Annotated in this window: 54 protein-coding genes (1 of these 54 cut by a window edge); 22 read left to right on the plus strand and 32 right to left on the minus strand. The window is 67.8% G+C overall.

The genetic code is table 11. The features are described from left to right. The first annotated feature begins 43 nt into the window (after positions 1–43). Together K4L06_RS17615 and K4L06_RS17620 are read left to right on the plus strand one after the other, a co-directional pair. A complete protein-coding gene (locus K4L06_RS17615) occupies positions 44–793 on the plus strand; it encodes a SapC family protein (RefSeq protein ID WP_221672629.1) in 750 nt (249 codons plus the stop codon). A gap of 129 nt (positions 794–922) precedes the next feature. Beyond that, positions 923–1,357 carry a DUF6196 family protein gene (locus K4L06_RS17620; protein WP_221672630.1) on the plus strand — a complete coding sequence of 145 codons (435 nt, stop codon included), beginning with the start codon at positions 923–925 and terminating at the stop codon, positions 1,355–1,357. Positions 1,358–1,382: 25 nt separating this feature from the next. Here K4L06_RS17620 and K4L06_RS17625 read toward each other — a convergent pair whose 3' ends face one another. The 4 genes from K4L06_RS17625 to K4L06_RS17640 all read right to left on the minus strand — a co-directional run bounded on the left by K4L06_RS17625 (position 1,383) and on the right by K4L06_RS17640 (position 5,570). Beyond that, positions 1,383–2,198, minus strand: coding sequence for an ABC transporter permease subunit (locus tag K4L06_RS17625; RefSeq protein ID WP_221672631.1), 816 nt, complete (start codon positions 2,196–2,198; stop codon positions 1,383–1,385). Further along, positions 2,195–3,052, minus strand: a complete 858-nt coding sequence (locus tag K4L06_RS17630; RefSeq protein WP_255595706.1) for an ABC transporter permease subunit — start codon at positions 3,050–3,052, stop codon at positions 2,195–2,197. The genes K4L06_RS17625 and K4L06_RS17630 overlap by 4 nt, the downstream gene beginning before the upstream one ends. Before the next feature lie 211 nt (positions 3,053–3,263). Beyond that, a complete protein-coding gene (locus tag K4L06_RS17635) occupies positions 3,264–4,424 on the minus strand; it encodes an ABC transporter ATP-binding protein (RefSeq protein ID WP_221672633.1) in 1,161 nt (386 codons plus the stop codon). Between the two features lie 3 nt (positions 4,425–4,427). Next, positions 4,428–5,570, minus strand: coding sequence for a polyamine ABC transporter substrate-binding protein (locus tag K4L06_RS17640; protein ID WP_221672634.1), 1,143 nt, complete (start codon positions 5,568–5,570; stop codon positions 4,428–4,430). Positions 5,571–5,771: 201 nt separating this feature from the next. Here K4L06_RS17640 and K4L06_RS17645 point away from each other — a divergent pair, with 201 nt between their 5' ends. Beyond that, complete coding sequence (locus K4L06_RS17645) at positions 5,772–6,605, plus strand: TorF family putative porin (protein ID WP_221672635.1); 834 nt, start codon at positions 5,772–5,774, stop codon at positions 6,603–6,605. Between the two features lie 390 nt (positions 6,606–6,995). On the opposite strand, the gene K4L06_RS17650 is transcribed toward K4L06_RS17645, so the two are convergent. After that, the gene (locus tag K4L06_RS17650) at positions 6,996–7,658 is read right to left on the minus strand and encodes an IS1595 family transposase (RefSeq protein ID WP_221669514.1); all 663 of its coding nucleotides are present in this window, start codon (positions 7,656–7,658) and stop codon (positions 6,996–6,998) included. 497 nt (positions 7,659–8,155) lie between these two features. Here K4L06_RS17650 and K4L06_RS17655 point away from each other — a divergent pair, with 497 nt between their 5' ends. Both K4L06_RS17655 and K4L06_RS17660 read left to right on the plus strand, forming a co-directional pair. Next, on the plus strand, positions 8,156–8,395 hold the full coding sequence (locus tag K4L06_RS17655; protein ID WP_221672636.1) for a hypothetical protein: 240 nt from the start codon (positions 8,156–8,158) through the stop codon (positions 8,393–8,395). A 9-nt stretch (positions 8,396–8,404) separates the two neighbouring features. Continuing rightward, positions 8,405–8,692: a hypothetical protein gene (locus tag K4L06_RS17660; protein ID WP_221672637.1), complete on the plus strand. Its 288-nt coding sequence runs from the start codon at positions 8,405–8,407 to the stop codon at positions 8,690–8,692. Between the two features lie 383 nt (positions 8,693–9,075). Here K4L06_RS17660 and cueR read toward each other — a convergent pair whose 3' ends face one another. Beyond that, a complete protein-coding gene (cueR, locus tag K4L06_RS17665) occupies positions 9,076–9,546 on the minus strand; it encodes a Cu(I)-responsive transcriptional regulator (RefSeq protein WP_221672638.1) in 471 nt (156 codons plus the stop codon). Then, positions 9,543–12,038, minus strand: coding sequence for a heavy metal translocating P-type ATPase (locus K4L06_RS17670; RefSeq protein WP_221672639.1), 2,496 nt, complete (start codon positions 12,036–12,038; stop codon positions 9,543–9,545). Before K4L06_RS17670 ends, cueR begins: the two co-directional genes overlap by 4 nt. 434 nt (positions 12,039–12,472) lie before the next feature. Between K4L06_RS17670 and K4L06_RS17675 the strand changes: the two genes are divergently transcribed. Continuing rightward, positions 12,473–16,951, plus strand: a complete 4,479-nt coding sequence (locus tag K4L06_RS17675; RefSeq protein ID WP_221672640.1) for a DEAD/DEAH box helicase — start codon at positions 12,473–12,475, stop codon at positions 16,949–16,951. Positions 16,952–17,084: 133 nt separating this feature from the next. Here the strand turns inward: K4L06_RS17675 and K4L06_RS17680 are convergent, their stop codons facing one another. The 5 genes from K4L06_RS17680 to K4L06_RS17700 form a co-directional block, all read right to left on the minus strand. Continuing rightward, complete coding sequence (locus tag K4L06_RS17680) at positions 17,085–17,402, minus strand: hypothetical protein (protein ID WP_221672641.1); 318 nt, start codon at positions 17,400–17,402, stop codon at positions 17,085–17,087. Positions 17,403–17,501: 99 nt separating this feature from the next. Continuing rightward, positions 17,502–19,220: an AarF/UbiB family protein gene (locus K4L06_RS17685; RefSeq protein ID WP_221672642.1), complete on the minus strand. Its 1,719-nt coding sequence runs from the start codon at positions 19,218–19,220 to the stop codon at positions 17,502–17,504. Positions 19,221–19,223: 3 nt separating this feature from the next. Next, positions 19,224–19,391, minus strand: a complete 168-nt coding sequence (locus tag K4L06_RS17690) for a hypothetical protein (RefSeq protein ID WP_221672643.1) — start codon at positions 19,389–19,391, stop codon at positions 19,224–19,226. 19 nt (positions 19,392–19,410) lie between these two features. Further along, on the minus strand, positions 19,411–19,635 hold the full coding sequence (locus K4L06_RS17695) for a hypothetical protein (RefSeq protein WP_221672644.1): 225 nt from the start codon (positions 19,633–19,635) through the stop codon (positions 19,411–19,413). Between the two features lie 405 nt (positions 19,636–20,040). Continuing rightward, complete coding sequence (locus tag K4L06_RS17700; protein ID WP_221672645.1) at positions 20,041–20,313, minus strand: GlsB/YeaQ/YmgE family stress response membrane protein; 273 nt, start codon at positions 20,311–20,313, stop codon at positions 20,041–20,043. 582 nt (positions 20,314–20,895) lie between these two features. Here K4L06_RS17700 and K4L06_RS17705 point away from each other — a divergent pair. The 3 genes from K4L06_RS17705 (at position 20,896) to K4L06_RS17715 (ending at position 24,900) form a co-directional block, all read left to right on the plus strand. Further along, positions 20,896–21,762 (plus strand): SDR family oxidoreductase, encoded by an 867-nt coding sequence (locus K4L06_RS17705; protein ID WP_221672646.1) that lies wholly within the window; start codon positions 20,896–20,898, stop codon positions 21,760–21,762. After that, the gene (locus K4L06_RS17710; protein ID WP_221672647.1) at positions 21,755–23,275 is read left to right on the plus strand and encodes a BON domain-containing protein; all 1,521 of its coding nucleotides are present in this window, start codon (positions 21,755–21,757) and stop codon (positions 23,273–23,275) included. Before K4L06_RS17705 ends, K4L06_RS17710 begins: the two co-directional genes overlap by 8 nt. A 605-nt stretch (positions 23,276–23,880) precedes the next feature. Then, positions 23,881–24,900 (plus strand): nucleotide kinase domain-containing protein, encoded by a 1,020-nt coding sequence (locus K4L06_RS17715; protein ID WP_221672648.1) that lies wholly within the window; start codon positions 23,881–23,883, stop codon positions 24,898–24,900. Between the two features lie 3 nt (positions 24,901–24,903). On the opposite strand, the gene K4L06_RS17720 is transcribed toward K4L06_RS17715, so the two are convergent. The 8 genes from K4L06_RS17720 to K4L06_RS17760 form a co-directional block, all read right to left on the minus strand. Beyond that, positions 24,904–26,538 carry a MazG nucleotide pyrophosphohydrolase domain-containing protein gene (locus tag K4L06_RS17720; protein ID WP_221672649.1) on the minus strand — a complete coding sequence of 545 codons (1,635 nt, stop codon included), beginning with the start codon at positions 26,536–26,538 and terminating at the stop codon, positions 24,904–24,906. Positions 26,539–27,173: 635 nt separating this feature from the next. Then, the gene (locus tag K4L06_RS17730) at positions 27,174–27,635 is read right to left on the minus strand and encodes a hypothetical protein (RefSeq protein ID WP_221672651.1); all 462 of its coding nucleotides are present in this window, start codon (positions 27,633–27,635) and stop codon (positions 27,174–27,176) included. 454 nt (positions 27,636–28,089) lie between these two features. Further along, positions 28,090–29,201 (minus strand): IS3 family transposase gene (locus tag K4L06_RS17735; RefSeq protein WP_221672652.1). Its coding sequence is split into 2 segments (ribosomal slippage): positions 28,090–28,949 and positions 28,949–29,201, totalling 1,113 coding nucleotides; the frame shifts between segments, so codons are not numbered across the junction. Positions 29,202–30,237: 1,036 nt separating this feature from the next. Beyond that, positions 30,238–30,615, minus strand: a complete 378-nt coding sequence (locus K4L06_RS17740; RefSeq protein WP_221672653.1) for a hypothetical protein — start codon at positions 30,613–30,615, stop codon at positions 30,238–30,240. Positions 30,616–30,679: 64 nt separating this feature from the next. Further along, on the minus strand, positions 30,680–32,290 hold the full coding sequence (locus K4L06_RS17745) for a hypothetical protein (RefSeq protein WP_221672654.1): 1,611 nt from the start codon (positions 32,288–32,290) through the stop codon (positions 30,680–30,682). Positions 32,291–32,594: 304 nt separating this feature from the next. Then, positions 32,595–33,272, minus strand: coding sequence for a hypothetical protein (locus tag K4L06_RS17750; RefSeq protein ID WP_221672655.1), 678 nt, complete (start codon positions 33,270–33,272; stop codon positions 32,595–32,597). A gap of 196 nt (positions 33,273–33,468) precedes the next feature. Continuing rightward, positions 33,469–33,723 (minus strand): hypothetical protein, encoded by a 255-nt coding sequence (locus K4L06_RS17755; protein WP_221672656.1) that lies wholly within the window; start codon positions 33,721–33,723, stop codon positions 33,469–33,471. Further along, positions 33,713–35,059 (minus strand): sigma-54 dependent transcriptional regulator, encoded by a 1,347-nt coding sequence (locus K4L06_RS17760; protein ID WP_221672657.1) that lies wholly within the window; start codon positions 35,057–35,059, stop codon positions 33,713–33,715. The genes K4L06_RS17755 and K4L06_RS17760 overlap by 11 nt, the downstream gene beginning before the upstream one ends. Before the next feature lie 81 nt (positions 35,060–35,140). Here K4L06_RS17760 and K4L06_RS17765 point away from each other — a divergent pair, with 81 nt between their 5' ends. From K4L06_RS17765 to K4L06_RS17785, 5 genes are all read left to right on the plus strand, one after another. Then, positions 35,141–35,326: a hypothetical protein gene (locus tag K4L06_RS17765; RefSeq protein WP_221672658.1), complete on the plus strand. Its 186-nt coding sequence runs from the start codon at positions 35,141–35,143 to the stop codon at positions 35,324–35,326. A 338-nt stretch (positions 35,327–35,664) separates the two neighbouring features. Further along, a complete protein-coding gene (locus tag K4L06_RS17770) occupies positions 35,665–35,955 on the plus strand; it encodes a hypothetical protein (RefSeq protein ID WP_221672659.1) in 291 nt (96 codons plus the stop codon). Further along, complete coding sequence (locus K4L06_RS17775; RefSeq protein ID WP_221672660.1) at positions 35,952–36,449, plus strand: low affinity iron permease family protein; 498 nt, start codon at positions 35,952–35,954, stop codon at positions 36,447–36,449. The genes K4L06_RS17770 and K4L06_RS17775 overlap by 4 nt, the downstream gene beginning before the upstream one ends. Further along, positions 36,446–37,054 carry a hypothetical protein gene (locus K4L06_RS17780; RefSeq protein WP_221672661.1) on the plus strand — a complete coding sequence of 203 codons (609 nt, stop codon included), beginning with the start codon at positions 36,446–36,448 and terminating at the stop codon, positions 37,052–37,054. Before K4L06_RS17775 ends, K4L06_RS17780 begins: the two co-directional genes overlap by 4 nt. A gap of 208 nt (positions 37,055–37,262) precedes the next feature. After that, complete coding sequence (locus tag K4L06_RS17785) at positions 37,263–38,186, plus strand: Ku protein (protein ID WP_221672662.1); 924 nt, start codon at positions 37,263–37,265, stop codon at positions 38,184–38,186. Between the two features lie 105 nt (positions 38,187–38,291). Here the strand turns inward: K4L06_RS17785 and K4L06_RS17790 are convergent, their stop codons facing one another. Next, positions 38,292–38,834: an MgtC/SapB family protein gene (locus tag K4L06_RS17790; protein WP_221672663.1), complete on the minus strand. Its 543-nt coding sequence runs from the start codon at positions 38,832–38,834 to the stop codon at positions 38,292–38,294. A gap of 204 nt (positions 38,835–39,038) precedes the next feature. On the opposite strand from K4L06_RS17790, the gene K4L06_RS17795 reads away from it, so the two are divergent. The 6 genes from K4L06_RS17795 (at position 39,039) to K4L06_RS17820 (ending at position 41,640) form a co-directional block, all read left to right on the plus strand. Then, on the plus strand, positions 39,039–39,221 hold the full coding sequence (locus K4L06_RS17795; RefSeq protein WP_221672664.1) for a hypothetical protein: 183 nt from the start codon (positions 39,039–39,041) through the stop codon (positions 39,219–39,221). Positions 39,222–39,369: 148 nt separating this feature from the next. Then, the gene (locus K4L06_RS17800; protein WP_221672665.1) at positions 39,370–39,732 is read left to right on the plus strand and encodes a BON domain-containing protein; all 363 of its coding nucleotides are present in this window, start codon (positions 39,370–39,372) and stop codon (positions 39,730–39,732) included. Positions 39,733–39,918: 186 nt separating this feature from the next. Then, positions 39,919–40,239: a DUF3247 family protein gene (locus K4L06_RS17805; protein ID WP_221672666.1), complete on the plus strand. Its 321-nt coding sequence runs from the start codon at positions 39,919–39,921 to the stop codon at positions 40,237–40,239. A gap of 71 nt (positions 40,240–40,310) precedes the next feature. Further along, positions 40,311–40,544, plus strand: coding sequence for a hypothetical protein (locus K4L06_RS17810; protein WP_221672667.1), 234 nt, complete (start codon positions 40,311–40,313; stop codon positions 40,542–40,544). Positions 40,545–40,757: 213 nt separating this feature from the next. Next, on the plus strand, positions 40,758–41,399 hold the full coding sequence (locus K4L06_RS17815) for a GIY-YIG nuclease family protein (protein ID WP_221672668.1): 642 nt from the start codon (positions 40,758–40,760) through the stop codon (positions 41,397–41,399). 49 nt (positions 41,400–41,448) lie between these two features. Further along, entirely contained in the window at positions 41,449–41,640 is a 192-nt protein-coding gene (locus K4L06_RS17820; RefSeq protein WP_064750196.1) for a hypothetical protein, read from the plus strand. A gap of 90 nt (positions 41,641–41,730) precedes the next feature. Here the strand turns inward: K4L06_RS17820 and K4L06_RS17825 are convergent, their stop codons facing one another. Together K4L06_RS17825 and K4L06_RS17830 are read right to left on the minus strand one after the other, a co-directional pair. Beyond that, positions 41,731–42,309 carry an alpha-ketoglutarate-dependent dioxygenase AlkB gene (locus K4L06_RS17825; protein WP_221672669.1) on the minus strand — a complete coding sequence of 193 codons (579 nt, stop codon included), beginning with the start codon at positions 42,307–42,309 and terminating at the stop codon, positions 41,731–41,733. Between the two features lie 51 nt (positions 42,310–42,360). Next, positions 42,361–43,632: an MFS transporter gene (locus tag K4L06_RS17830; RefSeq protein WP_221672670.1), complete on the minus strand. Its 1,272-nt coding sequence runs from the start codon at positions 43,630–43,632 to the stop codon at positions 42,361–42,363. 170 nt (positions 43,633–43,802) lie between these two features. Here K4L06_RS17830 and K4L06_RS17835 point away from each other — a divergent pair, with 170 nt between their 5' ends. Further along, a complete protein-coding gene (locus K4L06_RS17835) occupies positions 43,803–44,576 on the plus strand; it encodes a helix-turn-helix transcriptional regulator (RefSeq protein ID WP_221672671.1) in 774 nt (257 codons plus the stop codon). 366 nt (positions 44,577–44,942) lie between these two features. Here K4L06_RS17835 and K4L06_RS17840 read toward each other — a convergent pair whose 3' ends face one another. After that, on the minus strand, positions 44,943–45,629 hold the full coding sequence (locus K4L06_RS17840; RefSeq protein WP_221672672.1) for an alpha/beta hydrolase: 687 nt from the start codon (positions 45,627–45,629) through the stop codon (positions 44,943–44,945). 330 nt (positions 45,630–45,959) lie between these two features. On the opposite strand from K4L06_RS17840, the gene K4L06_RS17845 reads away from it, so the two are divergent. Continuing rightward, positions 45,960–46,994, plus strand: a complete 1,035-nt coding sequence (locus K4L06_RS17845; RefSeq protein ID WP_221672673.1) for an AraC family transcriptional regulator — start codon at positions 45,960–45,962, stop codon at positions 46,992–46,994. Here K4L06_RS17845 and K4L06_RS17850 read toward each other — a convergent pair. The 8 genes from K4L06_RS17850 to cyoB form a co-directional block, all read right to left on the minus strand. Further along, the gene (locus tag K4L06_RS17850) at positions 46,969–48,201 is read right to left on the minus strand and encodes a hypothetical protein (protein ID WP_221672674.1); all 1,233 of its coding nucleotides are present in this window, start codon (positions 48,199–48,201) and stop codon (positions 46,969–46,971) included. The genes K4L06_RS17845 and K4L06_RS17850 overlap by 26 nt on opposite strands. Positions 48,202–48,346: 145 nt before the next feature. Next, positions 48,347–50,632 carry an isoamylase gene (locus K4L06_RS17855; RefSeq protein ID WP_221672675.1) on the minus strand — a complete coding sequence of 762 codons (2,286 nt, stop codon included), beginning with the start codon at positions 50,630–50,632 and terminating at the stop codon, positions 48,347–48,349. Positions 50,633–50,925: 293 nt separating this feature from the next. Continuing rightward, positions 50,926–51,471 carry a response regulator transcription factor gene (locus K4L06_RS17860; protein WP_221672676.1) on the minus strand — a complete coding sequence of 182 codons (546 nt, stop codon included), beginning with the start codon at positions 51,469–51,471 and terminating at the stop codon, positions 50,926–50,928. After that, positions 51,464–52,714, minus strand: coding sequence for an ATP-binding protein (locus K4L06_RS17865; RefSeq protein ID WP_255595206.1), 1,251 nt, complete (start codon positions 52,712–52,714; stop codon positions 51,464–51,466). The genes K4L06_RS17860 and K4L06_RS17865 overlap by 8 nt, the downstream gene beginning before the upstream one ends. Positions 52,715–52,840: 126 nt before the next feature. After that, positions 52,841–53,611, minus strand: coding sequence for an SURF1 family protein (locus K4L06_RS17870; protein WP_221672678.1), 771 nt, complete (start codon positions 53,609–53,611; stop codon positions 52,841–52,843). A gap of 182 nt (positions 53,612–53,793) precedes the next feature. Further along, positions 53,794–54,222 (minus strand): cytochrome o ubiquinol oxidase subunit IV, encoded by a 429-nt coding sequence (cyoD, locus tag K4L06_RS17875; protein ID WP_221672679.1) that lies wholly within the window; start codon positions 54,220–54,222, stop codon positions 53,794–53,796. Further along, the gene (gene cyoC / locus K4L06_RS17880; protein ID WP_221672680.1) at positions 54,219–54,848 is read right to left on the minus strand and encodes a cytochrome o ubiquinol oxidase subunit III; all 630 of its coding nucleotides are present in this window, start codon (positions 54,846–54,848) and stop codon (positions 54,219–54,221) included. Before cyoC ends, cyoD begins: the two co-directional genes overlap by 4 nt. After that, positions 54,841–55,676 carry the end of a cytochrome o ubiquinol oxidase subunit I gene (gene cyoB / locus K4L06_RS17885; protein ID WP_221673678.1) on the minus strand. Its footprint extends 1,141 nt past the window's final position, so 836 of the gene's 1,977 nt are visible here — the last part of the coding sequence; the start codon falls outside the window, past its right edge — the gene reads right to left on this strand; the stop codon is at positions 54,841–54,843. Before cyoB ends, cyoC begins: the two co-directional genes overlap by 8 nt.

Raw genomic sequence — 55,676 nt, forward strand, 5'->3', positions numbered from 1 at the left:
GCACCCGCCGCGCCGGCGGGCATTCACTGGATTCCGGATTTCCATGCTGATCTACGACCGCGTCGTTCCGCTGAACCGCAACACCCACCGGCACCTGCGCATCAACGCGCAGTCGCACAACGCCCGCTTCGCCGCTTCGCTCAATTCGGTGCCGCTGGCGGCGATCGAATTCCTGCCCGCGGCCGCGGAGTACGCGATCGTGTTCGCCCGCCTCGACAACGGCGACTACCTGCCGGCGATCATGGTCGGGCTGAAGCCGCAGCAGAACCTGTACGTCGACGCCGAGTCGCACTGGCGCCGCGGCTACGTGCCGGCGTTCCTGCGCCAGTACCCGTTCGTGCTGGCCGAGGACCGCGAAACCGGCAACCTCACCGTGTGCGTGGACATGGCCTACGACGGCCTGTCGGAAGAGGAGGGCGAAGCGCTGTTCGACGACGCCGGCGAAGACACGCCCAACCTGACCCGGGCGCTGGGCTTTTTGACCGAGTTCCACCACGAACTCAAGCGCACCGCCGCCTTCACCGAGCGGCTCAAGGCGCTGGACCTGCTCGAGCAGCAGGTGGTGCGCTTCGGCCGCGAAGGCGAGGCCCCGCACGAGATCAACGGCGTCCACGTGGTGTCCGAAGAGCGCCTGCACAAGCTCGACGACGCCACCCTGGCCGAACTGGTGCGCACCGGCGCGATGCGCCTGATCCACACCCACCTGGTGTCGATGCGCAACCTGGAGCGGCTGTCGGCGCTGGCGCAGGAGGCGGCCGAGCAGGCCGACGTGCCGCACGGCCCGACCAACTGAGTCCGCTGTCCGGGCCGAGCGCCCGGGTCGGCCGCTGCGCTGCGCGGCGGCCGACGTTCCTGGGCGAGCGCTTGCGTCCGCCGCTGCGACGCCGGCCCCGCGCCGGCGTCGCTCGATAAGGAAAACCCGATGGTCGATATCTCGCACGAGAGTCCGCAGGCGACCGAGCGCCGCCTGCTCGAGGTGACCCGGCGCGCCCGGCTGGCCGCGTATCCCGGCAGCTACGCCTATCTCGAATTCGGCTTGGCGGATTTTCCGGCCGCGGTCCGCGCCGACGCCCTGGCCCTGGTCCGCGACGATGCGGTCTGGAGCCAACTGGTGCCCTGCGACGATCCGGGCCGGGAGCTGTTCGCGCTGTTCCGTTTCCACTTCCCGGCCGGCGCCGACAACAGCGGCTTCGTCGGCTGGCTGGCCTCGCGCCTCAAGCAGCGCTTCGGCACCGGCGTGTTCGTCGTCTGCGGGCACAACCGCGACGACGGCGGCATCTACGATTACTGGGGCGTGCCGGCGGCGTTGGCCGCGCCGGTGCGGGCCGAACTCGAAGCGCTGGCTTCGGCGCCCTGAGCCTGCGAAGTCCGCGCTTTGTCCCTCAGCGGTGCGCGGCCTCGCGCAAGCGGTCGCGCCGGTACATGATCGCGCCGGCGACGCTGACGCCGAACGCGACCAGGGCGACGATGATCGTGGTCAGGGCGTTGATCTCCGGCGTCACCCCGAGCTTGACCTTCGAGTACACCAGCATCGGCAGGGTGGTCGAGCCGGGGCCGGAGGTGAAGCTGGCGATCACCAGGTCGTCCAGCGACAGGGTGAAGGCGAGCAGCCAGCCGGCCAGCAGCGCCGGCGCGATCAGCGGCAGGGTGATGACGAAGAACACCCGCCAGGGCTTGGCGCCCAGGTCCATCGCCGCTTCCTCCAGGCTGGCGTCGAGCGAGGTCATGCGCGAGCGCACCACCACGGTGACGTAGCAGGCGGTGAGGGTGATGTGGGCCAGGGTGATCGTGGTCATGCCGCGCTCGGGCCAGCCGAACCACTGCTGCAGGCCGACGAACAACAGCAGCGAGGACAGGCCCAGCATCACGTCCGGCATCACCATCGGCGCCGAATTCAGCAGGCTCAGCGCGCCGCGGCCGGGGAAGCGGCCGAAGCGCGACAGGGCCAGGCCGCTGGCGGTGCCCAGCGCGACCGCGGCGGTGGCCGAGATCGAGGCGATGGTCAGGCTGCGCTGGACCGCGTCGAGGATCTGCTCGTTGCGCAACAGCTCGCCGTACCAGCGCAGCGAGAAACCGCCCCAGGTGGTGGCGCGGTCGGAGCCGCTGAACGAATACACGATCACCGAGACGATCGGCAGGTAGAGGAAGGCGTAGCCCAGCGCCATCATCGTGTACAGGGCGAACGGGGTGCGCTTCATCGGCCGTCCTCGCGCGCCGCGCGGCGGTTTTCGACGTATTCGAACAACAGGGTCGGCAGCACGATCAGGAGCAGCATGGCGATCGCGATCGCCGCCGCCAGCGGCCAGTCGCGGTTGGTGAAGAACTCGGTCCACAACACCCGGCCGATGGTCAGCGCGTCGGGGCCGCCGAGCACGTCGGGAATCACGAACTCGCCGACCGAGGGAATGAACACCAGCAAGGTGCCGGCGAGCATGCCGGGGAAGGACAGCGGCAGGGTGACCCGGACGAAGGCCTGCCAGGGCTTGGCGCCGAGGTCGGCGGCGGCTTCGAGCAGAGTGAAGTCGAGCCGGATCAGGGTCGCCGCCAGCGGCAGGATCATGAACGGCAGATAGTTGTAGGTGATGCCCAGATACACCGCCAGATCAGTGTGCAGCACCGCCGTGCCGGGCTCGATCAGGCCCAGCTTGGCCAGCGCCTGGCTGACCACGCCGTTGGCGCGCAGCAGGCCGATCATGGCGTAGGTGCGCAGCAGCGAGCTGGTCCAGAACGGCAGGATCACCAGCACCAGCAGCAACAAGCGCCAGACCTTGGGCGCGCGGGCGATGCCGTAGGCGATCGGATAGCCGATCAGCAGGCAGCACAGGGTCGAGACGCTGGCGAACAACAGCGACTTCAGATAGGCGTTGACGTACAGCGGGTCGGCGATCAGCGCGGCGTAATTGGACGCGTGCAACTGCAGCGAGACCGCGCCGTCGGCGCCGGTCTGGACCAGCGGCGTGTACGGCGGCACCTGGCCGAACAGGGCCTGGGCGAAGCTCAGCTTGAGCACGATCGCGAACGGCACCAGGAAGAACAGCGCCAGCCACAGCATCGGTACGGCGGTCACCAGCAAGCGGCCGCGGCGGCTGCGGAACTCGCTGCCTACGGCGCGGAACCAACCGAAGAGATTATCAACGACATCCCCCCAGAAACCCCAAGCCCCCAAGCCGCGCTTTCGCTCCATCCCGCTCACCGTCCGCCCCCCTTCGCCGAGCCGCACTCCGCCCCGGCGCTATTGCGCTTGCGATCCGCGAACAGCGCGCTCACGAGGTCAACACCACCGCGCTGGCCGCGTCCCACGACAGCCACAGCGTGTCGTCCCAGTCGTAATGCGGCTGCGAACTGCGCGCGACGTGGGTCTCCTGCACCCGCAGCACCGCGCCGGACTCGGTCTGGACGTGGTAGATCGAGACGTCGCCCAGATAGGCGATGTCGCGCACCTTGCCGACCACCGCATTGTCGAAGCCGGCCGGGCGGGTGTCGTGCACGTCGATCTTCTCCGGACGCACCGCGATGCCGACCGCGGTGCCTTCCGGCAGCGGGTCGGGATGGCGCGCCAGCAATTCGCCGCCGACGCCGTCGCAGTGGATGCGCAGGTCGCCGCCGGCCGCATCGTGGCCGAGCACCCGGCCTTCGAGCAGGTTGATGCCGCCGATGAACTCGGCGACGAAGCGGGTCGAGGGGTATTCGTACAGCACCGCCGGGGTCGAGACCTGGACGATGCGGCCGGCGTCCATCACCGCGATCCGCGAGGACATGGTCATCGCTTCTTCCTGGTCGTGGGTGACCATGATGAAGGTTGTGCCGACCCGTTCCTGGATGCTGACCAGTTCGAACTGGGTGTGCTCGCGCAGGCGCTTGTCCAGCGCGCCCAGCGGCTCGTCGAGCAGCAACAGCTTGGGCTGCTTGGCCAGGGCGCGGGCCAGGGCGACGCGCTGGCGCTGGCCGCCGGAGAGCTGGTCGGGCTTGCGCTGGCCGAGCTGGGGCATGCGCACCAGTTCGAGCATGGCCTGGACCCGATCGCGGATCTCGCCGGCGCTGCGCGGGGTTTCGCCCGGCAGGGTCTGCTTGAGGCCGAAGCCGATGTTCTGCGCCACGCTCATGTGCGGGAACAGCGCATAGCTTTGGAACATCATGTTGACCGGGCGCTGGTACGGCGGCAGCGCGGTGACGTCGACGCCGTCGATCAGCACCCGGCCGCGGTCGGGGCTCTCGAAACCGGCCAGCACCCGCAGCAGGGTGCTCTTGCCGGAGCCGGAGCCGCCGAGCAGGGCGAAGAACTCGCCGCGATAGACGTCCAGCGAGATGTCGTCGCAGGCGTAGACCTTGCCGAAGGTCTTGGTCACCCCTTCGATGCGCACGAAGGGCTGCGCGGACGGGTCGCGCCAGGGTTCGGGCGCGGCGTTGCGGGACGGGACGCTCACCGCTTACTGCCCGCTCTTGATCCGGGTCCAGGCGCGTACGCGCTGGCGCTGCACGTCCTCGGGCAGGCTGGCCGGGTCGACCAGCTTGGCCCGCACCTCGGCCGGCGGATAGACGCCCGGGTCCTGGGCGATGGCCGGGTCGACCAGGGCGGTGGCGTCCTGGTTGGCGCTGGCGTAGGCGACGTGGTTGCTGATCGCCGCGGCGACCTTGGGGTCGAGCAGGTAGTCGATGAAGGCGTGGGCGTTGCCGGGGTGCTTGCTGTCCTTGGGGATCGCGATCACGTCGACCCAGCGGATCGCACCTTCCTTGGGAATCACGAAGCGCAGGTTCGGCGCCGGCTTGCCGGCCTGCTTGGCGGCGTCGAAGGCGGTGGTGCTGGCCTGGGCGATGTCGCCGGAATAGCCCATCACCAGACAGGCGTCGCCGTTGGCGAAGGCGTCCTTGTACTCGGCGTTGTTGAAGGTGCGCACGTGCGGGCGGATCGCGGCGTAGACCTTGCGCACCGCCTCGATCTCGTCGGCGGCGCCGGCGTTGGGATCGCGGCCGAGCCAGATCAGCGCCGCGCCGAAGGTTTCCTGGTCGTCGTCGAGCACGGTGATGCCGCACTTGGCCAGCTTGGCGGCGTTGGCCGGATCGAACAGCAGCGACCACGAATCCAGCGGCGCGTTCTCGCCGAGGGCCAGCTTGATCTTGTCGACGTTCAGGCCCAGGCCGGTGGTGCCCCACATGTACGGCACCAGGTGGGCGTTGCCCGGGTCGATCGAGGCCAGGTTCTGCAGCACCTGCGGGTCCAGGTGCTTCCAGTTCGGCAGCTTGCTCTTGTCCAGCGCCGCGTACAGGCCGCTCTTGACCTGGCGCTGGGCGAACGGCCGCGCCGAGGGGAACACCACGTCGTAGCCGGAGGCGCCGGCGGTGAGCTTGCTCTCCAGGGTCTCGTTGGCGTCGTAGACGTCGTAATTGACCTTGACCCCGTTGGCGGTCTCGAAGTTCTTGACCGTGTCGTCGGCGACGTAGTCCGACCAGTTGTAGACGTTGAGGACCTTGTCTTCGGCGCCGGCCGGGGCCGCGGTGGCGGCGTCGGGCTGCTTGCCGCCGCAGGCGGCGAGCAGCAGGGCGCAGGCGAGCGGGGCGAGGCGCAGGGTCACGGCAGTCTCCAGGAGGGAAGTTCGGCGATACGTTGGGCGCGATGTTCGGAGCCCGTCCCGGCGGTGTCAACGCGCCGGCCGCATCGGGCGGCGAACCGCCGCCAATCCGGCCGGCATCTGCCAGGGATCTGCACCGATCCGGCCAGCTTGCGGTATCGTCGCAGCCCGCTCACCCTGCCCACCGCCCGACGGAGCCCGCCGATGCCGACTTTCCCCACCGCCCGCACTGCCGCCGCGCGCCTGGCGCCCTGGTGGCTGGCCTTGGCCGCGCTGGCCGGCGCGCCGGCGGCGATGGCGCAGACGGCGGCCGCCGAGCAGGCGGCGACCGCGCCGGCCGGGGCGGCGCCTGCAGAAGCCGCGCCGGCCGAGGCCGAGGCGCCGTGGGCGGCGCACGGCAGCGTCGGCCTGCTCAGCGACTACGTCTGGCGCGGCGTGTCCCAGACCCAGGAGGACCCTGCGCTGCAGGCCGAGATCAACCTGGAGCACCGCAGCGGCTTCTACGCCGGGCTGTGGGCGTCGAGCATCGACTTCACCGCCGCCGGCGAGGAAGACGACGGCATCGACTACGAACTCGACGGTTACTTCGGCTGGGCCGGCGAACTGCGTCCCGGTCTGGAGCTGGACGTGGTCCTGACCCGCGCCGCCTATCCGGGCGCGCGCCGCGGTTACGACTACGACTACACCGAGCTGGAAACCATCCTGAGCTTCGCCGAGCACTACCACGTCGGCCTGGCCTATTCGCCGGATATTTTCGGCCTGGGCGGCAAGGGCTATTACTGGAACGCCGGCGGCGAATGGCCGCTGGGCGAGAGCGGCTTCGGGCTCAAGCTGCAGGTCGGCCATTACGACCTCGACGACGCGGCCGGCGACAGCTATCAGGATTATCTGATCGCGCTGACCCGCGAATTCGGCCCGGTGCAGGCGCAGCTGCAGTACACCGACACCTCCAGCTACGGCCCCGAGTTGTCCGAGGCGCTGGATGACGCGCGCCTGGCCGACGGCCGCGTAGCGCTGGCGCTGACCTGGTCGTTCTGAAGCCACGCGACGCGACAGCCTTCTGTAGGAGCGGCGTCCCGCAGGGATTTCCTGCGGTCATAAGCCGCGACAAGCGCAGCGGTGTACGCGAGAGCCGTATCCGAAGCTGACGGCACACGGAGAGCTTCCGCTTGCGTGGTACGTCCGGGCTTCGGATGTGGCCCTTCGGGCTTCGGATGCCGCGCTGTCGAACACCGCTGCGGTTGTCGCGGCTCACGCCGCTCCTACAAAAGCCCGCGCCGCCTGCTGTTCCCCCTTTGTAGAGGGGGGGATTTGCTCTCGCTCTTGCCGTTGCTTTCGCCGCGACATGCCAGCCCGCGGTCGCGGCTCGCGCCGCTCCTACAAAAGCCCACGCCGCCTTGCTGTTCCCCCCTTTGAAAAGGGTAATTCCTAACGTTTCTGGACCAAAAGTGGAGTGATTTGGTCAAGGTCTATGACCCGCAGAGCCTTGTCCAGCAAGGCTTGCAGGTCTTCGGCCCGGTGGTTGTAGCGGTAGCAAACTTCACCCAAATACAGATGGAAGAATTGGCGGGGCACCCCACGGTACGGGGCTAACCAGTTCTTGGCGTAGCTCCAGAAGCCTTCGATGCCGTTGATGTGGTCGCGTCCGACCGGCTTGCCCTTCTCCTTGCGGATCATCACGTGGTCGCCTCGTAGCTTCAGCGTGGCGTACGCCTGCCAGCGGTCGGTGTAGTACAGCGACCCTTCGCGGGTGTGCGCCTCGATCTGCTGCATCACGCTGTCGCGATCGTGCGCCGCGATCGGCATGGCCTTGACCTGGCCGTTGCGCTTGACGATGCCGAACACGATCACCTTGCCGGCGGCGCCCCAACCGGTTTTGCCATGACGTATGCCGCCAAACGTAGTTTCGTCGCATTCCACGACCCCATCGAACGGCCCTCGCCACTGCTCTTCGAAGGCGCAGCAAGCCCGCAGGACGCGGTAGAACTTTTCTGCCGTGGCCGGGCTGCATACGGGCCGGAATCGCTGCCGGTAGACCGGTACGCCCAGAGCGAAACGTTCGATCAGTTGCCGCTTCTGGGAAGCGCTCAATCGGACCGATTCCCAGGCCAAGACGGCCGGACGAAAGCGATGGGCGCACGCCCGGCACTTGAGCCGTCCATCGCTCAATTTCCATGGCCGCGCACGTTGGCAAACAGGACATTTTTGCATCTGGAACCAGCCTAATCTGGTCCAGATTCGTAGGGAATTACCTTGAAAAGGGGGGGAGATTTGCTCTCGCTCTTGCCGCTGCTTTCGCCGCGACATGCCAGCCCGCGGTCGCGGCTCGCGCCGCTCCTACGAGAGCCCACGCCGCCTGCTGTTCCCCCCTTTGAAGAAGGGGGGCAGGGGGGATTTGCTGTTGCCGTTGCTTTCGCGGTTGCAGCAAGCCCGCGGTCGCGGCTTGCGACCAGCGGAAACCCCCTGCGACGCCGCTCCTACCCCCTGAAAACCCAGCCCTATTCATGATTTTCCTAGGGTCATTCCCAGATTGACCGGGATTCCCGCGCGGAGACACTGGCGGCGTCACCCACGGAAAGGAGCTCGCCATGTCTTTGTTCGGTGATTTCGCCAGCGGCATCGGTCAGGCGCTGGGCGCAGGATTGGGATCGATCGCAGGACCGCTCGGGACCATGATCGGCCGCGAACTCGGCGGCATGCTGGGCGATTTCATCGCCGACGCGGCGACCCAGTACCTCGGCCTGGCCAACGACGCGGCGCAGGATTCGGACCTGCCCGAAGTGGCCAAGAACGTGTTCGGCGCGGCCTACGACCTCGGCTTCCGCTGAGCGCCGCGCATGGACTCCGAACAACGCCGCGAGCAGTGGCTGGAACGCGTGCGCAGCCTGCGCGAGGCCGGCGCGATCGACGATGCCGACGAGCACGCGCTGATCCGCCAGTACGACGAACGCGCCCAGCGGCTGCGCGAGGAGTTGGCGCAACTGGTGCCGGAGTACCGCCGGCGCCTGAGCAGCGAAGGCGAAGTGCCGGCCAACCGTTGGCTGGCCGACGCCGCCGAAGCGATGGGCCGGCGCGACGGCGAGGAGACGCGCCAGGCTTTGGCGGCGCTGGAGCGGCGCGTCTGAGTCCGACGCGCTGCGTGCTGGCGTCGCCACCGCGCGCCTGAGTTCGACCATGCCGCTGCCGCGGCATGAGGGGCCTGTCGCCGGCCATGAGCGGCGACCCGCGTTGCCGGCCGGCCCTGCCGGCGACGCGCGAGGACCGGACGCAGCCCGCGTCCGGTCCTTTTTGTTTCGCGGTCGCACTGGCCTGTAGGAGCGGCGTCCCACGGGGATTTCCTCTGGTCATAAGCCGCGACAATCGAGGCGGTGTTCGACGCGCACTATCCGAAGCCCGGGCACTTGGTCGGTTGCGGCACTGCCTGTATCCGCGTATCCGCGGTCTTCGGTCGGCACGCTCGCGTTCACCGCTGCGGTTGTCGCGGCTCACGCCGCTCCTACAACGAACATCACTTGGACGAACCGCAGCACTCCGCCGCCAGATCGTCGAGGATCGGGCAATCCGGCCGGTCGTCGCCGTGGCAGCGTTCGGCCAGCGCTTCCAAAGTCCGCTGCATCGCCTGCATCTCGCGGATCTTCTCGCCGAGTTCGCGCGCATGCGCCTGCGCCAGTTGCTTGACCTCGGCGCTGGCGCGGGCGCGGTCGTCCCACAGGCCGAGCAGGGTTTCGATCTGGCGCATCGAGAAACCCAGGGTGCGCGAGCGCTTGATGAAGCGCAGCCGGTGCAGGTCGTTGTCGCTGTACAGCCGGTAGCCGGCGACGCTGCGTCCGGCCGGCGGAATCAGGCCGATGCCCTCGTAGTGGCGGATCATCTTGGCGCTGACGCCGCTGAGCGCGGCGGCCTCGCCGATGTTGTGCAGGCCTTCGGCCTTGGCCTGGGCCAGTTCGGGCGGCGGCGCGGTGCGGGCGGTACGGCTCATGCGGCGGCTCCATCGGTAAGCGTCGAGCGGGTCGACGGGCGCCAGCGGCGCAGCAACAAGGTATTGGCCAGCACGCTGACGCTGGAGAACGCCATCGCCGCCGCGGCGACGATCGGGTCGAGCCAGCCGAATGCGGCCAGGGCGATGCCGACCACGTTGTAGCCGAACGCCCAGAACAGATTCTGGCGGATCTTGCGCGTGGTGCGGCGGGAGATGTCGATCGCGTCGGCGACCAGGCCCGGCTCGGCGCGCATCAGGGTGATGCCGGCGGCCTGCATGGCCACGTCGGTGCCGCTGCCCATGGCGATGCCGACGTCGGCCGCGGCCAGCGCCGGAGCGTCGTTGACCCCGTCGCCGACCATCGCCACCGCGCCGCTGCCGCGCAGTCGCGTCACCGTCTCGGCCTTCTGCTCCGGCAGCACTTCCGCGCGCACCTCGTCGATGCCCAGTTCGCGCGCGACCGCCTGCGCCGCGCCCGGAGCGTCGCCGGAGATCATCACCGTGCGCAGCCCCAGCGCCTGCAAGCGCTGGATCGCCGCGCGCGCCTGCGGCCACGGCGTGTCGCGGAAGCCGAGCACGCCGAGCAGATGCTTGCCGTGCGCGTCGTCGGCGGCCAGCCAGGACACGCTGTGGCCGCTGTCGGCCAGTCGCTGCGCGTCCTGCGCCAGCGCGTCGCCGGCGATGCCGGCCTCGGCCAGCATGCGGCCGCTGCCGAGCAGCAACTCGCGTTCGCCGATCCGGCCGCGCAGGCCGCGCCCCGGCACCGCGCGCAACTCGCTCGCCTCGGCCAGACGCAGGCCTTCGGCGCGGTCCAGGGTGGCGCGCGCCAGCGGGTGTTCGCTGCCGCGTTGCAGCGCCGCGGCCTGGGCCAGCAGCGCGTCGCGGTCGCCGTCGACGGCGATCCATTCGGCCAGCACCGGCCGGCCTTCGGTCAGGGTGCCGGTCTTGTCGAAGGCGACGGTGTCGATGCGATGGGCGATCTCCAGGGCCTCGGCGTCCTTGATCAGCAGGCCGGCGCGCGCGGCCACGCCGGTGCCGGCCATGATCGCGGTCGGCGTGGCCAAGCCCAGCGCGCAGGGGCAGGCGATCACCAGCACCGCGACCGCATTGAGAATGGCCTGGTTCCAGTCGCCCGTGCCCAGACCCCAGGCGAGCAGGGTGATCAGGGCCAGGCCGATCACCACCGGCACGAACACCGCGCTGACCCGGTCGACCAGGCGCTGGATCGGCGCCTTCTTGGCCTGCGCGTCCTCGACCAGGCGGATGATCCGCGCCAGCGCGGTTTCGGCGCCGACCGCCAGCGTTTCCACGACCAGCCGGCCTTCGCCGTTGATCGCGCCGCCGGTGACGCGGTCGCCTTCGTGGCGCGGCACCGGCAGCGATTCGCCGGTGATCAGCGATTCGTCGACGTGGCTGCGGCCTTCGCGGATGCGGCCGTCGGCGGCGATGCGTTCGCCGGGCAGGGTCACCACCAGGTCGCCGACCCGCAACTGGGCGATCGGCAGCTCGCGCTCGACCCCGTCGCGCAGCACCCGCGCCCGTGCCGGGCGCAGCGCCTGCAGGGCGCGGATCGCCGCGGTGGTCTGGCGCTTGGCGCGCGCTTCCAGCCACTTGCCGAGCAGGATCAGGGTGACGATCACCGCCGAGGTCTCGAAGTACAGCGCCTGGCTGTCGCCGCGCCACAGGTGGTACAGGCTCAGGCCGTAGCCGGCGCTGGTGCCGAGCGCGACCAGCAGGTCCATGTTGCCGCTGCCCGCGCGCAGGGCGTGCCAGCCGGCGCGGTAGAAACGCGCGCCGAGCCAGAACTGCACCGGCGTGGCCAGGGCCAGCTGCAGCCAGCCCGGCAGCATCCAGTGCTGGCCGAACAGCAGGCCGAACATCGGCAGCACCAGCGGCAGGGTCAGCGCCGCGGCCAGCCACAAGTGCCGGGTTTCGCGGCTCAGCGGCGCGCGCGTCGACGTGGCATCTTCGCTGCCCGCCGCCGTCGCGGCGCCGGAGTCGCCGTCGGCCGCATCGACATCGGCCAGGGCGGCGGCGTAGCCGGCGCGCTCGACCGCGGCGATCAGCGTCGCCGGATCGAGCCCGCCGAAGTGCCGCACCCGCGCCCGCTCGGTGGCCAGGTTGACCTCGGCGGACAGCACGCCGGGCACGGCGTTCAGGGCTTTCTCGATCCGGCTGACGCAGGAGCCGCAGGTCATGCCGCGCAGCGCCAGCTCGGTTTCGTCGCGGGTCACGGAATAGCCGGCCGCGGCCACCGCGCGTTCGATCTCACCGGCTGAGACGGGGCCGGCGGAGGCTAGCTCGGCGGTTTCGGTGGCCAGGTTGACGCTGGCCTCGCTTACGCCGGGCATGGCGCGCAAGGCTTTTTCGATCCGCGCCACGCAGGAGCCGCAGGTCATGCCGGCGACGCCGAAGCGCAGGCGGACGGTGGGGGCGGCGGCGTGGGCGCCGGCCGGGGTGGCGGTGACGGTAGGGTTCGCGGCGGATGGCATCGCAGGGTCCTTCGCTGACGGTTCGGATTGCGAAGCAGTCTTGGGCTTCCCATGATGGGAAGGTCAAGCGAGGATGGCCAGGGGCGGCGCTGAACCGTTCAGCGGTGCCGGCCGGCAGGCCCCGGCGGCGGTTTTGCGGCGCAGAATCGGCCCAATGTTGAGCGGGACGGGGATGCTTCCTGAGGCGACCCGCCGCTCCGCCGCAAGGGCGGCGCTACGCTGCAGCCGATCCGGTCGCGCAATTCGACCACGCGGCCGGATCCGGCCGTTCGATCCCGCAAGTCTGCCGCACGCAGCCGCTACAAGCAGTCCGCTTCAGACAGTCCGCTTTCAGACAATCCGCTTTCAGACAATCCGCTACAGCCAGTTTGCTCCCGTGGGCCGCCTTGGCGGCCCGCTCCGTCCTCACCGGGCCGCGGCGACGCGGCGAACGCATGGTTTCCGACAGCGATATTCCCGACAGCGCAGCCCCTGCCGCCGCGGCCATCGACGACGCCGTGCTCGACGCCTTCCATCCGGCGGTCGCGGCCTGGTTCCGCGCGGCCTTCCCGGCTCCGACCGGGGCCCAGGCCCTGGCCTGGCCGGCGATCCGCGCCGGCGGCGACACCCTGGTCGCGGCGCCGACCGGCTCGGGCAAGACCCTCACCGCCTTCCTGGCCGCGATCGACGCCCTGGTCCGAGAAGGCCTGGAGCAGGGGCTGCGCGACGAGGTCGCGGTGGTCTACGTCTCGCCGCTGAAGGCGCTGTCCAACGACATTCATCTCAACCTGGAGGCGCCGCTGGCCGGGATCGGCGCGGCGCTGCAGGCGATGGGCCTGGGCGACCCCGGCATCCGCACCGCGGTGCGCACCGGCGACACCCCGGCCGGCGAGCGCCAGAGCATGCGCCGCAAGCCGCCGCACATCCTGGTCACCACGCCCGAATCGCTGTACGTGCTGCTCGGCTCCGAATCCGGCCGGGCCATGCTCGGCGCGGTGCGTACGGTGATCGTCGACGAAATCCACGCCGTCGCCGACGACAAGCGCGGCAGCCACCTCAGCCTCAGCCTGGAGCGGCTGGGCGCGCTGTGCGAAGTCCGGCCGCAGCGGATCGGCCTGTCGGCGACGCAAAAACCCATCGACGAAGTCGCGCGGTTCCTGGTCGGCACGCAGCGCGTGGGCGCCGACGGCGCGCCGGACTGCGCGGTGATCGACATCGGCTACGCCAAGCGCCGCGACCTGGCCCTGGAACTGCCGGGCTCGCCGCTGAGCGCGGTGATGTCGCACGAGCAATGGGACGAGGTCTACGACCGCCTCGCCGCGTTGGCGCGCGAACACCGCACCACCCTGGTGTTCGTCAACACCCGGCGCATGGCCGAACGCGCCGCGCGTCATCTCGGCGAACGCTTGGGCAAGGACGCGGTCGCCGCGCATCACGGCAGCCTGGCGCGCGAGTTGCGCCTGGACGCCGAACAACGGCTCAAGCGCGGCGAACTGCGGGTGCTGGTGGCGACCGCGTCGCTGGAGCTGGGCATCGACATAGGCGATGTCGAGCTGGTCTGCCAGCTCGGTTCGCCGCGTTCGATCGCCGCCTTGCTGCAGCGGGTCGGCCGCGCCGGCCACCACGTCGGCGGCGTGCCCAAGGGGCGGCTGTTCCCGCAGTCGCGCGAGGACCTGGTCGAGTGCGTGGCCTTGCTCGACAGCGTCCGCCGCGGCGAACTCGACGCGCTGCAGATTCCGCGCGCGCCGCTGGACGTGCTGGCGCAGCAGATCGTCGCCGAGGTCGCGGCGCGGGAATGGAGCGAGGACGCGCTATACGACTGCCTGCGCGGCGCCTGGCCGTACGCCGGGCTGGGCCGGGCCGAGTTCGACGCGATCGTGCGCATGCTCGCCGACGGCTTCACCACCCGGCGCGGGCCGCGCTCGTCCTATCTCCACCGCGACGCCGTGCACGGCCGCTTGCGCGCGCGCCGCGGCAGCCGGATGACTGCGGTGATGTCCGGCGGCACCATTCCCGACACCGGCGACTACGCGGTGTTGCTGGAGCCGGAGGCGCACAGCATCGGCACGGTCAACGAGGACTTCGCGATCGAGAGCCTGGCCGGCGACGTGTTCCAGCTCGGCAACGCCAGCTACAAGATCCTGCGCGTCGAGCCTGGGCGGGTGCGGGTCGAGGACGCCCACGGCCAGCCGCCGAACATCCCGTTCTGGCTCGGCGAGGCGCCGGGGCGCAGCGACGAGCTGTCCGGGTCGGTGTCGCGCTTGCGCGCCGGAGTGGATGCCGCGCTCGAACAGCATCCCGATCCCGCCGCGGCGGCGCAGGCGCTGCAACAGCGCTACGCCTGCGACGGCGAAAGCGCGGTCCAGCTGATCGATTACCTGGGCCGCACCCGCGCCGCGCTCGGCGTGGTGCCGAGCCAGGACGTGGTGGTGTTCGAACGCTTCTTCGACGAGTCCGGCGGCACCCAGCTGGTAATCCACTCGCCCTACGGCAGCCGGATCAACCGCGCCTGGGGCCTGGCCCTGCGCAAACGCTTCTGCCGCAAGTTCAATTTCGAACTGCAGGCGGCGGCGACCGAGGACGCGATCGTGCTGTCGCTGTCGACCAGCCACAGCTTTCCGCTGGAGGAGGTCGCGCGCTACCTGCATTCGGCCAGCGCGCTCGACGTGCTGACCCAGGCCCTGCTGGACGCGCCCTTGTTCCCGGTGCGCTGGCGCTGGAATGCGACCACCGCGCTGGCGCTGCCGCGCTTCGTCGGCGGGCGCAAGGTCGCGCCGCAGCTGCAAAGGATGAAGAGCGAGGACTTGCTGGCGACAGTATTTCCCGACCAGGTCGCCTGCGCCGAGAACCTGGCCGGCGAACGCGAGGTGCCCGACCACCCGCTGGTCGCGCAGACCCTGCACGACTGCCTGTACGAGGCGATGGACAGCGCCGGCTGGCTGCGCCTGCTGCAACGCTTGGAGGCCGGCCAGGTGCGGGTGGTCGGCCGCGACGTGGCCGCGCCGTCGCCGATCGCCGCCGAGGCGATCAATGCGCGCCCCTATGCCTTCCTCGACGATGCGCCGCTGGAAGAGCGCCGCACCCAGGCGGTGATGGCGCGGCGCTACGCGCAGGCCGACGGCGCCAGCGACTTGGGCCGGCTCGACCCGCAGGCGATCGAAGCGGTGCGCGAGGAGGCCTGGCCGGAGGTGCGCGACGCCGACGAGATGCACGAGGCGCTGATGGGGCTGGGCTTCGTCGCCGTCGAAGAGGCGCAAGCGCACGACTGGAACGGCTGGCTGGCGGCCTTGGCCGGCGCCGGCCGCGCCACCGCCCTGCGCCTGCACGGCGCCGACGACGCGATCGGCTGGTGGGTGGCGACCGAAACCCTGCCGCAGGCGCAGGCGCTGTTCCCGCAGGCGGTGGCCGAGACCGCGGTGACGGTGCCGGCCGAATTCCTGGCCACGGCCTGGAGCGGCGAGGACGCGTTGACCGAGTTGCTGCGCGCGCGCCTGACCGCGCTGGGGCCGGTCACCGCGCCCGCCTTGGCCGCGGCGATGCGGCGGCCGCGCGGCGAACTCGACCTGGCCCTGCTGCGTCTGGAGAGCGAAGGCTACGTAATGCGCGGCCGGTTCGGCCGCGACAGCCTGCTCGGCGGCGAGGAGCAATGGTGCGAGCGGCATTTGCTCGCGCGCATCCACCGCTACACGGTCGGCCGCCTGCGGCGCGAGATCGAGCCGGTCGAACCGCGCGATTTCGCCCGCTTCGCGTTCGACTGGCAGCACCTGGCCCGGGCCGAGCGCATGCACGGCCCGCAGGCGCTGCGCGCGGTGCTGGAACAACTGGAAGGTTTCGAGGCGCCGGCTTCGGTCTGGGAAAGCGAGCTGCTGCCGGCGCGCGTCGCCGACTACGACTCGCAATGGCTGGACGAACTCTGCGCCGCCGGACGGGTGACCTGGGCGCGGCTGCGTCCGCAGGCCGCCGGCGCCGACAGCGCGCCGCAGGGCGTGCCCAGCGTGCGCCAGACCCCGATCGTGCTGCTGCCGCGGCGCGCGCTGGGCGACTGGCGGCTCAGCGCCGACCTGGGTTCCGATCCGGCGCCGGTGTCCTCGCGCGCGCAGCGCGTGCTCGACGTGCTGCAGGCGCGCGGGGCCTCGTTCTTCGACGAGCTCGAACGCGCCGCGCATCTGCTGCGCACCGAGCTGGAAGAGGCCTTGGGCGAATTGGTGGTGCGCGGCCGCATCACCTGCGACAGCTACGCCGGCCTGCGCGGCCTGCTGGTGCCGGCGTCCAAGCGCGCGGCCACCCACGGCCACCGACGCCGGCGGGCGATGCTGACCGACCTGCAGGATGCCGGGCGCTGGTCCTTGACCCGGCCGCAGGAGGATGCCGTCGCCGATGCCGGCGACGACCCCGCCCAGGCCGCTGCGCGCCGCGCCGAAGCGATCGAGCACATCGCCTGGCGCCTGCTCGAGCGCTACGGGGTGGTGTTCTGGCGCCTGATCCAGCGCGAGGCCGGCTGGCTGCCGCCGTGGCGCGACCTGTTGCGGGTCTACCGGCGCCTGGAAGCGCGCGGCGAGATCCGCGGCGGCCGTTTCGTCGCCGGCATGAGCGGCGAACAGTTCGCCCTGCCGGACGCGGTCGCGGCCCTGCGCAAAGTGCGCCAGCGCGAGCGCGACGGCGAGATCGTCTGCGTATCCGCGGCCGACCCGCTGAACCTCACCGGCAGCGTCCTGGCCGGCACCAAAGTGGCGCGGATCCCGGGCGCACGCATCGCCTTCCGCGACGGCGTCGCCATCGCCGCGCTGCTGGCCGGTCAAGTCGAGGAGTTCGAACCGCTGCCGGCCGAGCTGCGGCGCGAAGTGCAACAGCGCCTGACCCGCCGCCCCAGCGGCGCCGCCGCAGCAGCCGCGGCCAGCCTGGACGAAGTGCTGCGCAATCTAGCCCGGCCGTGACCGCCGCGCAGCCCGCGCCGCCCCCCTGTAGGAGCGGCGTAAGCCGCGACAGCCGCAGCGGTGCCCGCCAGCGTTCGACCCGAAGCCACGCGACATCGGGCGAGGTCCGAAGCCGCCAACCGATCCCGAGCGCTCAGGCCCCGGTACGCTGCGCCGCCGCCGGCCCGGGCAGGCGGCTCTGGAACGAAGCGCGAACGCGGGCGAAGCCGCGCCGGTACAGCGGGCCGCTGGTCAGTAGGTGGCTTTCCTCCAGCACCTGCAAGGTCGCGACCGAACGCGTGGCGGCGGCGTCGGCGGCGGTTTCCAGCAAAGACTCGGCCATCAGCTGGTAGGCCAGGCTTTCGCCCTTCAGGCTTTCGATCTGTTCGTACAAGCCCAGGCATTTGCGTTGAAGCTCCAGCGCCTCGCGCAGCGCGGTTTCGAGTGCGGATTGGAGATCGATCTGGGACACGTTCGGCTCCGGTGATTAAGTGAGAAGGACGAGATCCGGTCGCGCAGCCGGTTCGAGACGCAATGAGTTTCGAGGCGACAGGTTCATGGCGGCCAGGCTTCACGGCGGGGTGTTGTTCTTGCGCGAGGGCGCCTTGCGGTCGCTGAGCAGGGCGCTGACCACCAGCGCGATGCCGAGTAGGCAGGCGAACAGGAACAGCACCAGCGCCAGCGCCGGATAGCCCAGAATGCGGTGCGGCGTGTCGACGCGCATCATCACCGCCGAGGCGATGATCAGCGCGGCGGCGATCGCGCCGGTGCTGATCCGGTTGGCGATCTTCTGCAGGCTCTCCATCAGCCGCGATTCCTCCAGCCCGGCCACCGACACCTGCAGCCGGTTCTCGGCCAGCACCGACAGCAGCGCCGACAGCTTGCGCGGCGCGTCGCGCACCAGCCCCTGCAGTTCCAGCGCCTCGGTCGCCAGCCCCGGCGCCGACAGCGAGCGACGCAGGCGACCCAGCATCACGTACTCCAGGTGCGGCCGCACCACGTCCTGGATGTCCAGGTCCGGCGCCAGCGCATGCGCCACCGCCTGCAGATTGAGCAGGGTGCGGCCGAGCAGGCCCAGCTCCGGCGGCGGGCGCAGGCCGCAGGCCACCGCGACCCGCACGACTTCGATGAACAAGGTGCCCTCGGCGAGTTCGGCGCTGGACTGCTGCGCCGCGTAGCGGCCGATCAGGTGGCCGATCTCGCGCCGGTAGCGCACTTCGTCGAAGGCCTCCAGGCGCGTGCCGATGGCGATGGTCTCGGCGGCAGCGTCTTCGCCGCGGCCGTCGACCGCGGCCAGCATCAGCTTCAGCAAGCGGTCGCGGCGTTGCGGCGGCACATGCACGATCATGCCTAGGTCGAGCACCGCCAGGCGCCCGTCGTCGGACAGCAGCACGTTGCCCGGATGCGGATCGGCATGGATCTCGCCGTGCAGGAACACCTGATCCAGGTAGCCGCGCAGCAGCGCCATCGCGAGCGGAGCGAACTCGTGTTCGGTGCGCAGCAGCCCGGACAGGTCGACCACCTTGCGTCCGCGCACCAGGTCCATGGTGATGATGCGCGGCCCGCACAGGCTCCACACCGGTTGCGGCACGTACAGTTCCGGATAGCGCGCCAGGTGCGCGGCGAAGCGTTCCAGGTTGCGCGCCTCGGCGCAGTAGTCCAGCTCGGTGTACAGCCCGCGCCGGAACTCGTCGAGCCAGTCGGCGAAGTGCATGCGCCGCCCGGTCGCGGTGACCCGGTCGGCGGTGTAGGCGAGGCGGGCGAGGATGTCCAGGTCGGTGCCGATCACCGTCTCGATCCCGGGCCGTTGCAGCTTGACCGCGACCTCGCGGCCGTCGCGCAGAGTCGCGCGGTGCACCTGGGCCAGCGAGGCGCGCCCGATCGGTTCCGGGTCGAAGCGCATGAAGGCCTTGGTCAAGCGCACCCGCAAGCGCTCTTCGACCAGTTCGCGCACCTGCTCGAACGGGATCTGCTCGGTGACCCGGTCCTGCATCCGTTCCAGCGCGCGATGCAGGTCTTCGGGCAGCAGGTCGGGGCGGGTCGACAAGGCCTGGCCGAGCTTGATGAAAGCCGGCCCCAGCGATTCCAGATCGTGGACGAAGGCTTCGCCGTCGCGGCGTTCGCCGGCGGTCTGCGCTTGCGCATGCTCGGGCAGGCCGCGCCCGGCGGCGACGTCGAACTCGGAGAACGCGCCGATGTGGCGGTACTTGGCGACGAAGGCCAGCACCCGCGCCGTGCGCAGGGCCGGGTTGTCGCCGCGGTCGAGCCGGTCGAGCAGGGCCGCGGCCATGGCTCAGCCGCCGCGCAGCTGATGTTCGACCGCTTCGACCGAGGCGCCGAGCGCGACCATGCGCAGGCGTCGTGCGTCGAGGCCGAAGGCCTGCCTGCAACAGCGTAGTTCGTGTTCCAGTTCCAGGCCGATGCGGCTGCGGGCGCCACGCTGGTTCGGGTCGTCGCTCATGGCGATAGCTCCTGATCGGTCAGTGCAAGGTCGGCCGCGGCACCGGCGGCCCCAGGCGGCTGTCGAGGGTGAAGCGGATGCGCGCGCCGACGTAGTCGTATTCGTCGCGCCCGGCGTGGGCCAGCACGGCCTCGATGGCGCGGCCGAATTCGCGTTCCAGGGTCTGCGCATCGGGCGGCGATTCGATCCAGCCGGCGACGATCCGGTCGAGCTTGTCCAGGGCGAGTTCGAGCGCGTCGTTCATGAGAGCCTCCGAGGCGGTGGACGAGCGGCGGTGCTGTCACTGCATGCGGGCGGGTCGCAATGGGGCGTGCTATCGCAAGCGAAGCAAGGCGCGTGCCAGCGCCGTGCGATGGTGCTGGCCGGCCGGAACGGAAAACGTCCGCAGGAGACGCGCGCCGCGCCTGCGGGGTGCGACTCGGGCCCATCGGCCGGGCACCGCCGCCGGTCGCATGGGCGGCGAAGAACGCGTCATCGCCCGGAACGCCGGCGTTAAGCCGGACCCACCGGTGGTGCCCGCCGAGGCCGGCGATCGGGCATTTTCACCGTCGGCTCTCGGTCGCCGGCTTTGCGATCTGCGGAAATATTTTCGCGACAAGCACAATTTTCGCCGCGATTCCGGCGGCTCGCGGCGGCGCGCTGGGCGCGCTCAGCGGGCCTGACTGGGGCGATGGAACAGGCTGAAGACGCCGAGCGCGACGATCGCGCCGATCAGGCACAACGCCAGTCCGGCCACGCTGAGGTCGCCGCGGTCGAGTTGGCCGATGCCCAACAGCCGTCCGGCGCAGCCCCCGGCGATCGCGCCCGCGACCCCGACGGCGATGTGCTGAGCGGCGTTCTGCGGTGCCGCGCTGCGCATGACCAGACTGGCGACCCAACCGATCAGGGCGCCTACCGCGAGCCAAACGAGGATGCCGATCATTCCGCGTCTCCTCTCGATGCCGGCGAAATCGGCCGCCGGAAGGCCGTATGTCGCGATGCCACAGTGGACATGCCGCTGTCACGGGCGCGTCCTTTTTGCGCCGTTGCGGCGCGCGATCGAACAATCTGCGGATGGCCGCACATTCGCTGTGTGCGAAGGCTCCTGTCCGGCCGCTCCGCCGCGCCGCGATGGGGCTGGCTTGGGGCTTGCGCCAGGACGCTTGCCCGCTCCATCGCTGGTACGAACGGGAAAACGGCGCCAAGGCGGGCAGGGCGGAACGTTTTTCGGTCGTTTTTCGCCCCGGACCTTCGTTACAGCGGCCGCAAAGGCAGCAATTCCAGCCTGAAGCTCCGGGCATCGACGCGCAGATTCTGCCGGCCCGCGCAACAGTTCCTGCATACCCGTGGCGCGCCGCCGGCGCGCGCGCGACGAAGGCGCACTCGCGGACTTGGCACGCGACTTGCGGCATTCCCAGCGTTTCCCGCGTTGCGGCGCCGTCGCGCGCCGATCCGCCAGCGGCCGGTCCGCCCGGGCGCCCGCCGGGATCCCATTCCCCTGCTTATTGCGCCTTCCGGAGCGAGCATGAACGAATCCAGCGCCATCAAACCGCAGCCGCCGCAATCGCAGGACGAGCGGCCGGGACAGCAGACCCAGATGGTTCCGCAGCCGGAGACGATACGCGACAGCTACCGCGGTTCGCAGCGGCTGCTAGACAAGGTGGCGATCATCACCGGCGGCGACAGCGGCATCGGCCGCGCAGTCGCGGTGCACTTCGCACGCGAAGGCGCCGACGTGACCATCGCCTATCTGAACGAGGAACACGACGCCAAGGAAACCGAGCGGCTGGTGCGCAAGGAGGGCCGGCAATGCCTGCGCATCGCTGGCGACGTCGGCGACCCGGAGCACTGCCGCGAGATCGTGCGCCGCACCGTCGAGGCCTACGGCCGCATCGACGTGCTGGTCAACAACGCCGCCGAGCAACACAAGGTCGAAGAGCCCGAGCAACTGACCCCGGCGCAGATCGAGCGGACCTTCCGTACCAACGTGTTCGCGTACTTCTTCATGGCGACCGCGGCGCTGCCGCACCTGCCGCGCGGCGCCAGCATCGTCAACACCGGCTCGGTCACCGGCGTGCGCGGCCACGAGCAGTTGATCGATTACGCCGCGACCAAGGGCGCGATCCACGCGCTGACCTTTTCGCTGGCCCAGGCCGTGGCCGAGCGCGGGGTGCGGGTGAATGCGGTCGCGCCGGGCCCGGTGTGGACGCCGCTGATCCCGGCCAGCTTCGACGCGCAGGAAGTGGCGAAGTTCGGCGCCAACACCTTGCTCAAGCGTCCCGGCCAGCCGTCCGAGATCGCCCCGGCCTACGTGTTCCTGGCCTGCGAGGAAGCCTCCTTCATTACCGGCCAGACCATCCACATCAACGGCGGAGGACACATCAGTGCGTAAGCAGCAGCGCGAGACCAGCGATCCCGTGGGAACCGGCGAGCTGAAGGCCGTGGCCGAAGAGGCGTTGCGGCTGGGCACGCGGGCCCTGGAAAAGGGCCGCGAGTGGTTCCACGAGATGACCGACAACTTCACCGACAGGAGCGACGACATGAGACACCAAGGCGAGCGCAATCGCGGCGAACGCGGCCGCGACCCATACGGGCGCGAGGCGCAGCACCAAGGGCCTGAGATGGGCCATCGCTCGCGCCAGTCCGCCTCGCGCGGCGACTACGAAGACGGCGACGAGTACGCCGCCGGCCCGAGCACCGGCTCGTCCGGGCGCGACTGGGACGAGTTGAGCACCCGCGGCGCCGACCGCTACGGCCATGAGCGCGGCGGCGGCTACAAGTCCGATCACGGCCGACCCGAGCGCGGCCGCGAGTACGGCCATGCCAGCGGTCCCGACTACGGCCGCCAGGAGCCCTCGCGCCAGGCCTACGGGCAGAACTACGGCCAGGATTACGGTCAGGATTACGGTCAGGACTACGGCCGCGGCTGGCGCGACGACCGCGGCCAGGACCAGGCCCGTTCCGGTCGTTCGCACCCAGGCGAACGCAGCCTGTACGGCGCCCACGGCCCCGACGTCGAACGCGACTATTACGACAGCGGCTGGCGCGCCAGCGGCTTCGACGAACGCAGCCAGACCGTGGGCTGGGAAGACGACCGCGGCGACGCCCCCGGCACCTCGCGCGGCTCGCGCTTCGGCGGCAGCAGCGGCGGCTACTCGCGCTTCGGGCCCGGCTACGGCGGCGAAAGCGCCGGCCGCGGCGGCCGCGAAGGCCTGTACGACCACAGCGAACGCCGCCCGCAGCAAACCCGCGGCGGCGGCGAAGACCGCGGCTATAGCGAACGCGGCTACGGTCAAGGCTACGGCCGCTCCTCCGGCTACGCCGACCGCAGCGGCTTCTCGTCCTCGGCCTACGGCACCGGCTTCGAAGCCAACGCCGGCGCCTACCGCGAACAGGGCCTGGCCAGCCAACGCGGCCGCGGCCCCAGCCGCTACACCCGCTCCGACGAGCGCATCACCGAAGACCTCAACGAACGCCTGACCGAAGACGACCTGCTCGACGCCAGCGACATCGACGTACGCTGCGAAGGCGGCCGCATCGTGCTCGAAGGCGAAGTCGACCAACGCTGGATGAAACACCGCGCCGAAGACATCGCCGACGCCTGCAGCGGGGTCAAGGATGTCGACAACCGCATTCGCGTCCGCGGCGGCGACCGCTCGGGTTCCGGCTATGGCGGCCGGCAGAACGAAGCCGGTGGCGGCCAGCAGGCGGGGCAAGGGCAGGGCAGCCAGGGCAGCCAGACACAAGGGCAGGCGACCCAACGCCCTGCCAGCGCCGGCCAGCCGCGCACCGGCACCTTGCCGGGAACCTCGGCGCCGCCGCCGAGCGGCGCCGGCACCACCAGCGCTGGTACGACCGGGAGCGGGACTACGGGCAATCAGGGCGGAGGGGCGCAGACCCACTGATCGCAATCAAACCGCGGCGGAATGACTCCGCCGCGGTTTGAGTCGTACAGAAGATTTCTAATTCTGGCCGTAGGTTCGAATGCTTCATGGTCTATCAAACTAGATAAACGGAATGCCTGCTGTGCGGATTGATGGACCTGACAAGCGAGATTCTGGGCGGGACGGGCACTTGTGTAGTGCTGTTCGTAGCGCCCGGCAGAATCAAATCTCAATGACGCAGCAGTTGCAGCAGCAACACGTCTCAGTAGGTTTTCTCATGATTGAGTCGTCGCCTGTGGGGGCGATCTTCAGCTCAAAAAGGCGGGCAGGTCGATAAAGTTCGCGACTCTAAGTGCTTGCTGCGACTGCCAAATTTGCGTAGCTTTTAATCTTTTAGTTGTGGACTCGAATCCGCTCTTGTCTGAAAGTCCATTGGGCGTCGACGCAGTCTCGGAGCATGTTGCTGGGAGGGCAGCGATCCGGTGCATCCGTAGAGGTAGGGGCGGCGTAAGGCACGACCACGACCTTGCCGCTGCAATAAGCTGTCGACGAACGTACTCTGAACCGGTTGATCTGCGTCAACTACGGTAGAATCCATTGCGATCAGTCAATTTAAAGTGACATCTATGCGAGCGCAGCCCGCTACGACACTTGTCTACGACAGCTATTGGAAATTTGCGGCCGAGCGGCTTGCAATATACTACCGGCGCTTGTCCAGCCCCCAGGGGCCTTGGACTTTAGACCCGATTCTTCACGAATATCGATTCACTAACGTGTTCCGGGCTTCCGACAGGGTGAGTCAGTATCTTATTCGGGAAGTTCAGTATGGGGAGGGGCGCCCCCAGGAGCCTGCGGAAGTTTATTTCAGAACGCTGTTATTCAAGATTTTCAACCGGATTGATACTTGGAGAGCGCTCGAAGAAAGACTCGGGAGGCTGAGTTGGAAACATACGAGTCTGCAAGCCATCGAAGATGCTCTCGATGAGATGTTGCGATCGGGGCGGAAGATCTACTCCGCGGCATACATCATGCCCTCTCCGAAGTTTGGAAGGGATCGCAAACACTCCAATCACTTGATTTTGCTCGCCAGAATGATGGCTGAAGATATGCCTTTAAGAATGGCTAGGGCGCGATCATTGCGCTCGGTCTATGAGCAATTGCTGCAATATCCTGGCGTTGGGAGTTTCTTGGCATTTCAGTATGCGATAGATCTAAACTATTCGTCTTTGATGGATTTCGACGAGTCAGATTTTGTCGTGGCAGGCCCGGGGGCGCTTGACGGAATCTCTAAGTGTTTTGTGAAGGGGCATTCATTTTCACCGGGCGAAATAATCAATATGATGGTTGATCGACAGTTTGAGGAGTTCAGCCAGAGGGGTCTGAGGTTTGATGGCTTGTTTGGGCGGCCACTGAAGCCCATCGATTGTCAAAATATTTTCTGTGAGATTTCGAAATACGCGAGGGCGGCTTATCCGGAGATGGTTGGTGCTGCCGGGCGAACGCGGATCAAGCAGAAGTATCGAGGCTGTATCGCTGAGGCGATCCCCCTCCCCATGTTTCCGCCAAAATGGAATTTGAATGCGCAGCGATCAGAGCCGCTGTTCATCGAAAAAACTCCCGAGCTAGTTCAGGGTGAGCTCTGTTAGTGGTTATTCGTCGGATAGGGCGAGTGCATTGCATAACCAATGTCTATCAAGCTCAATGACTGTTGTGCGAAATGCAACGGCCTTCTTCCTCCACATGGCGTTGCGAGCTGCACCGGTTGCCCGCACGCTGATCTCGTTGTTGGGTAGTTCAACCAGGCTCAATAAGTCTAATTCGGCGGCGTCAGGTGAGAAAAATCCCAGCGAGGCGAGAACTGCGCGTCTCTTTACATCAATACGCCCAGGTTCGATCTGGTCACTGTCAATGTTGGGGCAAGACTTTGTGCTCGGTTTCTCAAGAAGTGCCGTCCCGAATCCTACAACTCTGCCGGCGATAGGGATGTGCACGTCCGGGCGATAGCTGAGGGACCGGCTATCAAGGTCCACCGTGACAGTGCCTTGGCCCTCCAAGCGCAGTCGGTGGTAGGCCTCGTACCCTTCTGTTATGGCGTCTTCCCATTCCCACGCTCTATTGGCCGACACCTCTAAGCCAGTCACAAGGCTCTGGATAAATTTGAGAAATTTGAACGTAATATCATGTTTATTTGAAAACAGCCTGATGGGCTCTCCAGCCGAGGGTTGATTAGGGGCCGCCAATCGCTCCCCTTCACAATGAATCGCCTTGATGACTGCCTCTTCTACTATCTTTGCTCTGGCGCCGTCTTCTACTTCATCAGTCTTCGAGTTGGCCTTTCTCTTTCGCCCCATGAGGCTACGTACAACAGGAGACCATCCTAGGTGCGCGATGTTTGCTAGGTGCATGACGTCATGAAATCTGTAGCCGTCATCGCTATAGGAATTGTCTGTAAGCTGATCCCCTAATCGTTTTCCTTCGAGATACATTTGAGCTCTGCCCTCGCTGACAGTTACAAAAGCCACCTCAAATTTTCTAGGAAATTGCTGGTCGACTGGGGATTCGCGATCATGAACGATAACGGGGTGGTTTCTGTTTCGACGGTAAGAGACTTTATCTATATTGTGCTGAGCGACTTCGTCAAGATTCAATCCATAGATGCTGGCTAAAGCTGATATATGCCATGCAATCTCGCCAAGGATATTATTGAATGGCCTGTCATTAAGTGATTTATTAAGTTGGCGCTCGATATCTGGCAACAATACCCTGAATAGTTCTGCGCAGAGCCGGTAAAGAACTGCGATGCAAACTTCAACTAGAACTCTTTCTTTAGTGCGGGCTGTCAGGTAGGCAACCGCTTGGTAATCTTGGAAGTTCATGTGCCTCGTGGATCGCCGGAAGGATTCGGCAGCATCAAGAAATGCTTGGCGATTATCGCTTCCGATTACGATTCTGATTTGCTCTGATCTCGAATTATCAGCCGAAAGTTCGGCCTTTAGGTTTTCAATGTCGTGAATGAAGATATTTATCGGTTTTTCGGTATTTGCTACACGGGCCAGGGCGAAGCAGTACCACATAACATCGCCGAGCTCCTCCTTAATTTCTAAGTTCGGCTCGTTCCATGCGCTTATTCCATCTTCCTGTAGTAGCTTTTTCTTGATTGCTGAGGCGACAGAGCCAATCTCAGAGGCTAATCCGTAGATCGCAATTTCCTTGCGCTCTTCTGGGCTTCGGTGTCTGAACTGATCGGTATCTTGAACGAATTTGTCATATTCTGATATTTTCATTGAGGCCTTCCGGTTGGCTGTACTATTTGCTCAGCTCCAATTAATCGGTCGTCCCAAGTTCCCCCTGGGTAACTGATTGAACCATCTCTCTATTGCCCTGATAAAGTTAGGTGAAAATTGCGATCGATAATCTCTCGTGCTGGGGTACAAATCGTCGTTCGCAAAAGACCTCAATTTTTTAGGTATGGGGATTGAGTCTCTGCCAAAGTAAACGAATTCGTAACTTATAAGCACCATTTCAGAGGTCGTTGTGTCGCGATCTAGATTGGCTTGGTTTACGGATCCGTCAGCGTAACTGTGGTGCGACCTCTCTTGCTTCCATTTTTTGCGGGCATTGCGATGGTAGATGTTGTCGCCATAAGCATGTGCTGGGCTGGCGTGGAAATTCGGGCGTTTCACAGCGTAGCTGGGATCATCCCAGTATTCCTGGAATGTAATTTTCTTGCTGACGCGCATGGCGCAAATTAGCTCGCCTGGCCGCTTGTTTGCTTTGCTTCCACAGCCAAATACGAGGTCTCCAATTTTCGCGGCTTTTCGAATCTTCGGTTTGCATGTCGCGAGAGTGCACGCGCCATGGAAAGGGTTGGGTGCAAATCCATAGTCGCGAGTAATCTTGTAGGAATAGACCTGCATAGCTATTGACACTTCTGATGATCAATAACGCGGTCCTTGATGGGTGCGTTGTCTGCTGATTCCCATACGTCTTCACCCTGAATAACGTTGGCCAGCCGAGCGCTGGAAATTCGGATGATCGCGCCAGCAATATCAAATTCCTGGGGATACACTGTCCGAGCCCCACCAACAAGACCTACCATGCGCTTGCCGAGCTGGCCAGCTACACTGGCAGCGCCGTGAATTTCCCCGTCTTGCTCTAGTTCTTCTGGGATAAGGAAGATGCATAGCTCTGCATTGCTAATGCAATTTCTAATCGTCTCAGATACGTCGCTCTCATCGTGGAGCAGTCCTCGGGCGGCTTCAGTGCTCGCTAGCGCCGAGCATACCGCGTAGCCATTCTGCTCCAGCTCTTCCTGAACGCGAGGCAGTTCGTCTTTGTTTGAATTTACATATATTACGCATGCCTTTTTCTGTCGGCTCATGTTGGTCTCTGATTGTTAAGATGCCAGGGCGTTAAAAAGGTTGCATGGTTGCGTTGTTTATGGGCATGGCTTAGAAAGTTCTTCTTCGCGCTATATGCATTTGAGAAGTGGCGTCAGGTGGGGTGATATCGATTTTTAACGCCAGAAAATTTCCTCGATAATTGCTGCGGGTCGGTGCTGGGGCGGCCATCGATTCAGTCCTCATCAGGGCTTTATTTCTAATCCCCTACGTAAAAATGAGCGAGAACAGGCCAATGTACTGCTCCGAGTAACAAGGTGGCTCGGCGGGTTGTGAGCAGGCGGTGTGCCTTTTGCGTTTGCAATTGCTCTCAGTTTCGTGGGTCATCGTCTCATTCAGTGAGGCTCAATCGCGGCAGGCTGGATATGCGTGAGAGCAGGGACGGCAGCGCGCATGACGTGGCTGCTTAGTTCAGCGGTTGCGTAAGCTCCCCCGTCAAGCACAGAGTTCAGAAGTAGAACCTCCGGCGGATCGTTGGCGCGCCTCGGTAGGCGTCTGATTACCCAACGAATCGTGTGGTCGCAGTTCGTTGTATTCGATCATCCACCCGTGCGCGGCCTCGCGGACATCGTCGAGACGGGCGAACAGGTGCGGGTCCAGCACGTCCTCGCGGAAGGTGCGGTTGAAGCGTTCAATGTAGGCGTTCTGGTTTGGCTTGCCGGGCTGGATGTACTGGAGCGCTACGCCGTTGGCCTTGGCCCAAGCCGTGAAAGCCTCGCCCAGGAACTCCGGACCGTTGTCCGAGCGCAGCACCTGCGGCAAGCCGTGATCGCGCTTGAGTTGCTCGAAGACTCGCACCAGGCGGCTGGAATTGATCGACGTGTCGATCTCGATATGCAGCGCCTCGCGGTTGAAGTCGTCGACCACGTTGAATGTCCTGAAACGTCGGCCACAGGTCAGCGCGTCATTCATGAAGTCCATGGACCAGACCATGTCCGGCAGCCGTGGCACGTACAGCGCGGTGCGTTCCCTCTTGGGCAGGCGCTTGCGCGCAGCCCGTCGCAGATTCAGTCGCATCGCTCGGTACACGCGGTAGATCCGTTTGTGGTTCCACTGTGGATGGCTGCGCCGAAGGAACGCGCGGCACTTCCAGAACCCACGGCTGGGCCGCTCTTCGACCAGCCTGGCCAGCGCAGCGATCAACTCTGCGTCGCGCACGGCCCAGTCCAGCGGCGGCCGGTACCACGCCGCCTCCGACAGGCCCACGCAGTTACAGCGACACACCGGCCGCGCGTGCACCTCCACCAGGTATCGCACTGCCTCGCGCTTGCGCACCGGCCCTACAGTTTTTTTGCGATCAAATCCTTCATCGCAGCGTTGTCCAGCGCCAGCTCCGCATACATCCGTTTAAGCCGCGCGTTCTCCGCCTCGAGCTCCTTTACCCGGCGCAGCTCGGAGGCTTCAAGCCCGCCGTACTTGCTCTTCCACTGGTAGTAAGTCGCCACGCTGATGCCAGCCTGGCGACAGACGTCCTTGACCGGCACCCCAACATCTGCCTGCTTGAGGATCGAGACGATCTGCGTCTCGGTGAACTTCGAAGTCTTCATTGGAACCTCCTGGTAGGAACATGCCAGAAAGTTCTACTTTCAACATCTGTGTCAGGCGGGGAAGCTTACGGTTGCATTGGCGTGTCAGTCGTCCGGATATATCGGCAGTTTTGTAGTCGGACAAAGGAGACGCCAGAAGACGCCTGCACATGCTCCAGCCTCCTTTGGCGCTGATCAAAATTTCAGCAATCGTTGCCGACTTGACCGCGTGCTTACGGAAGCCCGTGTTGGCGGCAGGGCGGGCGCTCTCCGGCTTGGTCTGGGGCGGCTAGGCGGAGCGGCCTGTTGCGAGAGTAGAGACGTCAGGGGCGCAGCTGTTGAGTGGATGGGGTAGTTCTAGATCCACGTCAAGAGCGTCGCTTTCAATTCCAGAGCCTCTTCCACTTCGGCCGCACATTCGACCTGGCAAGGAGGCGGCCTGAGGCGCTACTAGCGGCTCAAAGGCGGGGCGGGCTTGATCTATCAAAGCCTGGTCAGTACTGCCCATAGCCCCAACATATAGAGCGCCAGAGCAAAACCCATGAGGAAATCTTGCGCGAACTTCGGAGCAATCCAGGTAATCGCTAGAACAATTCCCCGCCATAAGAGCCATGCCAGCGCGAGGATGAAGGCCCAAACCACGGGAGGGAACAGGCCTAGGGGTCCGAAAAGCGGGGTCAGAGTGACTTTCTGACGCATCTAGAAGAGAGGTGCTCTAACCCAGCGTCCGCCGAGGGTCGCAAGGAGCAAGCGACTCGTGACCTTCATGTTGGGGCATAGTCAAACGACAATGCATGTGCAGCGCGGCGACGCGATTGCTTTAGCTGACATCGAGCAATCTACTGGGCCGAAGCCGCTTTGCGGCTAGGCCTGGATTCGCGCGGGTGTGGACGGATAGCGCGGCCCAGTGATGCTGGAAGTTGAAGGCGCGCTCGGCGTAGTGGGCGCCCCAGGTCTCACCGACTCCAGTGCGTCCAGCAGGGCGACGGCTCGCGCCTTTGCGCGGCGGATCGAGAGAGGCGTGTGGCAGCTCGGGTATAGGCCACACCCCACCGCCTCACTGCGGCGGACCCACCCAAGCCAGCGGATCCAGCATCAGCCAAAAGCCTTCGGCGCCTTTCTCCGCCAGCACCATCTGCGCGCCGAGGTCGCTGGCGCGTTCGCGGAACTCCAGCTCCAGTGCGGTCCAGGCTTCGACTTCGTCGTCGCCGTCGTCGTAGATCTGGCGCACCAGCAAATGCCCCGGCGCTTGCATCCGCCATTCGAATGGCAGCGTTTCCTGGCCGAACGCCGGCGACCAGCTGTGCAGTACGCCGTGGCCGCCGTCGTGGAATTCGATGCGGTCGCCGGTCAGGCCGGCGGCGGTGCCCAGCGCCGATTGCCAGCGCCCGACCGGGCCGCGCAGCAGGATGTGCGATCGATGTTCTGCGTTCATGGCCTGCATTTTGCCGCAATCGGGTCGGTCTCGGAGCGGGGCGGGCCGCTGTCGGCCCGCGCCGTCAGCCGCCGACTTCGATCGGTTTACCTTCCACCACCAACTCGTAGATGGTCTTGGTGATTTCCGAGCCGGCCATGTAGCCGAACGCGCCGGTCGCGAGCGTGCCGACGCCGTACGCGGCCCAGCCCCACGGGCCGGTGGTGTTGACCGGCGCGGCGACGGTCGCGAATGCGCCGCCGGCGGCGGCCGCGCCGGCCCAGCCGCCGGCTACTTCGACCACGGTCTTGACCTTGTCCTCGGCGGTGTAGATCCGGTACGCGTCGGCGGCCACGCCGACCACGATCAGCACCCGTCCGCCGACCCGGAACGCGCCTTCGACCTTGCCGGCCCAGCCCTCGCGCGCGGCCAGGTCGTTGGCCGACTTGAGCACCTCCGGATCGGCCTTCACGCCGTGGTTCTTGATCACGTCGACCAGACCTTGCGCGCCGCCCTGGACGCGTACGTTCTCGGGGCGGCTGGTCAGGGTGAACTCGCCGTTGGCCGAGCGCGAGAACATGCTGTCCTGCAGGCTGACCTTGCCGACGCCGCTCTCGGACTTGGCCACGGTCTCGCCGACTTCGGTCCACATCTGCCGCTCGGCCATCTTGCTGGCGCTGCGGTCGATGGCGTGCTGGTTGCGCTTGGACAGGGGGTCGTCGGGGCCCTTGCCGGCCTTCTCGCGCACCTGCTGCTCGACCGCTTCGGCGGCGGCGGCGTACTTGCGGTCGTAGATCTCCAGCAGTTCGCGCTCGCCGAACTGCAGCGGCGGCTTGCCGCTGGTGTTGGCGACTTCCACCGGCACCACCACGCTCTTGTCGCCGCCTACGCCGACGTGCGGATTGCCTTCGGTGACGAACCACGACACCGGGCCGACCTGGCCCAGTTCGGGACGGAACGGCGGCTTGCCTTCGGAGATGTTGCGCAGCATTTCGGCGGCGACTTCCGGCGTGACTGCGCCGTTGCCGGGCGCGCCGGCGCGGCTGCCGTCGGGCATGAACGGAATGCCGGCGGCGGCGCCGGTCGGCGCGTTCGGATCCAGGCCGGCGCGGTCTTGCGCGGCCAGCAGCTTAAGCAGGCCCGACTGCGCCGAGGTCGGCGCCAGTTCGATCTTGCCGTCGCGGGCGGCCGACAAATCGATGGCCGGGCCCTGTTTTTGCGGATCGCTGGACGGGGCGTGCAGGGTGCCGTCGTCCAGCGCCGGCGCGCGGCGCGCGAACTCGGCGGCGGCCTGCGGCGACAGCCCGGCGTCGGCGGCCATCTGCTGGTAGCCCTTGTCGAGCACGCTACGCGCGCTGTCGCCGGGGGCGACCTCGACGGCGACGCCGTGCTGGGTGCCGATCGGCTTGGCCTGATCCAGGCGCTGCACGGTCTGTACCGCACTGGTCAGGGCGATCTGATCCATCGGCAGCAGGCGCGAGCCGACCGCGTCCTGCAGCTGCTGGCCCTGATCGGGATGCTGGCGCGCGTAGTCGGCGATCGCGTAGGCCATGCCTTCCACATCGGTGTGGCCGCAGTACTGGTGGTCCGTGACGATGCGGTTGGCTTCGGCCAGCACCGCAGCGTCGTAGCTGGAGCCGGTGGTGGGCAGCAGGAAGATCGGCGGAGGCGCGACGGGACGGGTGGGGTCGGTCATGGACGAACGCAGGCGCGAGTGGGGTTTGGCAGAAACCTTAATAGGGGATTGGACGCGCGCAAGCTAGGAACGACCCTAGCGCCGCGGCGACGCCTGCGCGGCCGCGGCTTCGCGCCCAGCCGCGGTCGCGGCTCGGCGCTTTTCACTGTGACGGCGATCACGTCGATGCGTGGCAAATGATACGGCGCCGTGCTTGCGCGGCTGCCGAATAAGGTCGCGACCTGGCTTGGCTTGGCAGCGGTGAGACGGCTGGGCTACACCGGCGAGACATCTTGAATGAAAGGCGCTCTGACCCCGTTTCCGCCTACCGGGAACTATTCGTCGCCTGCACGGCTTCGGAGTCAGGAGCCGCGATGAGTTCCCCCGGCACCTGCGTGTCCCCGCCCATGGGCGACGTCGGCGGCTGCGGCGGTAACGGAGGCAGCGGCTGCTCTATGTGCTCGGGTATTGGATGAGGGCGCGGAAGGATCCGATCGATGACGACGCTGGCGATCTGCTTTCCATCGACGTCGTGGCCGATGATGATCTTGTTCCGGCCTTCCTGCTGCGACCATGCGACGCCCAGCTTGTGCGAACCCACCAGCTCTGGCTGGCTATGCGGCCAGAACCTCTTGGCGAACTCGGAGGCCAATGGCCCCGGCTCGGCCAGTTCGGCGATGAGCAGGCACTCGTCCGGGTAGTAGTCGAGGCAACGCAACTCGACCGCTCTCAAGGGGCGCCCTGCCAACGTGCCGCTCTGGGCTTCGAACGATGTGGACGCACCGTTGTCGCTGGTCTTGATCAGGCGCGTCGACAGCGCTTTGCCGACGTTTGCGGCGTTCCAATGCTCGATGGCCGTCAGGGCGTCGACCCCGCGCTTGAACGTTTCCATCTCGCCTGCCGGGCGCGCGTCGTCGCACCCGCCCAGCCAGAGGGCGAGGCCCACGATCAATGAGCCTCTCAGGCGCGCAGCGGCGACGGACGGTGTAGCGATGCGGGTCATGACAGCTCCTTGTCGGCCCGGGAACGGATTCGCCAATCTATCCGCGGTTCGACTGCCCCAGCAACCCAGCGCGGGGCGCCTGAGCGAAAGCTGGCTGGCTCGGGCGCCTGGAACAAGCTGGTCAGGATCAGCAGCAGGCAGAACAGCGCGATTGCGATTGCGTGCAAGCAGCCCGGCTTTGCGCCAGGCCGGCCGCTCAGTTCCCCGCAGGCGGCTCGGCCAGCAGTGCCGAGCAGCGTCGGCAGGCATCGCGCACCCGGCGCAGATTGTCGCGCACGGCCGGGTCGTCGGCGGCGCCGGCCTCGACCAGGCCGCTCGCGGCGGCGCTGGCCATGGTCACGGTGTTGATCTCGTTGCGTAGCCGGTGCAGCCAGTGCGCGAACTCGGCCGGGTCCGGTCCGGGCCCGTGCTGTGCGTCCGAACCCGGCTTGGGCGCGGCCTCAGACGTCATGGCCGTTCTCGCGCAGGCGCGCCAACTGGTTGTGGATGGTGCGTACGCTGACCCCCAGCGACTGGGCGGTGCGGGTGCGGTCGCCGTCGCAGTGGGCCAGGGTCTTGAGTAGCATTTCCTGTTCGACCTGGGCGTAGGTCATGCCGACCGAGAACGAGACCTGGGTGGCGTCGTGGTGCACCGGTGCCAGCTTTCGGAACCCCGGCGCGATCCGGATCTCGTCGTCTTCGGCGGTCAGGAAGGCGCGCTGCACCGCGCTGCGCAACTCGCGCACGTTGCCGGGCCAGTTGTGCCGCAGCAGCACCCGGTCGGTGCCGGCGGCGAAGCGTTTGCGGGTGCCGTAGCGGGCGTTGAGGCGTTCGAGGAAATTGTCCGCGATCAGCAGGGTGTCCTCGCCGCGGCTGCGCAGCGGCGGCAGGTCCAGGGCGATGTCGGCCAGGCGGTAGAACAGGTCCTCGCGCAAAAGGCCTTCCTCGACGCTGCCTTGCGGGTCGCGATTGGTCGCGGCGACCACGCGTACGTCGATCTCGACCGCCTCGCTGCCACCGACCCGGGTCACCGTGCCGGTTTCGAGCACGCGCAGCAGATAGACCTGCAGCGCCGGCGGCATCTCGGTAATTTCGTCGAGAAACAAGGTGCCGCGGTTGGCCTGCTCGAAATAGCCGCTATGGCGCGCGGCGGCGCCGGTGAAGCTGCCGCGTTCGTGGCCGAACAGATGGCTGGCGAGCAAGTCGGGCGCGATCGCGCCGCAATTGACCGGGACGAAGGCGCCGCTGCGGCCGCTGAACTCGTGGATCGCGCGCGCGACCAGTTCCTTGCCGGTGCCGCTTTCGCCGCTGACCAGCACGGTGGCCTCGGAGGGGGCGATCCGCTCCAGGCTGTCGACCAGCCGGCGCATCGCCGGCGACTGGCCGATCATGCCGCCGCGGGCTTCCTCGCGCGGCTGCGGCGGGCGGGCGCGCGCGGCGGCGTGTGCGAGCAGGGTGGAGAACTGCTCCGGACACAGGGGTTTGACCAGATAGTCCACCACCGGCAGCGACACCGCGCGCGCCGCGCTCTCCACCGAGGGCTGGCCGGTGACGATGGCGATCTGGCCGTGTTCGGGCAGGTCGATGTCGTCGAGCAGGTCGAAGCCGTTGCCGTCCGGCAAGTCCAGGTCGAGCAGCAGCAGATCCACCGCCGGCAGGCGGGCGAAACCGCGCGACTGTTCCAGCGAGTGCGCCATGTAGGGAATGAACCCGCGCGCCCGGGCGAAGTCGGCGGCGGCGGAGGCGAAATCGTGATCGTCGTCGACGATCAACACGGTGGGGCTGGGGGCGGATGCGTTTGCGGCCACGTCCAGTCGTCCGTTATCCGGGGGTCTCACGCTAGCTGAGCGCGAGTTAACGAGGCGTTGGCGGAAAATGATTCCGACGTGATGAAAGAGTTGCTGCAACCGGGCGCCTGCGTCGCGACGGCCGCGCCGCACGCGCGGCGAAGTGAATTCGAGCACGTGTTTAGCGGGGATTCGTTCATCGATCGAAGGCAGGCGCAGTCAGTTTCGTCGATGCGCGCAGCGGCTGCGGCGAGCCTGGCCGCCTGCGCTCGCATCGGTCCTTTCTGAAGCATTCAGCCCCGCACCGCGACCGGCGTCGCCGATCGCGGGCGGTGCGCTGCTGCGCAATCGGCTGGCACGGGAGTTGCGTCATCGCTGGTAGGCGACACGGCCATGCGCTATCGACACGGTCTTCGTCGCCGTCATCCATCCATCACCAGGAGACGCACATGGCTTACTCGGCACACCGCGCTTTTCCGGCTCCGTTCGCTTCCGTTTCCTCCGCGGGTCAGGGCCGCGCTGGCGCGCGAGTGCAGCCGTCATGGTCGTCGGACTATGCGATCGCCGTTGCCACGCATGCGCCGCAGGTTTCCGGCGAAGCGGCTGCGGACGGCGGCCCCGCGTCGATGCAGTCGCTGGACGTCGTCGACATGGAGTCCGAACTGAGCTACTGGCGCAGCCATTACCGCGGCCTCACCCATTGCGAAGGCCTGCGCTACAGCGACCACGAACCGGCGCTCAAGCTCGGCCTGGACGCCTACATGCGCAGCCACGGCCGCTCGATCGACGAGATGGAGCGGGAGCTGCGCGACGGCTACCGCCGCACTCGCGGCGGCGCGCGCCTGGACTGGGACCAGGCCCGCGTCGTGGTCGAGGCGGCGTGGCATCGATTGAACAACCGGGGCGGCGCCGGATGAAGTGGCATGAGGCGTTCGAGCGCGGCGCCAAGGCCGCCGCGCGCTTCACCGGCCACCCGCTGTGCTTCTGCCTGGCGGTCGGCGTGGTCGTGCTGTGGCTGCTCAGCGGGCCGGTGTTCGGCTTCAGCGACACCTGGCAGTTGATCATCAATACCGGCACGACCATCGTGACCTTCCTGATGGTGTTCCTGATCCAGAACTCGCAGAACCGCGACGCCGCCGCGGTGCAGATCAAGCTCGACGAACTGATCCGCGCCACGCTGAAGGCCGAGAACGCCTTGCTCGACCTGGAAGAGCTGGACGAGGACACGCTGGAGCGGTTCCGCCGGCGCTACGAAGCGCTGGCGCAGAAAGCCCGGGCCCGCAGCGGCCGCAGCCAGCGCGACTGTCCCGCCGATGCCGACGACGCCGATGAGGCCGACGACAGCGGTTCCGCACCGGCGCGCGACATGGCTCCACCACGAGTTTCCCCACCACGAGGCGATACGACATGAAGAAGACCCAACCCGAAGCCGCGCAGGTGCGCGAGTTGCTGTTCCAGGCCCTGCAGACCGAGCAGGGCGGGGTGAAGATCTACGAAGCCGCGGTCGACAGCGCGATCAACGACGACCTGCGCAAGGAGTGGAAAGGCTACCTGGACGAAACCCGAACCCACGTGCGGGTGCTGCTGAACGTGTTCAAGGAACTCGGCCTGGACCCGGAACAGACCACGCCGGGGCGCGAGGTAGTCGGCCATATCGGCGAGTCGCTGGTCGCGGCGATCCGCAAGGCGCAACAGGCCGGCGATCCGGCGGCGGCGCAGCTGGTCGCGGCCGAATGCGTGGTCCTGGCCGAAACCAAGGACCATATGAACTGGGAACTGATCGGTCATCTGGTCGAGCACGCCAAGGGCGACGGCCTGGAGGTGCTGAAGACCGCGTTCGAAGCGGTCGAGTCCGACGAGGACCATCATCTCTACCACACCAAGGGCTGGGCGCGGGAACTGTGGATCGAGTCGCTGGGCCTGCCTGCGGTGCTGCCGCCGCCGGAAGAGGTCAAGCAAGTCGAGACCGCGATCGGCGCTGCGCGCGCCGAACAGGCCCGTTCGCGGATGCTGTGAACGCGGCGCATGCCTGCGTCGTTCGGCGGACCCGCGATGCCGGTGCGCGGGTTTCCTGCACGGCGCGATCCGGCCGCGCGCAGCGCCGTCGCCGCATGCGCGGGCCGGCGCCGGGTAAACGCGATGCGGCCCTCGTTCACCCGTCTTGGACGGTCGCGGTCGCACAGTTGGAAGCTCCGCTTCCCGTCACGCATTGCGAGGTGCCGCCATGGCCCGCCCGATCTGGACCGGAACCCTGTCGTTCGGCCTGCTCAACATCCCGGTCAAGCTGATGACCGGCGAGCGCCGGGTCGACCTGCATTTCCGCATGCTCGACAGCCGCAATAAGGCGCCGATCCGCTACGAGCGGGTCAATGAGGAGACCGGCGAGGAAGTGCCGTGGAAGGAGATCGTCAAGGCCTTCGAGTACGACAAGGGCAATTACGTGGTGATCGAGGAGGCCGACATCGCCGCGGCGGCGCCGGACCACAAGGAAACCGTCGATATCGACACCTTCGTCGACGCCGCCGCGATCGGGCCGCAGTTCTACGACAAGCCCTACGTGCTCGAGCCGGGCAAGAAGGCGGAGAAGGGCTATGTGCTGCTGCGCGAAGTGCTGCAGCGCACCGGCAAGGTCGGGGTGGGGCGGGTGGTGATCCGCACCCGCGAGTACCTGGCCGCGGTGATGCCGCACGAGGACGCGCTGCTGCTGATGATCCTGCGCTACGCCCAGGAGATCGTCGACCCGGCCGACTACAAACTGCCCGAGGGCGGGCTGGCGAAGTGGAAGATCTCCTCGCGCGAGGTCGACATGGCCCAGCAGCTGATCGACTCGATGAGCAGCGGCTGGAAGCCGGAGCAGTACAAGGACGACTTCCGCCAGCGCCTGCACAAGGTGATCGAACAGCGGGTCAAGTCCAAGCAGGTGGTGCGCGGCAAGGTCAGCGACGAGAGCAAGTTGCCGGAGAACGCGGCCACCAACGTGATCGACTTCGCCGAGCTGCTCAAGCGCAGCCTGGCCAAGAAGGGCGGGCGCGGCGCCGCCGAGCCGGCCAAGAAGAGCGCCAGGAAAGCGGCCAAGAAGACCGCGACCAAGGCGGCCAAGAAGGGCGCCCGCAAGGTCGCCCGCAAGAGCGCGCGCAAGTCGGCCTGAGGCGCTGCGTGGGACGCTGGCGCAATCGCCGCTGCGACCGCCGCTTCCGATGCGGCTAAGGCTTTGCCGGAAGCCGGCAAAGCCTGCCTGGTGCTTGAGCGCGGCTTAGCGCGGCGGCCCGCGCCGGTCGCGGTCGCGCCCGGCGCGCTCTCCATGCACGCGATCCTCGTGCTCGCCGTCGTCGCGATGCGGCGGGGACTTGCTGCCGATCTTGCGTTCGACCACGTTCAACAGAGTCAGCACGCCCAGGGTCAGCGCGGTCGCGGCCAGCGCCAGCACGTAGTAGTGCAGGCCAGTGCAGGCGCCGATCACCGCGACCATCAACAGCGAGGCGGCGGTGGTGATGCCGGCCACGGCCGGGCCGCTGCGGCGGGCGAAGATGGTGCCGGCGCCGATGAAGGACACGCCGGCCACGACCGCTTCGACCAGGCGCAGCGGGTCGATGTTGACCAGGAACGGCAGCCGGAACCGCGGGTCGGCCGCGACCAGTTGGCCCAGGCCGACCAGCAGCGCCGAGGCGCCGGCGACCAGCATATGGGTGCGGAAGCCGGCCGGCCGGTTCTTGAATTCGCGCTCCAGGCCGATCGCGCCGCCGAGCAGCATGGCGTAGGCGGTGCCGGCGACGACCCAGAGTTGTTCGGTCTGCATGAACGGCCTCCGTTGTCCGGCGCCGCAACGGCCGCGACGCCGACCGATAGATAGCGGCCGCCGCGTGAGCCGGTCGTGACCGCAGGCGCATACGCCATCGTGACGGCGCCTAGACGTAGCCCATACCTATCCCTAACGCCGCGCTGCTGCCGGGTTAACTGCGCCGCGGGTAGCGTCGAATCGAACCAGCAACGGGAGCCAGCCATGTCGCGCGGCGAAAAATCGGCTTACACCGACAAGCAGAAGCGTCAGGCCGAACACATCGAAGCAGGCTATCGCAAGGACGGCGTCTCCAAGAAAGAAGCCGAAGCGCGCGCCTGGGCCACCGTCAACAAGCAGGACGGCGGCGGCAAGAAATCGGGCTCCGGACGCAAAGACCATCACTGAAGCCTGGCGCCGGAATGAAGGCTGCCCGGGCCACGGTCACCTGGACCACGCCCACCTGGACCCGGCCACACCGACAAGACATCGAGATCTCCGATTCGCCAACCCATGCGCCGCCCCTGGTCGCGGCGCCACCGCGAGGACTATCTGCATGAAAGCCATCCGCACCGCGAGTTTCCTGCTCGGCCTGAGCCTGTGCGCCGCGGCCGTCGCCGCGCCGCAATCGGCCGGTACCGCCGCTGCCCAAGACCCGGCCACCACCGCCGCCGGCAACGAGTCGGCGCAGCCGGTCAGCGACACCTGGATCACCACCAAGGTCAAGACCGAACTGTTGGCGACCAAGGGCGTGTCCGGCACCGACATCAGCGTCGAGACGGTCAACGGCGTGGTCAAGCTGTCCGGTCATGTGGCCGGCAAGGCCGAGTCCGACAAGGCGGCCGCGGTCGCGCGCAACGTCGACGGGGTCAAGAGCGTCGACACCAGCGCCCTGGTCGCGGCCAAGAGCGGCAAGTAAGTCAATAGCCGAAGTAACAGTAACCGTTTGGGGGACGGCCGCGGGCGCCGGCGGATCGACGCCGTCCGGCGCCCGTGGGTCTGCGGCCCGTTGCGGCGGCCGTCCTCCTTACCCGCGTATTCGCCGATTCCCAATTCCCGATTCCCGATTCCCGATTCCCGTCCTGATACCCGATTCCATCCGGCCATGACCCAGCTCGCCGACCGCGTCGTCACCGACTCCGCCGATATCGCCCGCCTGACCCGTCTGATCGAGCGTCTGCCGGACGAAGGCCTGGTCGAGCTGGTGCTGGTCGACGGCAGCCGGCGCAGCGGAGTCGTGACAACCCGGCCCAGTCTGCAGACCTTTCTCGATCCCAGCGGCCGCGAAGGCATCAATGCGATCCTGCGCTTCGACGACCTGCGGATCGAGAACCGCAGCTGCTATCTGTGGCTGGACGAGATCCTCGAGATCCGTCCGATCCAGTCCGACCGGCGCGACTTCGCCCGGCCCGCGCCGGGCGAGTGAGGCGCGCCCGGGTCGGCACGCCACGCTCGGCATCGGCCGGCCCCGTCCGGGCGCACCACCAGGAGCACGCCATGGCCACCTGCGATGTCTGCGGCAACCAGTACGACAAGACTTTCACCGTGAACATGGCCGGACAGACCGGCACATTCGATTCGTTCGAGTGCGCGATCCATGCGATGGCGCCGCGCTGTACGCATTGCGACTGCCGCATCGTCGGCCACGGGGTCGAGAACGACGGCCACTTCTATTGCTGCGCGCATTGCGCGAAAAAGTCCGGCGTACGCGGCGTCGAAGACCGGATCTGAGGTCTGCGCGCCGCCGCCATCGCCGCTACGGACGCCGATTCGCCGACCGGGTTCGCGGTTGCGAACGCCGCCCCGGTCACGTCGACGGCGCCGCTGCGACGGCGCGCCGGTGCGAAGCGCGCCGGCGGTCACGCCGCCGTTTCGCGCCGCATTTACGTGGCCGCGCGGATGCTCTGCGCAACGGCCCGCGGGCGGGCCCGACGGAAATCCGCGATGCCGGCGCATGCCGACCGAGACTTGGCCTTCCTGCGCAGCGCCGACCCGGACACCGGTCCCGGCGCGAGCGAAGGGCAGTGCTATCTCTACGTATTGCCCAGCGCCGGCGAGGACCTGCTCAAGCTGGGTTTTTCGCGCGATCCGCTGGGCCGGATGCAGGCGCTGCATCCGCGCTACTACGAGTTCTTCGATCTGGAACGCGGCTGGCTGGCGCAGACCGATACGGTGCGCGAGGCGCGACGGCTGGAACGCGATCTGCACCGCAGCCTGGGCGAGTACAACGCCCCGGCGCCCCTGACGGTGCGCCGCGCCGCGGCCGGCCACGGCGAGTGGTATCGCGGCGCCTACGCCGGCTTGCTCGGCGAGTCCGAGCGCCTGTTGGGCCTCGGCCACACCGTGCATCGTCCGCTGCGCGACTGGGCCGGCGCCGAACTGGCGCGCCAGGGCGAACGCCTCTACGACCGCGGCGAGGCCCTGCTGAGCCAGTTGCAGGGCGAGCCTGGCCTGCTCGACGACCTGGCGCTGGCCGACCTGCGCCGCAACCTGATCGACACCCTGGACGCCTATCCGGCGCTGGCGCTGGCGCTGGAACTGCGCCTGCCCGAGCCTCTGCTGCACTGGTACTACGCCGCGCGTTAGCGGCGCAGGTCACGGCGCGAACGCGCCCCTCACGACTGGAGCCGACCTCATGACCCCACTCGATAAACCGATTCGTCGCGAACTGGAGATCGAAGGCAAGGCCTATACCCTGATCCTGGAGCCGGACGGCTTCAAGCTGGCCGAAAAAGGCCGGCGCAAGGGCCTGGAACTGCGCTGGGCCGACCTGGTCTCCGGCGATGCGGCCCTGGCCGCGGCGCTGCAGGCTTCGCAAGCCGATTGAACGGGAGCGAGAGGCGAGTGCGAAGGAACGAGCAACGAGTGCCAACCGCACTCGTTCCTGGCTTGTTCCTCTCCACTCGTTCCTCTCCGCTCACCCCGGCCGGACCCGAAACGCGAGGCTGATCCGCGCTTCGCTCACGCCGGGCGCCTTGGGTATGCCGTGGTCGTAGTGGCGCTGGGAGGCGTGGCTCATGACCAGCAGGCTGCCGGGTTCCAGCTCGACCTGCCATTGCCGGTGCGGCGGGCGCTTGGCGCGCAGCAGCATGCGCCGGGTCGCGCCCAGCGACAGCACCGCGATAGGCTGGCCGGCGATCAGTTCGTCCAGCTTGTCGTTGTGCAGGGCGACGCTGTCGGCGCCGTCGCGATAGAGATTCAGGCCGACGCTATTGAAGGCCGTCTCGAGCCGTTCGCCGACCCGCTGCGCGGTCTGCGCCAGCAAGGGCGGCAACCGGTCGCGGTCGAGCCGGTAGGAAGCGATGCGCCGCGGCACGTCGACCAGGCGCTCGTACATCATCCGGGTCTGCGCGTTCCAGTCGGCCTGCGCCAGCAGGCTGTCGAACAGCTGCGCGGCCTCGTCCGCGCCGAACACGCCCGGCAGATAACGCACGCCGCCTTCGGCATCGGCGATGAACTGTTGCGGCGTCGGGGCGAACAGCGAGGCCTGGTGCATGGGTCATTCTCGCCGTTCTCCGTCTCAGGCTGCGAGACGCGTCGCCGGCGCTCAGTCGGTGCGGCGTTCCAGCTTGGGCAGGAACCAGGCCAGCAGGCCGATCGCCGGCAGGTAGGCGCACAGCCCGTACACCGCCTCGATGCCGATCCGGTCGGCCAACTGGCCCAGCGCGGCCGCGCCCAGTCCGCCCATGCCGAAGGCGAAGCCGAAGAACAACCCGGCGATGACGCCGGTGCGGCCCGGCACCAGTTCCTGCGCATAGACCAGGATCGCCGAGAACGCCGAGGACAGCACCAGGCCGATGATCACGGTCAGCGCCGTGGTCCAGAACAGGTTCGCGTGCGGCAGCAACAGGGTGAAGGGCAGCACGCCGAGGATCGAAAACCAGATCACGTAGCGGCGGCCGATGCGGTCGCCGATCGGGCCGCCGAGCAGGGTGCCGGCGGCGACCGCGCCGAGGAAGACGAACAGATGCAGTTGCGCGTCGCGCGCGGCCAGGTGGAACTTCTCCATCAGGTAGAAGGTGTAGTAGCTCGACAGGCTGGCCATGTAGAAGTACTTGGAGAAGATCAGCACGCCCAGCACCAACATGGTCGCGACGACGGTCCGCCGCGGCAGCGGCGCCGCGTTCGCCGCGCGGCCGCGTTGCTGGCGCTGGGCCGGGATCTGCGCGCGGTACCAGACGCCGATCCGGCTCAGGATGACGATCGCGGTCAGCGCCGCCAGCGCGAACCAGCCGACGCTGCCCTGGCCGTGCGGCATGACGATGTACGCCGCCAGCAGCGGCCCCAGCGCCGAGCCGACGTTGCCGCCGACCTGGAACAGCGATTGGGCCAGGCCATGGCGGCCGCCGGAGGCCATCCGCGCCACCCGCGAGGATTCCGGGTGGAACACCGACGAGCCCGAGCCGACCAGGGCCGCGGCCAGCAACAGCATCGGGAAGCTCGACGCCCGCGACAGCAGCAACAGGCCGACCAGGGTGAAGCCCATGCCGATCGCCAGCGAGTACGGCATCGGCCGTTTGTCGGTGTAGATGCCGACCAGCGGCTGCAGCAGCGAAGCGGTGAGCTGGAAGGTCAGGGTGATCAGGCCGATCTGGCCGAAGTCGAGCGCGAAAGCGTCCTTGAGCAGCGGATAGATCGCCGGCAGCAAGGACTGGATCATGTCGTTGAGCAGGTGGCAGACGCTGAGCATCGCCAGGATCGGCAAGGCGATCCGCGCCGGCTCGGTAGCGGCGGGTTGCGCGAACTCCGGCACCGCGGCCGGCTCGATGGCGTCGTTGGACAGGCTGGATTCGTTGCGGGCGGCGTCTAGGGAATTCATGCGGCAGTGCGGGCCGTCGGCCCGTCGCAGGGACGGCTGCGCGGGCGCGGCGGCGCAGGGCCGGCGTGCGTGTCGCGAGGCGTCGGGGGGAGGGAGGTCGTGGCTCAGTAGACGCCCCAGCGACGCTGCCCGCATTATTGTTCAGGTCAACAGTCTTCGAGTTCGGGCCAATGCGCAATGTCTTGGCGACCCATGTCGACGCCCTGCCGGGTCGGGTCGTGGCGACCGCGAACGACCACCGGACCGACCACCGCATTCCCGCGCATAGCCATCGCCGCGCGCAACTGCTGTACGCCGCGCACGGGTTGATGCTGGTCACCACCGTGGCCGGGCGCTGGATCGTGCCGCCGGAGCGCGCGGTGTGGATACCGGCCGGGGTCGAGCACGAGGTGCAGGTGCTGGTGCGGATCAGTACCCGCAGCGTCTACATCGAGCCCGGGGTCAGCGCCGGCCTGCCCGAGGATTGCCGGGTGCTCGGCGTCGCGCCGCTGTTGCGTCAATTGCTGCTGGAGACCCGCGACCTGCCGTTGCCGGGCGAAGCCGACGCGCGCGCCCAGCTGATCTACGCGTTGATCGTGCAGGAGATCGAGCGCGCCCCGGTGTTGCCGCTGGACATTCCGTTTCCGGCCGAGCCGCGCCTGGCCAAGCGCTGTCGCGCCTACCTGGCGCATCCCTCGCCGCACGACGGCATCGACGACTGGTGCCGCGACCTGGCGATGAGCCGGCGCACCTTCACCCGCCGCTTCCGCGCCGAGACCGGGATCAGCTTCGCCCAATGGTGCCGGCAGGCGGCGATCTTCGCCGCGCTGCCGCGCCTGGCCGCGGGCGAGCCGATCACCGCCCTGGCCCTGGACCTGGGTTACGACAGCGCCTCGGCCTTCAGCACCATGTTCAAGCGCATCGTCGGCCTGCCGCCGAGCCGGTACCTGGGCAACGCCGCGTAACGTCGTTGCTGCGGCCAGAGCGCACGCCGCTGCCGTCCCCGCTTGCAGTCCCCCTTTGGAAAGGGGGGCAGGGGGGATTTGCTGTTGCTGTTGCCGTTGCTGTTGCCTTCGCTGTTGCTTTCGCCGCCTCCCCCCGCAAGTCCGCGGTCGCGGCTTACGCCGCTCCTACAAGGGGGCATGCGTCGCGCAAGGGGGCGCGCCGCGCTGTTGCTGTTCCCCCCTTTGGAAAGGGGGGTAGGGGGGATTTGCTGTTGCCTTCGCTGTTGCTTTCGCCGCCTCCCGCAAGTCCGCGGTCGCGGCTTATGACCGGAGGAAATCCCCGTGGGACGCCGCTCCTACAGGGGCACGCGCCGCGCTGGGGGCGGACTACACCGATGCGGCCGCCTCGTCGATCAGGGCGGCGACTTCGGCGGCGCGCGAGGCCAGCGAGGCGTGGCTGGCGTCGAGTTCGATCACCTTCTTCGCGCCCAGCCGGGCCGACATGCGGCGCTGGTTGTCCGGCGAGATCATCCGGTCCTGGCTGGAGATCTGGTACCAGCTCGGCTTGCTCTTCCATGCCGGGGTCGAGATGGCGTCGCCGAAGGTGCCGGCCAGCGGCGCCTTCTGGGTCACGCCCATCACCAGGCCTTCGTCGGCGCTGAGGTCCTGGCAGAAATCCTGGTGGAACTTGTCCGGGCTCAGCCACAGATAGCCGTCGCTGTCCGGGGCCAGGTCCGGCGCGGCCTGCGGCAGGCTCTGCTGGGTGATGCCGCCGGGGCTTTCGCCGGCGTCGGGCGCGAACGCGGCGATGTAGACCAGGCCGACCACGTTGGGCTGGTCGCCGGCCTCGGTGATCACCGCGCCGCCATAGGAATGGCCGACCAGCAGCACCGGCCCGTCGACCTGGGCGACCATCTTGCGGGTGCGCTCGGCGTCGTCGGCCAGCGAGGTCAGCGGCAGCTCGACCGCGCGCAGGCGATGGCCCTTGCGGGCGAGTTCGACGATGACCCGGCTCCAGTGGGCGGCGCCGCCCCAGAACCCGTGGACGAGGACGATGGTCGGCTGACTGCTCATGATCGTGTTCCCGAATGAAGGCGCCAACGAAAGGGAGCGTAGGGAGCCCGTTGGCGGAGATCCCGTACGGCCGGTGTCCGGCCGGCGCGAGCGCGAGGGTTTCATGTCCGCGCGCTAGCCGTCGTGAAGCCGGGCGCAGGCGTTGCGCAGCCGCAACGCCTGCGCCCGGGCTTGTGACCGTGCCGGCCCGAGCGCTTAACTTAGCCAGCCGCCGCTGCCGCGGCGTGACCGAAACGCCGCCATCCGATGCCGAAACGCCAGACCGCCCGCAGCCCCCGATCTTCCCGCTCTTCCGAGCCGGCCGCGGCCGCCGAGCCGGCATCGCTGGCGATGCCGAAGCGTTCGTCGCGCACCCGGGCAGCGCCGGCCGGCGGCTCCAAAACGGGCTCGCGACCGACCGAATCGTCGGAGTTCGACCCGCGGCGGATAGATTCGCTGCAGACCGACCCGCGGCAAACCGACCCGCTGCAAACCGATGTGTTCTTCGAAGCCTTTCGCCTGGCGCGCCTGAACGGCGAACTGGTGCGCGAAGGTGCGCTGCTCGCCGGCCAGCCGCTGCGCTATCCGCGCGGCCGGGCGATGTTCCATTTCGTGCGCGAGGCGCCGTGCAGCTTCGCGATCGAAGCCGGCCCGGGCCGGCGCAGCCGCGTGCAGGCGCAGCCGGGCGATCTGCTGATCCTGCCGCAGGGCTGCGCGCACCGGATCGAGGCCGGCGCCGGCGCGGGCCCGCAGCTGACCAGCGGCGCGTTCGTGTTCGAAGCGCTCAGCGGCGCCGCGCTGATGCGCGCCTTGCCCGGCCTGTTGCACGTGCGCACGGCGGAGCGGGGCGCGGCCGACGAGTCGCCGGCGCAGTGGCTGGCGCTGACTTTCGAGGCGATGCGCAAGGAGACCCGGCAGCCGAGCATCGGCAGCCGGATCATGATCGCGCGCCTGATCGACATGGTCTTCATCTGGGCGGTGCGGCATTGGCTGGCGCAAGCGCCGGCGCAGCAGCGCGGCTGGATCCTCGCCCTGCGCGATCCGCTGGTCGCCCGCGCGTTGGCCTTGCTGCATGCCGAGCCGGCGCGCGACTGGACGGTGGACGCGTTGGCGGCGCGCCTGCATCAATCGCGTTCGGCCCTGGGCCAGCGTTTCGCCGAGCGCGTCGGCGAGCCGCCGATGCGCTATCTGGCCGGCTGGCGCATGCAGTTGGCGGCCGATCTGTTGGCGCGCACCGATGCGCTCGTCTCGCTGGTCGCGGCCCAGGTCGGCTACGGCTCCGAACCCGCCTTCAGCCGCAGCTTCCGCCGCGCCTTCGGCCTGAGCCCGAGCGAGTACCGCCGGCGCGTGCGCGAGCCGCTCAGCCCGGCAGCACCTGCAGGGTGATCACGCACAGCGGATTGCCCTTGCTGTCCTGGCTCCATTCCACCGACTGGACCAGGAAGCTGGTGCCCGGGGCGAAGGTGTACTCGATCTTGTCCGGACCGTCCGACAGCGGGGTGATGTAGCTGGCCGCGTCCCAGACCCAGGCGCCCGGCGGCGGATTGGCGATCAGCACGATCCCGTTCTGGTACTGCAGGGCCTCGTCGTAGGTGCTGCCGAAGCTCCACACCATCTTGGTGGTCAGGGTGTCGCCGGGCTGGATGTAGTCGTCCAGCGCCTGCTGCAGCGGAATCTGCAGCGGCACGGTGGCGGGGCCGGCGTTGAGCGGGCATTGCAGGAACTCGATGCCGAAATGCTCGGTGCCGAGCTGGTAGATGTCGACCTGGCCGCTGAACAGCTGCGCCTGGTCGACGATGCTGGTGCGCGGCATGGCCTGGAAGCCGGCGGCGAGCAGGCGGTTCTCGACGTCGCTGAAGCGTTGCAGCTGGATCGCCACCGCGGCCAGTTGGGTCTGCACGCTCTGCAGCGAATCGGCCGGCACCATCAAAAACGAGCGCATGTAGTCGGGGTTCTGCGGGTTGTAGGTGTTCCAGTTCGATTCCCAGATCGCATCGGCGATGCTGGGCTGGTCCAGCGGCGGCGGCGAGTGGCCCATCGCGGTGTAGCCGAAGATCTTCATCAGCACCAGGCGGGTGAACGAGGCCGTGGTCCAGTCGTAGATCGACATCGCCAGCTGGAACGAATACGGCGTGAACGGAAACAGCCGTTCGCCCAGTGCGCGGATTTCGGCGGTGCTCTTGCCCGGCGCATCCGGGATGTCCTGATACGGCACGTACTTCTGCGCGATCATCGCTTCCAGGTAAGCCGCATCGGCCGGGTCGATCGCCGGCAGCGGCTTGAGCGCGCCGGCGCCGCTCTGGCCGCTGCCGACCGCGGTCACCGCGAAGCGCGCGTCCGCGCTCAGGCTGAGGTCCAACTGCACGCTGGGGTTGGGCGTGTAGTCCAGGCTGACCCCGTTGCAGTCGACCAGATCCATCACCGGTCCGTTCGGAAAGCCGTTCTGGAAATCGGTGATGTCCAAAAAGCCCAGGCCGTCGACGATCAGCCGGCTCGATGCGCCGCTGCCGCCGCGCATCGCGGTCAGCGGTTGGCCGTCGCTGAACCACAGCGCCGCGCCGCTGGGGTTGTCGATCGTGCGCAGCTGCCACATGCGGACCTCGGCGACGGCGGGGCGGGGCGCCCGCCGATATTCCGCCCAACGCCAAGCCGCCGCCGGCGAGGCCAGCCCGCCGCGGCCGCCGGCCGCAACTGCGACCGCGGTCGGGATTCGCCGCGGTCGCGTTCCTGGGGGCGGGCTATTTGGCGATCAGCAACAGCAGCGAGCGCGCCTGCAGGCCATAGCCGGTGTTTTCGCCGCCGATCAGGGTTTCCGCGCCGGGCAGGGCGACCGCGTTCGGGCCCTCGTTCCAGGTCGCGGTATCGGTCACCCGATACCACTGCTTGCCGTTGCCCGGCCAGGGCAGGACGAAGTTCACCGGCCCCGACCAGCCGTTGTAGGCGACGTAGATCGCGCTGGCCGGATCGGCGAACTCGCTGCCGTCGATGCGCCAGGCCAGGGCATGGTTGTCGGTCGCGTTGAAGTAGGCCGCATCGGCCTGGGCGCCGTCGGGCTTGAACCAGCGCAACTGCTCCATCACGTTGCCGTTGTTGTCCGCGCCGGAGTAGAAGCCGGCCGGGCGCAGGGCCGGATGCGCCTTGCGGAACGCGATCAGGCGGCGGGTGTAGGTTTCGTGGTCGGCTTCGATCGCGCTGCGGGTCCAGTACAGCCAGTTGGCCGGCGAATCCAGGTTGTAGCTGTTGTTGTTGCCGAACTGGGTGCGCAGCGCTTCGTCGCCGCCGGTGATCATCGGCACCCCGGCGCTGAGCATCACGAAGGCCAGGCCGGTGCGCGCGGCCTTGCGCTGTTCGGCGACCGCGCCGCCCTGGTCCCAGCTGAGATTGTGGTCCTCGCCGCCGTCGGAGGGGCCGTAAGGCCAGGGCTGGTTGTTCTGCTTGCTGTTGTAGGCGTACAGGTCGTTGAGGGTGAAGCCGTCATGGGCGACCATGAAGTTGACCGAATGCCAGGGCTTGCGGCCGTCGTCGCCGTACAGGTCGCTGGAGCCGGCGAAGCGCGTGGCGAGGGTGCCGGCGGTGACGGTTTCCTGGCCGAGCTTGTTCTGCTTCTTGCGCAGCGCGTCGCGGTACAGGCCGTTCCACTCCGCCCAGCCGGCGGGGAAATTGCCGACCTGATAGGAGTTGCCGCCGATCGCCCAGGGCTCGGCGATCAGGTCCAGGCCGGCGCCGCCGCCGGCCGGGCGCGGCGGCAGCTCGGCGACGATCCGGTTCAGCGCGGTGCCCGAGTCGAGCTTGTCGTAGTTGAAGCAACCGTGCTGGCAGGTGTTGCCGAGCACCGAGGCCAGGTCGAAGCGGAAACCGTCGACGCCGAGGGTGTCGCGCCAATAGGCCAGCGAGTCGACGATCAGGTTCTGCGCCGTGGGGTGGCGGGTGTTGTAGTTGCCGCCGACGCCGGTGTTGTCCCAGGGGTGCTGGTAGTCGCTGCTGAGCGAGTAGTAGCCCGGGTTGTCGAGGCCGCGGAACGACAGCAGGTTGTACACGGTCAGACCGTCGCTGCCGCCCCAGGGGCCGCCTTCGCCGGTGTGGTTGTAGACCACGTCGATGTAGACCTTGATCCCGGCGTCGTGGAAGGCCTTGACCATCGCCTTCCACTCGCGGGTCGGCCCGCCCGGCGACTTGTCGGCGGCGTAGCGACGGTCCGGAGCGAAGTAGTTCAGGGTCATGTAGCCCCAGTAGTTGTCGCCGGCGGTCGAGTTCGGGGCGATGTCGTTCTGGTCGTTCTGGGTCTCCTGCACCGGCAGGAACTCGACCGCGGTGACCCCGAGCGAGGCCAGGTGGGCGGCCTTGCGCGCCGCGCCGGCGTAAGTGCCGCGCTCGGCCGCGGGCACGCTGTCGTCGTTGCGGGTCAGGCCGCGCACGTGCACTTCGTAGACCACTTCGTCCTTGAGCGGACGGCTGGGCTTGCTGCCGATCGAGCCGGACTGCGGCGCCAGGGCGATGCCCTTGGCCGCGCAGGCGCCGCTGTCCTTGTGCCGGTGCGACGCGCCGCTGGCGTAGATCGTGCCGTCGGGGCAGGCGGCGGTGTTCGGGTCCTGGCTGATCTCGCGCGCGTAGGGGTCCAGCAGCAGCTTGTTCGGATTGAAGCGGTTGCCGGCGGCGTCGACGTCGCTGACGAAACCGGTGCTGCTGCCCTTGGTCCACGAGGCCGAATACGGCCAGTTCGGCCCCCAGGCGCGGTAGCCGTAGTACACCGCGCCGGTGATGCCGTAGCTGTTCTTGATCGTGGCCACCGGCAGGGTGGTCGACCAGACGTTGCTGGCCGCGTCCTTGCTCAGGGCGATGCGCGCGACCTCCTGCGAGCCCGAGCCGGCCTTGTACAGCCAGACCTCGACCCGGGTCGCGCGCGAGGACCAGACCCGGAAGGCGAGGTTGGCCTGCGCGGCGTCGTAGCGCGCGCCGAGCTGCTGGGCGTCGATCGCGGCCGATGCGGCCAGCGGCCAGGCCGTCGCGGCCGACAGCGCCAGCAAAGCTATCGCAATGAAGTTGCCGCGACCGGCTGCTGCCGCAATCCCTTGCCGTTCCGTGTTCCGCATCGTCGTTGCCTCGTCGTTCCGCCGCGCACATCGCGCGGGAACACTCTAGGCGCGATGCTGCGCCGCTCCGGAGCGACTGCAATCGTATTCACGGCGGGATTCGTGACGCGCAACGCTTCTGCGCGACGGTAGCGGCCGGCGCGATCGCAGTGTCGCAAGCGCTTTCTAACGACCGGATTCGGCGGACGGGCGTGCCCTCTGCTTCACGAGCTTCGTTTCGGCCCGCTTCACTTCACCCGATGCTTCCCCAGCTTCCGCGCCAGCGTCCGCCGGTGCATGCCCAGCCGTCGCGCGGTTTCGGAGATGTTGAAGTCGGTTTCCGCCAGAACCTCGTGGATGCGTTCCCATTCCAGGGTCTTGATCGAGGTCTGGCGTTCGGTCAGTTCGACCGAGGCGTCGCCTTCGGCGCGGGTGAAGGCGGCTTCGATGTCGTCGGTGTTGGACGGCTTGGCCAGGTAGTGCAGGGCGCCGAGCTTGATCGCTTCGACTGCGGTGGCGATGCTGGCGTAGCCGGTCAGGACCACGATCAGCATGTCCGGGTCGTGGGCGTGCAGGGCCTGCACGCAGGCCAGGCCGGAGTCGCCGCCGGCGAGCTTGAGGTCGACCACGGCGTAGCCGGGCGAGTGCTCGCGCAGCAGTTTGCCGACCTCGGCCAGGTTGGCGGCGTGGTGCACCCGGTAGCCGCGGCGTTCGAACGAGCGGCTCAGGGTGCGGGCGAAGGCGGCGTCGTCTTCGACGATCAGCAGCCGGCGCGGGGCGGCGTCCTCACTCATCGGCGGGGGCCTCGTTGAGGGTCAGGGAGGACAGCGGCAGGCTGACCGTGACCACCGCGCCGCTGGGTTCGCGGTTGCGCGCGGCGATGCTGCCGCCGAGCTGGCGGGCGACGTTCAAGGATAGGAACAGGCCCATGCCGCGGCCGGGGCGGCCCTTGCTGGACTGATACGGCTTGCCGAACTGGCTGAGCATGGCCGGGGCGAAGCCGGGACCGGCGTCGCTGACTCGCAGCACCAGCCGGTCCTCGTCGCGCCAGGCTTCCAGGCCGACCCAGTCGGGCGAGGCTTCCAGGGCGTTGTCGAGGACGTTGCCGATCATCTGCTTGAGGCCCGAGTCGGAGACGATGGCGACGTCGGCGCCGAACTCGTTGGCGTAGTCGAAGCCGCGCACCGGGCGGGTGCTGCGCCATTCGGCGACCAGGTCGTCGAGGAACTCGCCGACCGTGGTCTCCACTGGCGCGTCGCCGCGCGCTTCGCCGGCCGAGAGCAGGATGCCGGTGACGATCGACTTGCAGCGCTGCAGCTGGGTCTGCATTTCGTCGAGTTCCTGCAGCAACTCGGGTTGTTCGGTGAACGGCTTCATCCGCCGCCAGTCGCCGAGGATCACCGACAGCGTCGCCAGCGGCGTGCCCAGCTCGTGCGCGGCGCCCGAGGCGAGCAGGCCCATGCGCACGATGTGCTCTTCCTCGGCGGCGCGCTGGCGCAGGTCGGCCAAGTGCTGGTCGCGAGCGCGCAGGATCCGGCCGATGCGGGTGATGAACACCACCAGCAGGGTCGCGTTGAGGGCGAAGCACAGCAGCAGACCCTGCACGTACGGATCGGCGAGGCCGCGGGTCGGGTCGGCCGGGATCACCACCGGTCCGGAGAAGGTGGTCAGGGCGACGAAGCAGGCGGTGGTGACCAGGACCATCGCGCAACTGGCCCAGGTGCGCAGCAGCACTGCGGCCAGGGCGACCTGCAGCAGGTACAGGAACACGAACGGATTGGCCGCGCCGCCGCTGAGGTAGAGCTGCGCGGTCAGGGTCATCACGTCGATCAGCAGGGCCAGGAACAAGGCGCCGTTGGTGACTTTCTCGCGATGCCGCCAGCGCAGCGTGCTGACCAGGTTGAACGCCGCCAGGCAGGCCAGCACGATCGCCATCGGCGCCAGCGGCAGCTGGATGCGGAAGCCGAAATGGACGAACAGGATGGTCGCGACCTGGCCGATCACCGCGATCCAGCGCAGCTGGATCAGCTGGTGCATGTTGCGCACCCCGGCGCTGGCGCGCAGGGCCGGAGACAGCAGCGGCGCGGGCGACCCGGAAAGGGGCGGCGATGCAGGCCGGGCGTCGGTCGCGCGGGGGGGCGAAGTGTCCTGCATCGGCGGGCCTCAACGAACCTCATCGGTCGGCGGCGGTACGGCACGGCGCCGCCGGCGTTGCTCCAGGGCCACCCGCCAGGCCGCGCCGGCGACCATCAGCGCCAGCCCGAACCAGGTCAGCGCGTAGACCAGGTGACTGTTGGGAAACTTTATCACCGTCAGTCCGCCGACCGGTTCCTGCGCCGGGTCGGCGCCGGCGTCTTTCGCCCGGTCGGCGTCGACGAAGTAAGGCGCGACCGGCTCGCCGGCGAGGCCGCGGGCCACGGCTATGGCGGCGACGTCGCGCGAATGCCAGCGGTCCTGCGCCGGTTCGTTCTTGCGCAGGAAACCGCCGCCGGGCTCGCTGAGCCGCAGCAGGCCGGTCACTTCGCCGGCGGCCGAGGGCGGCGGCGCCTTGCGCTCGCGGACGAAGCCGCGGTTGACCAGTACGATCTCGCCGGCGTCGGTGCGCAAGGGGCTCAGCAGCCAATAGCCGGGGCCGAGCTCGGTGACCGCCTGGGTGTAGGTGTCGTGGCCGGCGAGATAACGGCCGCTCAGGCGCACGTGGCGGTACTCGTCGCGGGCCGCGCTCACGCTCGCCCAATCGGCCCGCGCCGGCGGCGCCCCGGGCGGCGCGTGCACGCGCGCTTCGACCCGCTCGATCAGGTCGAGCTTCCAGGCGCGGCGCTGGACCTGCCAGCTGCCGAGCGCGATCAGGCCCGCGAACAGGGTCGCGAACAGCAGGTACAGCGCGACCAGCGCGAAAACGCCGCGCGGCCGCCGGGCCGGGGTCGCCGTCATGGGTGCCACCTCGCGAACTACGGGTACGAAGCCGCGACTGCGTCGGGGCTCATCCTAACAGCACGGGCCTTCCCGGGCCCTGAAAACGCGATGCCCGGAACGGTGCATCCGCCCGGGCATCGCATCGTTTCAAAGCGGCGAAGAGCCATTGGATCCCAGCTCTCCTACGCGGTCTCCCCGCCTCAAGGCATGGAGCGCATATCGTGCGGCACCGGCATCATGTTGACGTTGAGGTGGTGCATGACCCACAACGAGCCGGCCAGCATGATCACCACCAGCACCAGGGTGAAGATCAGCGCGAGCATGTTCCAGCCGCCCTCCGACTTCGTGTTCATGTGCAGGAAGTAGATCATGTGCACGACGATCTGCACGACCGCGAAGGCCAGGATCACGAAGGCGGTGGTGCCCGAGCTCGGGATCGCCTTGGACATGACCAGCCAGAACGGGATCGCGGTCAGGACCACCGACAGCAGGAAGCCGATCGCGTAGCCCTTGACGGTGCCGTGGTAATCGTCGCCGTCGTGGTGGCCGTGGCCGTGATCGTCATGGCCGTCGTGGCCGTGATGATCGTGGCCGTTGTCGTGGTGTTGATTGGCGACCGGGTGGCTCACGGCAGCGCTCCCATCAGGTAGACGAAGGTGAAGACGCCGATCCAGACGACGTCGAGGAAGTGCCAGAACATCGACAGGCACAGCAGGCGGCGGCGGTTCTCCGGGATCAGCCCATGCTTGCCCAGCTGGACCATCAACACCACCAGCCAGACCACGCCGAAGGTGACGTGCAGGCCGTGGGTGGCGACCAGGGCGAAGAACGAGGACAGGAACGCGCTGCGCTGCGGGCCGGCGCCCTCGTGGATCAGATGGGCGAACTCGTACAGCTCCAGGCCGAGGAAGGCCAGGCCGAACAGGCCGGTGATCGCCAGCCAGCCCTGCACCGCGGCCAGCTTGCGCTTGGTCATCGCGATCATCGCGAAGCCATAGGTGATCGACGACAGCAACAGCATCGCGGTGTTGATCGCGACCAGCTGCAGGTCGAACAGGTCGGCGCCGGACGGGCCGGCCGCGTAGCTGCGGCCGAGCACGCCGTAGACGGCGAACAGCACCGCGAACACCAGGCAGTCGCTCATCAGGTACAGCCAGAACCCGAGCAGGGTGCCGTTCTGCGGATGGTGCTTGCCCTTCAGGTCGAAGAAGACCGGGCGCCCGTCGGCGGTTTGGGTGGCGATGGCGTCAGACATGGGCGGCGGCCAGTTGTTGCGTGCGCTGGTTCTCCGTAGCGGTGACTTGCTCCGCCGGGATGTAGTAGTCGCGCTTGTAGTTGAAGGTGTGGACGATGGCGGCGATCAGCATGGCGACGAAGGACACGCCGGCGACCAGCCACATCTGCCAGATCAGGGCGAACGCGCACAGCGTGCTCAGGCCGGCGATGACCACGCCCGCGGCGGTGTTCTTGGGCATGTGGATCGACAGGAAGCCCGAAGTCGGACGCTGATAGCCGCGCTGCTTCATGTCGTGCCAGGCGTCGTTGTCGTGCACCACCGGGGTGAAGGCGAAGTTGTAGTCCGGCGGCGGCGAGGAGGTCGACCATTCCAGGGTGCGGCCCTGCCACGGATCGCCGGTTTCGTCGCGCAGCGCCTTGCGGTTGCGGATCGAGACCGCGACCTGGATCAGGAAGCTGAGGATGCCCAGGGCGATCAGCGCCGCGCCGAAGGCGGCGATCACGAACCAGATCTGCAGCGAGGAGTCCTCGAAATGGCTGACCCGGCGGGTCACGCCCATCAGGCCGAGCACGTACAGCGGCATGAAGGCGAAGAAGAAGCCGATCTGCCAGAACCAGAACGAGCACTTGCCCCAGAACGGATCGAGCTTGAAGCCGAAGGCCTTGGGCCACCAGAAGTTGATGCCGGCGAACAGGCCGAACAGCACGCCGCCGATGATCACGTTATGGAAGTGGGCGATCAGGAACAGGCTGTTGTGCAGGACGAAGTCGGCCGGGGGCACCGCCAGCAGCACGCCGGTCATGCCGCCGATGACGAAGGTGACCATGAAGCCCATCGTCCACAGCA

This window comes from Lysobacter sp. BMK333-48F3 (assembly GCF_019733395.1).
Lineage (GTDB): Bacteria > Pseudomonadota > Gammaproteobacteria > Xanthomonadales > Xanthomonadaceae > Lysobacter.

Excerpts from the sequence above, each read along its gene's own strand:
- K4L06_RS17800 (WP_221672665.1), top strand. The coding sequence starts at position 39,370 with ATGAAAGCCATCCGCACCGCGAGTTTCCTGCTCGGCCTGAGCCTGTGC.
- K4L06_RS17660 (WP_221672637.1), top strand. The coding sequence starts at position 8,405 with ATGGACTCCGAACAACGCCGCGAGCAGTGGCTGGAACGCGTGCGCAGC.
- K4L06_RS17625 (WP_221672631.1), bottom strand. The coding sequence starts at position 2,198 with ATGAAGCGCACCCCGTTCGCCCTGTACACGATGATGGCGCTGGGCTAC.
- K4L06_RS17780 (WP_221672661.1), top strand. The coding sequence starts at position 36,446 with ATGAAGAAGACCCAACCCGAAGCCGCGCAGGTGCGCGAGTTGCTGTTC.
- K4L06_RS17870 (WP_221672678.1), bottom strand. The coding sequence starts at position 53,611 with ATGACGGCGACCCCGGCCCGGCGGCCGCGCGGCGTTTTCGCGCTGGTC.
- K4L06_RS17825 (WP_221672669.1), bottom strand. The coding sequence starts at position 42,309 with ATGCACCAGGCCTCGCTGTTCGCCCCGACGCCGCAACAGTTCATCGCC.
- K4L06_RS17820 (WP_064750196.1), top strand. The coding sequence starts at position 41,449 with ATGACCCCACTCGATAAACCGATTCGTCGCGAACTGGAGATCGAAGGC.
- cyoC (WP_221672680.1), bottom strand. The coding sequence starts at position 54,848 with ATGTCTGACGCCATCGCCACCCAAACCGCCGACGGGCGCCCGGTCTTC.
- K4L06_RS17720 (WP_221672649.1), bottom strand. The coding sequence starts at position 26,538 with ATGAAAATATCAGAATATGACAAATTCGTTCAAGATACCGATCAGTTC.
- cueR (WP_221672638.1), bottom strand. The coding sequence starts at position 9,546 with ATGAGCCGTACCGCCCGCACCGCGCCGCCGCCCGAACTGGCCCAGGCC.
- K4L06_RS17865 (WP_255595206.1), bottom strand. The coding sequence starts at position 52,714 with ATGCACCAGCTGATCCAGCTGCGCTGGATCGCGGTGATCGGCCAGGTC.
- K4L06_RS17785 (WP_221672662.1), top strand. The coding sequence starts at position 37,263 with ATGGCCCGCCCGATCTGGACCGGAACCCTGTCGTTCGGCCTGCTCAAC.
- K4L06_RS17700 (WP_221672645.1), bottom strand. The coding sequence starts at position 20,313 with ATGATCGGCATCCTCGTTTGGCTCGCGGTAGGCGCCCTGATCGGTTGG.
- K4L06_RS17810 (WP_221672667.1), top strand. The coding sequence starts at position 40,311 with ATGGCCACCTGCGATGTCTGCGGCAACCAGTACGACAAGACTTTCACC.
- K4L06_RS17630 (WP_255595706.1), bottom strand. The coding sequence starts at position 3,052 with ATGCTGTGGCTGGCGCTGTTCTTCCTGGTGCCGTTCGCGATCGTGCTC.
- K4L06_RS17860 (WP_221672676.1), bottom strand. The coding sequence starts at position 51,471 with ATGAGTGAGGACGCCGCCCCGCGCCGGCTGCTGATCGTCGAAGACGAC.
- K4L06_RS17675 (WP_221672640.1), top strand. The coding sequence starts at position 12,473 with ATGGTTTCCGACAGCGATATTCCCGACAGCGCAGCCCCTGCCGCCGCG.
- K4L06_RS17775 (WP_221672660.1), top strand. The coding sequence starts at position 35,952 with ATGAAGTGGCATGAGGCGTTCGAGCGCGGCGCCAAGGCCGCCGCGCGC.
- K4L06_RS17705 (WP_221672646.1), top strand. The coding sequence starts at position 20,896 with ATGAACGAATCCAGCGCCATCAAACCGCAGCCGCCGCAATCGCAGGAC.
- K4L06_RS17795 (WP_221672664.1), top strand. The coding sequence starts at position 39,039 with ATGTCGCGCGGCGAAAAATCGGCTTACACCGACAAGCAGAAGCGTCAG.
- K4L06_RS17765 (WP_221672658.1), top strand. The coding sequence starts at position 35,141 with ATGAAAGAGTTGCTGCAACCGGGCGCCTGCGTCGCGACGGCCGCGCCG.
- K4L06_RS17790 (WP_221672663.1), bottom strand. The coding sequence starts at position 38,834 with ATGCAGACCGAACAACTCTGGGTCGTCGCCGGCACCGCCTACGCCATG.
- K4L06_RS17845 (WP_221672673.1), top strand. The coding sequence starts at position 45,960 with ATGCCGAAGCGTTCGTCGCGCACCCGGGCAGCGCCGGCCGGCGGCTCC.
- K4L06_RS17715 (WP_221672648.1), top strand. The coding sequence starts at position 23,881 with ATGCGAGCGCAGCCCGCTACGACACTTGTCTACGACAGCTATTGGAAA.
- K4L06_RS17815 (WP_221672668.1), top strand. The coding sequence starts at position 40,758 with ATGCCGGCGCATGCCGACCGAGACTTGGCCTTCCTGCGCAGCGCCGAC.
- K4L06_RS17835 (WP_221672671.1), top strand. The coding sequence starts at position 43,803 with ATGCGCAATGTCTTGGCGACCCATGTCGACGCCCTGCCGGGTCGGGTC.
- K4L06_RS17850 (WP_221672674.1), bottom strand. The coding sequence starts at position 48,201 with ATGTGGCAGCTGCGCACGATCGACAACCCCAGCGGCGCGGCGCTGTGG.
- K4L06_RS17670 (WP_221672639.1), bottom strand. The coding sequence starts at position 12,038 with ATGCCATCCGCCGCGAACCCTACCGTCACCGCCACCCCGGCCGGCGCC.
- K4L06_RS17745 (WP_221672654.1), bottom strand. The coding sequence starts at position 32,290 with ATGACCGACCCCACCCGTCCCGTCGCGCCTCCGCCGATCTTCCTGCTG.
- K4L06_RS17840 (WP_221672672.1), bottom strand. The coding sequence starts at position 45,629 with ATGAGCAGTCAGCCGACCATCGTCCTCGTCCACGGGTTCTGGGGCGGC.
- K4L06_RS17645 (WP_221672635.1), top strand. The coding sequence starts at position 5,772 with ATGCCGACTTTCCCCACCGCCCGCACTGCCGCCGCGCGCCTGGCGCCC.
- K4L06_RS17685 (WP_221672642.1), bottom strand. The coding sequence starts at position 19,220 with ATGGCCGCGGCCCTGCTCGACCGGCTCGACCGCGGCGACAACCCGGCC.
- K4L06_RS17620 (WP_221672630.1), top strand. The coding sequence starts at position 923 with ATGGTCGATATCTCGCACGAGAGTCCGCAGGCGACCGAGCGCCGCCTG.
- K4L06_RS17730 (WP_221672651.1), bottom strand. The coding sequence starts at position 27,635 with ATGAGCCGACAGAAAAAGGCATGCGTAATATATGTAAATTCAAACAAA.
- K4L06_RS17695 (WP_221672644.1), bottom strand. The coding sequence starts at position 19,635 with ATGAACGACGCGCTCGAACTCGCCCTGGACAAGCTCGACCGGATCGTC.
- K4L06_RS17805 (WP_221672666.1), top strand. The coding sequence starts at position 39,919 with ATGACCCAGCTCGCCGACCGCGTCGTCACCGACTCCGCCGATATCGCC.
- K4L06_RS17750 (WP_221672655.1), bottom strand. The coding sequence starts at position 33,272 with ATGACCCGCATCGCTACACCGTCCGTCGCCGCTGCGCGCCTGAGAGGC.
- K4L06_RS17740 (WP_221672653.1), bottom strand. The coding sequence starts at position 30,615 with ATGAACGCAGAACATCGATCGCACATCCTGCTGCGCGGCCCGGTCGGG.
- K4L06_RS17830 (WP_221672670.1), bottom strand. The coding sequence starts at position 43,632 with ATGAATTCCCTAGACGCCGCCCGCAACGAATCCAGCCTGTCCAACGAC.
- K4L06_RS17755 (WP_221672656.1), bottom strand. The coding sequence starts at position 33,723 with ATGACGTCTGAGGCCGCGCCCAAGCCGGGTTCGGACGCACAGCACGGG.
- K4L06_RS17770 (WP_221672659.1), top strand. The coding sequence starts at position 35,665 with ATGCAGTCGCTGGACGTCGTCGACATGGAGTCCGAACTGAGCTACTGG.
- K4L06_RS17615 (WP_221672629.1), top strand. The coding sequence starts at position 44 with ATGCTGATCTACGACCGCGTCGTTCCGCTGAACCGCAACACCCACCGG.
- K4L06_RS17690 (WP_221672643.1), bottom strand. The coding sequence starts at position 19,391 with ATGAGCGACGACCCGAACCAGCGTGGCGCCCGCAGCCGCATCGGCCTG.
- K4L06_RS17655 (WP_221672636.1), top strand. The coding sequence starts at position 8,156 with ATGTCTTTGTTCGGTGATTTCGCCAGCGGCATCGGTCAGGCGCTGGGC.